Origin of the sequence: Streptomyces sp. NPDC001852 (assembly GCF_042891825.1) — a bacterium.
GTDB lineage: Bacteria > Actinomycetota > Actinomycetes > Streptomycetales > Streptomycetaceae > Streptomyces.
The window spans coordinates 184,130-241,800 of sequence record NZ_JBIATN010000005.1; the positions used below are offsets into that span (position 1 = coordinate 184,130).

46 protein-coding genes and 1 pseudogene (2 of these 47 running past the window's edge) are annotated in these 57,671 nt (G+C 73.9%); 32 read left to right on the top strand and 15 right to left on the bottom strand.

What is annotated here, in order from left to right; genetic code table 11:
* The 4 genes in view from ACFYZB_RS11120 to ACFYZB_RS11135 are tightly spaced (at most 26 nt apart) and all read left to right on the top strand, a layout consistent with a single transcriptional unit that may run on beyond the window.
* Positions 1–943, top strand: partial view of an LLM class flavin-dependent oxidoreductase gene (locus ACFYZB_RS11120; protein WP_388756946.1) — the 3' portion only. 278 nt of this gene lie to the left of the window's left edge; 943 of the gene's 1,221 nt are visible here — the last part of the coding sequence; its start codon lies off the left edge, out of view; its stop codon occupies positions 941–943.
* Positions 944–969: 26 nt separating this feature from the next.
* On the top strand, positions 970–2,358 hold the full coding sequence (locus ACFYZB_RS11125; RefSeq protein WP_388756948.1) for an NtaA/DmoA family FMN-dependent monooxygenase: 1,389 nt from the start codon (positions 970–972) through the stop codon (positions 2,356–2,358).
* Positions 2,355–2,606 (top strand): hypothetical protein, encoded by a 252-nt coding sequence (locus ACFYZB_RS11130; protein WP_388756951.1) that lies wholly within the window; start codon positions 2,355–2,357, stop codon positions 2,604–2,606. Before ACFYZB_RS11125 ends, ACFYZB_RS11130 begins: the two co-directional genes overlap by 4 nt.
* Positions 2,607–2,618: 12 nt before the next feature.
* Positions 2,619–3,749, top strand: a complete 1,131-nt coding sequence (locus ACFYZB_RS11135) for an LLM class flavin-dependent oxidoreductase (protein WP_388756954.1) — start codon at positions 2,619–2,621, stop codon at positions 3,747–3,749.
* Between the two features lie 310 nt (positions 3,750–4,059).
* Here ACFYZB_RS11135 and ACFYZB_RS11140 read toward each other — a convergent pair whose 3' ends face one another.
* Positions 4,060–5,151, bottom strand: coding sequence for a M12 family metallopeptidase (locus ACFYZB_RS11140; protein WP_388756956.1), 1,092 nt, complete (start codon positions 5,149–5,151; stop codon positions 4,060–4,062).
* 95 nt (positions 5,152–5,246) lie between these two features.
* Between ACFYZB_RS11140 and ACFYZB_RS11145 the strand changes: the two genes are divergently transcribed.
* Positions 5,247–6,965: a LuxR C-terminal-related transcriptional regulator gene (locus tag ACFYZB_RS11145; protein ID WP_388756959.1), complete on the top strand. Its 1,719-nt coding sequence runs from the start codon at positions 5,247–5,249 to the stop codon at positions 6,963–6,965.
* A 3-nt stretch (positions 6,966–6,968) separates the two neighbouring features.
* Here ACFYZB_RS11145 and ACFYZB_RS11150 read toward each other — a convergent pair whose 3' ends face one another.
* On the bottom strand, positions 6,969–9,572 hold the full coding sequence (locus ACFYZB_RS11150) for a CHAT domain-containing protein (protein ID WP_388756961.1): 2,604 nt from the start codon (positions 9,570–9,572) through the stop codon (positions 6,969–6,971).
* Between the two features lie 85 nt (positions 9,573–9,657).
* Here ACFYZB_RS11150 and ACFYZB_RS11155 point away from each other — a divergent pair, with 85 nt between their 5' ends.
* The 3 genes from ACFYZB_RS11155 to ACFYZB_RS11165 are packed head-to-tail and all read left to right on the top strand — an operon-like array spanning position 9,658 to position 12,193.
* On the top strand, positions 9,658–11,082 hold the full coding sequence (locus ACFYZB_RS11155) for a S8 family serine peptidase (RefSeq protein WP_388756964.1): 1,425 nt from the start codon (positions 9,658–9,660) through the stop codon (positions 11,080–11,082).
* Positions 11,079–11,717 (top strand): sigma-70 family RNA polymerase sigma factor, encoded by a 639-nt coding sequence (locus ACFYZB_RS11160; protein WP_351208380.1) that lies wholly within the window; start codon positions 11,079–11,081, stop codon positions 11,715–11,717. Before ACFYZB_RS11155 ends, ACFYZB_RS11160 begins: the two co-directional genes overlap by 4 nt.
* Complete coding sequence (locus ACFYZB_RS11165) at positions 11,714–12,193, top strand: hypothetical protein (protein ID WP_388756966.1); 480 nt, start codon at positions 11,714–11,716, stop codon at positions 12,191–12,193. The genes ACFYZB_RS11160 and ACFYZB_RS11165 overlap by 4 nt, the downstream gene beginning before the upstream one ends.
* Positions 12,194–12,199: 6 nt before the next feature.
* On the opposite strand, the gene ACFYZB_RS11170 is transcribed toward ACFYZB_RS11165, so the two are convergent.
* Together ACFYZB_RS11170 and ACFYZB_RS11175 are read right to left on the bottom strand one after the other, a co-directional pair.
* The gene (locus ACFYZB_RS11170) at positions 12,200–13,423 is read right to left on the bottom strand and encodes a cytochrome P450 (protein ID WP_388756968.1); all 1,224 of its coding nucleotides are present in this window, start codon (positions 13,421–13,423) and stop codon (positions 12,200–12,202) included.
* Between the two features lie 183 nt (positions 13,424–13,606).
* Positions 13,607–14,398, bottom strand: a complete 792-nt coding sequence (locus ACFYZB_RS11175; RefSeq protein WP_388756971.1) for an N-formylglutamate amidohydrolase — start codon at positions 14,396–14,398, stop codon at positions 13,607–13,609.
* A gap of 82 nt (positions 14,399–14,480) precedes the next feature.
* On the opposite strand from ACFYZB_RS11175, the pseudogene ACFYZB_RS11180 reads away from it, so the two are divergent.
* Positions 14,481–14,823, top strand: a pseudogene (locus ACFYZB_RS11180) (DUF5713 family protein).
* Positions 14,824–14,931: 108 nt separating this feature from the next.
* Here ACFYZB_RS11180 and ACFYZB_RS11185 read toward each other — a convergent pair.
* A complete protein-coding gene (locus ACFYZB_RS11185) occupies positions 14,932–17,151 on the bottom strand; it encodes an NADP-dependent isocitrate dehydrogenase (RefSeq protein WP_388756973.1) in 2,220 nt (739 codons plus the stop codon).
* Positions 17,152–17,369: 218 nt separating this feature from the next.
* On the opposite strand from ACFYZB_RS11185, the gene ACFYZB_RS11190 reads away from it, so the two are divergent.
* Positions 17,370–18,917 carry a M1 family metallopeptidase gene (locus ACFYZB_RS11190; RefSeq protein WP_388756976.1) on the top strand — a complete coding sequence of 516 codons (1,548 nt, stop codon included), beginning with the start codon at positions 17,370–17,372 and terminating at the stop codon, positions 18,915–18,917.
* On the opposite strand, the gene ACFYZB_RS11195 is transcribed toward ACFYZB_RS11190, so the two are convergent.
* The 3 genes from ACFYZB_RS11195 to ACFYZB_RS11205 are packed head-to-tail and all read right to left on the bottom strand — an operon-like array spanning position 18,918 to position 20,178.
* Positions 18,918–19,322 carry a DUF4186 domain-containing protein gene (locus tag ACFYZB_RS11195; protein WP_351208387.1) on the bottom strand — a complete coding sequence of 135 codons (405 nt, stop codon included), beginning with the start codon at positions 19,320–19,322 and terminating at the stop codon, positions 18,918–18,920. It abuts the gene before it with no gap.
* Positions 19,323–19,354: 32 nt separating this feature from the next.
* Positions 19,355–19,666, bottom strand: a complete 312-nt coding sequence (locus ACFYZB_RS11200; RefSeq protein WP_388756979.1) for an SHOCT domain-containing protein — start codon at positions 19,664–19,666, stop codon at positions 19,355–19,357.
* 53 nt (positions 19,667–19,719) lie between these two features.
* Positions 19,720–20,178 carry a DUF6325 family protein gene (locus tag ACFYZB_RS11205; protein ID WP_388756981.1) on the bottom strand — a complete coding sequence of 153 codons (459 nt, stop codon included), beginning with the start codon at positions 20,176–20,178 and terminating at the stop codon, positions 19,720–19,722.
* Positions 20,179–20,417: 239 nt separating this feature from the next.
* Here ACFYZB_RS11205 and ACFYZB_RS11210 point away from each other — a divergent pair, with 239 nt between their 5' ends.
* From ACFYZB_RS11210 to ACFYZB_RS11235, 6 genes are all read left to right on the top strand, one after another.
* Entirely contained in the window at positions 20,418–21,296 is an 879-nt protein-coding gene (locus ACFYZB_RS11210; protein ID WP_388756983.1) for a YhjD/YihY/BrkB family envelope integrity protein, read from the top strand.
* 722 nt (positions 21,297–22,018) lie between these two features.
* A complete protein-coding gene (locus ACFYZB_RS11215) occupies positions 22,019–23,233 on the top strand; it encodes a hypothetical protein (protein ID WP_388756986.1) in 1,215 nt (404 codons plus the stop codon).
* A 177-nt stretch (positions 23,234–23,410) separates the two neighbouring features.
* Positions 23,411–26,077, top strand: coding sequence for a LuxR C-terminal-related transcriptional regulator (locus ACFYZB_RS11220; protein WP_388756988.1), 2,667 nt, complete (start codon positions 23,411–23,413; stop codon positions 26,075–26,077).
* A 57-nt stretch (positions 26,078–26,134) separates the two neighbouring features.
* Positions 26,135–27,817: an MFS transporter gene (locus ACFYZB_RS11225; protein ID WP_388757434.1), complete on the top strand. Its 1,683-nt coding sequence runs from the start codon at positions 26,135–26,137 to the stop codon at positions 27,815–27,817.
* Between the two features lie 6 nt (positions 27,818–27,823).
* A complete protein-coding gene (locus ACFYZB_RS11230) occupies positions 27,824–28,357 on the top strand; it encodes a hypothetical protein (RefSeq protein WP_388756990.1) in 534 nt (177 codons plus the stop codon).
* A gap of 102 nt (positions 28,358–28,459) precedes the next feature.
* Positions 28,460–28,657 (top strand): hypothetical protein, encoded by a 198-nt coding sequence (locus ACFYZB_RS11235; protein ID WP_351208394.1) that lies wholly within the window; start codon positions 28,460–28,462, stop codon positions 28,655–28,657.
* Positions 28,658–28,690: 33 nt separating this feature from the next.
* Here the strand turns inward: ACFYZB_RS11235 and ACFYZB_RS11240 are convergent, their stop codons facing one another.
* On the bottom strand, positions 28,691–30,100 hold the full coding sequence (locus tag ACFYZB_RS11240) for a DUF2252 domain-containing protein (RefSeq protein WP_388756993.1): 1,410 nt from the start codon (positions 30,098–30,100) through the stop codon (positions 28,691–28,693).
* 190 nt (positions 30,101–30,290) lie between these two features.
* Between ACFYZB_RS11240 and ACFYZB_RS11245 the strand changes: the two genes are divergently transcribed.
* From ACFYZB_RS11245 to ACFYZB_RS11255, 3 genes are all read left to right on the top strand, one after another.
* Positions 30,291–30,941: an HdeD family acid-resistance protein gene (locus ACFYZB_RS11245; protein ID WP_388756996.1), complete on the top strand. Its 651-nt coding sequence runs from the start codon at positions 30,291–30,293 to the stop codon at positions 30,939–30,941.
* A 119-nt stretch (positions 30,942–31,060) separates the two neighbouring features.
* Positions 31,061–31,528 (top strand): SHOCT domain-containing protein, encoded by a 468-nt coding sequence (locus ACFYZB_RS11250; RefSeq protein ID WP_388756998.1) that lies wholly within the window; start codon positions 31,061–31,063, stop codon positions 31,526–31,528.
* A gap of 33 nt (positions 31,529–31,561) precedes the next feature.
* Positions 31,562–31,993, top strand: a complete 432-nt coding sequence (locus ACFYZB_RS11255) for a hypothetical protein (RefSeq protein ID WP_351208397.1) — start codon at positions 31,562–31,564, stop codon at positions 31,991–31,993.
* A 193-nt stretch (positions 31,994–32,186) separates the two neighbouring features.
* Here ACFYZB_RS11255 and ACFYZB_RS11260 read toward each other — a convergent pair whose 3' ends face one another.
* The 3 genes from ACFYZB_RS11260 to ACFYZB_RS11270 all read right to left on the bottom strand — a co-directional run bounded on the left by ACFYZB_RS11260 (position 32,187) and on the right by ACFYZB_RS11270 (position 36,037).
* Complete coding sequence (locus ACFYZB_RS11260; RefSeq protein ID WP_388757000.1) at positions 32,187–33,278, bottom strand: mechanosensitive ion channel family protein; 1,092 nt, start codon at positions 33,276–33,278, stop codon at positions 32,187–32,189.
* A 196-nt stretch (positions 33,279–33,474) separates the two neighbouring features.
* On the bottom strand, positions 33,475–35,007 hold the full coding sequence (locus ACFYZB_RS11265; protein ID WP_388757003.1) for an amino acid permease: 1,533 nt from the start codon (positions 35,005–35,007) through the stop codon (positions 33,475–33,477).
* Positions 35,008–35,050: 43 nt separating this feature from the next.
* On the bottom strand, positions 35,051–36,037 hold the full coding sequence (locus tag ACFYZB_RS11270) for a hypothetical protein (RefSeq protein ID WP_388757005.1): 987 nt from the start codon (positions 36,035–36,037) through the stop codon (positions 35,051–35,053).
* A gap of 261 nt (positions 36,038–36,298) precedes the next feature.
* Between ACFYZB_RS11270 and ACFYZB_RS11275 the strand changes: the two genes are divergently transcribed.
* The 3 genes from ACFYZB_RS11275 to ACFYZB_RS11285 are packed head-to-tail and all read left to right on the top strand — an operon-like array spanning position 36,299 to position 40,490.
* Positions 36,299–37,729 (top strand): FGGY family carbohydrate kinase, encoded by a 1,431-nt coding sequence (locus ACFYZB_RS11275; protein WP_388757007.1) that lies wholly within the window; start codon positions 36,299–36,301, stop codon positions 37,727–37,729.
* Positions 37,726–39,129, top strand: coding sequence for an FAD-dependent oxidoreductase (locus ACFYZB_RS11280; protein WP_388757008.1), 1,404 nt, complete (start codon positions 37,726–37,728; stop codon positions 39,127–39,129). Before ACFYZB_RS11275 ends, ACFYZB_RS11280 begins: the two co-directional genes overlap by 4 nt.
* Positions 39,130–39,146: 17 nt before the next feature.
* Positions 39,147–40,490, top strand: coding sequence for an FAD-dependent oxidoreductase (locus tag ACFYZB_RS11285; RefSeq protein WP_388757437.1), 1,344 nt, complete (start codon positions 39,147–39,149; stop codon positions 40,488–40,490).
* A gap of 46 nt (positions 40,491–40,536) precedes the next feature.
* Here the strand turns inward: ACFYZB_RS11285 and ACFYZB_RS11290 are convergent, their stop codons facing one another.
* Together ACFYZB_RS11290 and ACFYZB_RS11295 are read right to left on the bottom strand one after the other, a co-directional pair.
* The gene (locus ACFYZB_RS11290) at positions 40,537–41,301 is read right to left on the bottom strand and encodes a crotonase/enoyl-CoA hydratase family protein (RefSeq protein ID WP_388757011.1); all 765 of its coding nucleotides are present in this window, start codon (positions 41,299–41,301) and stop codon (positions 40,537–40,539) included.
* A gap of 41 nt (positions 41,302–41,342) precedes the next feature.
* Positions 41,343–42,317, bottom strand: a complete 975-nt coding sequence (locus ACFYZB_RS11295) for a YbhN family protein (RefSeq protein WP_388757014.1) — start codon at positions 42,315–42,317, stop codon at positions 41,343–41,345.
* Between the two features lie 96 nt (positions 42,318–42,413).
* Here ACFYZB_RS11295 and ACFYZB_RS11300 point away from each other — a divergent pair, with 96 nt between their 5' ends.
* The 10 genes from ACFYZB_RS11300 to ACFYZB_RS11345 all read left to right on the top strand — a co-directional run bounded on the left by ACFYZB_RS11300 (position 42,414) and on the right by ACFYZB_RS11345 (position 56,994).
* Entirely contained in the window at positions 42,414–44,333 is a 1,920-nt protein-coding gene (locus ACFYZB_RS11300; protein ID WP_388757440.1) for an ABC transporter ATP-binding protein, read from the top strand.
* Positions 44,334–44,793: 460 nt separating this feature from the next.
* Entirely contained in the window at positions 44,794–45,333 is a 540-nt protein-coding gene (locus ACFYZB_RS11305; protein ID WP_351208407.1) for a (2Fe-2S)-binding protein, read from the top strand.
* Positions 45,330–46,325, top strand: a complete 996-nt coding sequence (locus ACFYZB_RS11310; RefSeq protein ID WP_351208408.1) for a xanthine dehydrogenase family protein subunit M — start codon at positions 45,330–45,332, stop codon at positions 46,323–46,325. The genes ACFYZB_RS11305 and ACFYZB_RS11310 overlap by 4 nt, the downstream gene beginning before the upstream one ends.
* Positions 46,326–46,362: 37 nt before the next feature.
* Complete coding sequence (locus ACFYZB_RS11315) at positions 46,363–48,921, top strand: molybdopterin cofactor-binding domain-containing protein (RefSeq protein WP_388757018.1); 2,559 nt, start codon at positions 46,363–46,365, stop codon at positions 48,919–48,921.
* Between the two features lie 2 nt (positions 48,922–48,923).
* Positions 48,924–51,293, top strand: coding sequence for a glycoside hydrolase family 65 protein (locus ACFYZB_RS11320; protein WP_388757021.1), 2,370 nt, complete (start codon positions 48,924–48,926; stop codon positions 51,291–51,293).
* Positions 51,294–51,431: 138 nt separating this feature from the next.
* Complete coding sequence (locus tag ACFYZB_RS11325; protein WP_388757024.1) at positions 51,432–52,238, top strand: LytR/AlgR family response regulator transcription factor; 807 nt, start codon at positions 51,432–51,434, stop codon at positions 52,236–52,238.
* A 125-nt stretch (positions 52,239–52,363) separates the two neighbouring features.
* Entirely contained in the window at positions 52,364–52,729 is a 366-nt protein-coding gene (locus tag ACFYZB_RS11330) for a hypothetical protein (protein WP_388757027.1), read from the top strand.
* Between the two features lie 31 nt (positions 52,730–52,760).
* Positions 52,761–54,497: a cation acetate symporter gene (locus ACFYZB_RS11335; RefSeq protein WP_388757030.1), complete on the top strand. Its 1,737-nt coding sequence runs from the start codon at positions 52,761–52,763 to the stop codon at positions 54,495–54,497.
* Between the two features lie 468 nt (positions 54,498–54,965).
* Positions 54,966–56,159 (top strand): sensor histidine kinase, encoded by a 1,194-nt coding sequence (locus ACFYZB_RS11340; protein ID WP_388757033.1) that lies wholly within the window; start codon positions 54,966–54,968, stop codon positions 56,157–56,159.
* Positions 56,160–56,328: 169 nt separating this feature from the next.
* Complete coding sequence (locus ACFYZB_RS11345; protein WP_388757035.1) at positions 56,329–56,994, top strand: methyltransferase family protein; 666 nt, start codon at positions 56,329–56,331, stop codon at positions 56,992–56,994.
* Here the strand turns inward: ACFYZB_RS11345 and ACFYZB_RS11350 are convergent.
* Positions 56,985–57,671, bottom strand: the 3' end of a protein-coding gene (locus ACFYZB_RS11350; protein ID WP_388757037.1) for a hypothetical protein. It continues 972 nt past the right edge of the window; 687 of the gene's 1,659 nt are visible here — the last part of the coding sequence; its start codon lies beyond the right edge, outside the window; the stop codon is at positions 56,985–56,987. The genes ACFYZB_RS11345 and ACFYZB_RS11350 overlap by 10 nt on opposite strands.

Consider the following 57,671-nt stretch of genomic DNA (forward strand, 5'->3'; position numbering starts at 1 on the left):
CTCCCGCGTGGCCCCCCTCACCCGCCACATAGGCCTGGTCCCGACCGTGGTGGCCACCCACACCGAGCCGTTCCACATCTCCAAGGCGATCGCCACCCTCGACTACGTCAGCACCGGCCGCGCGGGCCTGCGCGTGCAGATCACCGCCCGGCCGAACGAGGCCGCCCACTTCGGCCGCCGTACCATCCGCCGGATCGACGCCTACGACAGCCCGGCCGCCCAGGACGTGGTCACCGAGCTGTTCGAGGAGGCCGCCGACCATGTGGAAGTGGTCCGCCGGCTCTGGGACAGCTGGGAGGACGACGCCGAGATCCGGGACGCGGCGACGGGCCGGTTCATCGACCGGGACAAGCTGCACTACATCGACTTCGAGGGGCGCCACTTCAGCGTCAAGGGCCCCTCGATCACCCCGCGTCCGCCGCAGGGGCAGCCGCTGGTCACCGCCCTCGCCCACCAGACGGTCCCGTACCGGCTCGTCGCCCGCGGGGCCGACGTCGGCTATGTCACCCCGCACGACGTGGAGCAGGCACGTGCGATCGTCACCGAGATCCGCGCCGAGCAGCAGGCCGCCGGCCGGGCCGGGGACACCCTGCACGTCTTCGGCGACCTCGTCGTCCTTCTGGACGACAGCGCGGCGCAGGCAAGGGCGCGGCGGGAGCGGCTGGACGCCCTCGCCGGTGCGCCGTACGCCAGTGACGCCCGGATCTTCGCCGGTACGGCCGCCGAACTCGCCGACCTGCTGGAGGAGTTGGCGGCGGGCGGGCTGACCGGGTTCCGGCTGCGGCCCGCCGTCGCCGGGCACGACCTGCCCCGCATCAGCCGCGACCTGGTGCCCGAACTCCAGCGCCGGGGCCGCTTCCGGGACGCCTACGAGGCGGACACCCTGCGCGGCCTGCTCGGCCTCGCCCGCCCCGCCAACCGCTACGCAGCAGCCAACGCCTGAGCAGCCGGAGAGGACGACCGCACCCCATGAGCAAGCCGCTGAAGCAGATCCACCTGGCCGCACACTTCCCCGGCGTCAACAACACCACCGTGTGGAGCGACCCGGCCGCCGGCAGCCACATCGAGTTCAGCTCCTTCGCGCACTTCGCCCGGACCGCCGAACGCGCCAAGTTCGACTTCCTCTTCCTCGCCGAGGGGCTCAGGCTGCGCGAACAGGGCGGATTGATCTACGACCTGGACGTCGTCGGCCGCCCCGACACCTTCACCGTGCTGGCCGCACTGGCCGCCGTCACCGACCGGCTCGGTCTGACCGGCACCATCAACTCCACCTTCAACGAGCCCTACGAGGTGGCCCGGCAGTTCGCCAGCCTCGACCACCTCTCCGGCGGCCGCTCCGCCTGGAACGTCGTCACCTCCTGGGACGCCTTCACCGGCGAGAACTTCCGCCGCGGCGGCTTCCTGCCGCAGCAGGAGCGCTACTCCCGCGCCAAGGAGTTCCTCGCCACCGCGACCGAGCTCTTCGACTCCTGGCGCGGTCACGAGATCCTCGCCGACCAGGCGACCGGCACCTTCCTGCGGGACGCCAAGGCCGGCGCCTTCGTGCACCAGGGACAGCACTTCGACATCCACGGCCGGTTCAACGTGCCGCGCTCCCCCCAGGGCCGCCCCGTGATCTTCCAGGCGGGCGACTCCGACGAGGGCCGCGAGTTCGCCGCGGCCGGCGCGGACGCGATCTTCAGCCGGTACAGCACGCTGAAGGAGGGCCAGGCCTTCTACACGGACGTCAAGTCCCGCCTCGCCAAGTACGGCCGCCGCGCCGACCAGTTGCTCATCCTGCCCGCCGCGACCTTCGTGCTCGGCGACACCGACCAGGAAGCCGCCGAACGCGCTCGCGAGGTGCGCCGGCAGCAGGTGAGCGGCGCCACCGCCATCAAGCACCTGGAGTTCGTCTGGAACCGGGACCTGTCGGCGTACGACCCGGAGGGCCCGCTGCCCGACGTCGACCCGCTGCTGAGCGAGGAGCACATATCCAGGGGCCGCGCCCAGGTGCGGATGTACCGCGACCCGATCGCCATCGCCCGCGAGTGGCGGCAGCTCGCCGAGGCCAACAAGTGGTCCATCCGCGACCTGGTCATCAACACCGGCAACCGGCAGACCTTCGTCGGCTCCCCGGCCACGGTCGCGCAGACCATCAACGACTTCGTGCAGGCCGACGCCTCCGACGGCTTCATCCTCGTCCCGCACATCACCCCCGGCGGCCTCGATGCGTTCGCCGACAAGGTCGTACCCCTGCTCCAGGAACGGGGCGTGTTCCGCGCCGACTACGAGGGCACTACCCTGCGCGACCACCTCGGCCTCGCCCACCCCGACGCCGACCACGACACCGGCGCCGCGCCCGAGCGGGCCGCGTCGTGAACAACGCGGTGCTCGCCGAGGAACTCGGCTTCGACGGGTTCGGCGTGGGGGAGCGGCACGAGAGGTCGGTCCAGGACCACGCCCACCCCGCCCGGACCTCCCAGGAGGCGCGGGAGGCCCACCGGCCGGTCATCGACAAGGTCCACCGCTGTCACGAACAGGCCGCCGTCGCGCCGGTGCTGCGCAAGGGCATCCCGGACCCGCCGTTCCCGTGGGCACCGGTCCTGCCCGAGCCCGCCGACCGCTGAGGAGTCACCGCCATGTCCTCCGGCACCCCCCTCGGCGTTCTCGACCTGGTGCCCATCGCATCCGGTTCGAGCGCGCCCGAAGCGCTGCGCAACTCCATCGATCTCGCCCGTCGCGCCGAGGAGTTCGGCTACACCCGCCACTGGTTCGCCGAGCACCATCTCAACCCGGGCGTGGCCGGCACGTCCCCGGCCGTGCTGCTCGCCCTGACCGCCGGGGCGACCTCCACGATCCGGCTCGGCTCGGGGGCCGTCCAGCTCGGCCACCGCACCGCGCTGTCCACGGTCGAGGAGTTCGGCCTGGTCGACGCCCTGTACCCCGGCCGCCTGGACCTGGGCCTCGGCCGCTCCGGAGGCGGCCCGCCCGGAGAACGGCAGGCGCCGCCCGCGACGGTGACCCCGGTCGTCGACGGCCGCGCCCCGGGCGGCCTGCTGATCCCGCCGCGCTTCTCCTTCGCGCACCTGCTCGGCTCGCCGCGCATCGCCCTCCAGCGCAAGCTGCTCCTGCTGCCGAACGCCGAGTCACAGGAGTACGGCGAGCAGATCGACGACATCCTCGCGCTGCTCGCCGGCACCTACCGCTCCCCGGAGGGCATCGAGGCACACCCCGTGCCGGGCGAGGGGGCCGAGGTGGAGGTGTGGATCCTGGGCAGCAGCGGAGGGGTGAGCGCCGCGGCGGCGGGCGCGAGGGGACTGCGGTTCGCCGCGAACTACCACGTCAGCCCCGGCACCGTCCTGGAGGCAGTGGACGGCTACCGGGCCCGCTTCCAGCCGTCCGACGCGCTCGACAAGCCGTATGTCAGCGTCTCCGCCGATGTGGTGGTCGCCGAGGACGACGAGCGGGCACGCGAGCTCGCCGCCGGGTACGGCCCCTGGGTGCGCAGCATCCGCACCGCCGAGGGGGCCATCGCCTACCCGACACCCGAGGAGGCCCGGGCGCACCCCTGGACCGACGAGGACCAGGCGCTGGTCCAGGACCGGCTCGACACCCGGTTCGTCGGTTCCGCGGGCCGCGTCGCCGACCACCTCGAACAGCTCCAGGAGGCCACGGGCGCCGACGAACTGCTGATCACGACCATCACCCACGACCACGCGGACCGGGTCCGCTCCTACGAACTGCTGGCCGAGGAGTGGCGGCGCAGATGACGGCGGCGCGGGCGGCCCGGCCCACTCCTTCCGGTGTGGTCGCGGGGGGGCCCCCCCCCCGGGGGGGCCCCCCCCCCCCCCGCCCCCCCCCCCCCGCCCCCGGGGGGGTTGGGCCGGAGGGCCGCTCCAGCCACCGCACCCCGGGCCCCCCCCACCCCCCGGGGGGGGGGGGGGGGGGGGGGCCGGGGGGGGGGGGGGGGGCCCGCCCCCCCCCCCCCGGCGGGGGGGGGGGCCCCCCCCCCCGGGGGGGGCCCCCCCCGCGACCGCTTCCCCCGGCGCCGGACCTGTGGTCGGTGTCGTCCGTGTGCCGTCACCAGCACATGACCGCCGTCTCCCCCGAACCCCAGGTGGAGTGCAGGCGGACGCGGACGACATAGCGGCGGCCCCTGACGAGCCGGACCCGGACGGCGGCGTTGTCCGGCGTGCCGCCGTCGTCGTGCCCCGCGAGGAAGCGCGGCACCCCGTCGCGCTCCTCGAAGACCACGAGCACGCTGTCGGCGTCGCCGAAGGTGCCCACGGTGTAGTCGCGGGTCTCCGGCGGTGCCACGGCGAAGTCGGCCTGCTCGCCCGGCCCGAGCCCGAGCGGTGCCGACCGGAACGGCACCAGCTCGTCCGGCCCCGCCGGGTTCGCGGGCGGGTACCAGCGCAGCACGAACTCCTTGTCGGCCGGGGAAGGGTCACCGGCCGGACTCAGCCCCCCGCGGTACTGCTCCGGCTCCAGCACCAGCCCCGGGCCGAACGGGAACGTCATCACCGACTGCGGATCCCACACCGAGCCGCTCGCCTCACCGGCGTCCAGCTCCCGCAGCACGTTCGTGTACGTCGTCTCCCGGTTCCAGAAGTTCGGCGGACCCGCCAGCTCGGAGTACACGGCCTCGTCGTCCCAGTGGAGGGCGGCGTACGGGCTCTGGTGCTCGTGCACCATGCCGAGCGCGTGCCCGATCTGGTGCAGCACCGTCCCCCGCTCCCCGGGCCCGGTCACGTCCCAGCCCAGGTTCATGGTGCGCTCGCTCCGGCCGACCGACAGCGCCTCCCGGCCCACCGCCGACCAGGAACCGCCGCCGGCCTGGAACCCGATCCGCAGCTCCGCCTCGCGCCGGTCGCCGACCTCGGCGAACGTGACGCCGATGCCGAGCCCCTGCCAGGCGCGGAAGGCGTCGCGGACGGCGTCCCGCTGCTCCTCGCCGCCGGCCCAGGGCACCCGGCGCGGCTCACCGGTCCCGGGGACCGGGATCACCGAGGAGGCGCAGGCGTCGGAGCCGTCGAAGAAGGCGAAGTGCAGCACCGTGCCGTTGACCCACATCCGCCGCCCGGCGAGCAGCGCGCCGAGCCGCTCGGCGGTCAGTCCCGGTGCGAAGCACGGGGCCGGCTGCCGCGGGAGCGAGCAGAGGCGTCGGGTCATGCGGCCAGCCTGCCCGCCGGCCGGTGCCGGGCGCCTGAGTCGGGGGCTACTCAAGTCGCCCTGTATCAAACCTGAGTACGCGCGCTCTGCATGATGTGAGGACTTACGAGCAGGACGCGAGGACGCCGGAGTTCCCCTGGCCGTTCACCGGCCGGGAGGACGAACTGGAGCGGGTGCGCGGGGCGTCGGCCGCCGGCCGGCCCGGCATCGTGGTGACGGGACCGGCCGGCCACGGCAAGACCCGGCTGATCACGGAGGCGGTCCGGGGCACGGAGCACGCCCTGGTCACCGGCACGCCCGAGGCCCGGGACCTGCCCTTCGCGGCCTTCGCCCATCTGCTGCCCGACGCCGTCCCGCCGCACCGCGCGGTGCGGATCCTGTCCGGCGTACGGCTCCTCGTCGTGGACGACGCCCATCTGCTGGACGACGCCTCCGCCGCCCTCGTGCACCAGCTCGCCGTGCACGGCCGCACCCGGCTGGTCGTGGCCGCGGTGGACGGCGGGCCCGCGCCCGGTGCGGTGTCCCGGCTGTGGACGGGGGAGCTGCTGCCCCGGCTGGCCCTCGAACCGTTGCCCTGCGGGGACGTGGCCCACCTGCTCGCCGCCGCCGGCCTGGAACCGCTCACCGTCCGCCGCCTGCACCGGGTGTGCCGGGGCGATCTGCGACTGCTGCGGGACCTGGTGGGCGCGCTGGGCAGGGCCGGGCGTCTGGTTCCCGTGCCCGGCACGGACGAACGGGCCTGGCGGGGGCCGCTGCCGGTCACCGCGGCCGTACGCGAACGACTGGCGCCGGTGCTGGAGCGCTCCGGCCCCGCAGGGCGGGACACGCTGGAGCGGCTGGCGTTCGCCGAGCCGCTGGCGTTGTCCCTGTCCCGGGACGGCCTCGATCTCGACGTCCTGGAGCGCCTGGAGACGGACGGCCTGATCCACGTCGACGACGACAGCGGTGAGGTCACCCTCGCCCATCCCCTGCACGGACCGGCCCTGCGCGCCACGGCCGGCACGCTGCGCGCCCGCCGGCTGGCCACCGGCGCCCCCGGCCCGTGCGGCCCGGCCCTGGAGTCCGAACGGCGGGCCCTGGCACGGCGGATCGAGCAGCTGGACGTCCGGCCGGTGCCGACACCGGTCGGGGAGTGGCTCGTGGCCGAGGGCGCCGTGCTCCCGGCCGGGTACGCCGCCGTCCGTGCCCGGTTCGCCCGGCTGCGGGGCGAGCTGCGGGACGCCGCCGCCTGGGCTCGCCAGGGGTTGCGAGGGGTGCCGGGGGACGCGGCCTGCGGTGCCGAACTGCGCCTGGCCGAGGGCGGGTTGCCGGAGGCGGGCGATGGTGATGTGTACGCCCGGTACGACGCCGTACGCCTCGGGGCGCCCGGGCGGGTCGCCGGGCGGCTGCCCGCGGGCAGCGTGTTCGCGCGGCACGCGGAGGCGCTGGCGCGCGGTGACGGGGCCGGACTGGACCGGGTCGCCGAGGGCCTGGAGGAGCGTGGCTTCCTGCTGTTCGCCGCCGAAGCGTACGCGCAGGCCGTACGGGCACACCGCGATCCGCGTGCCGCACGGCTCTCCCGTACCCGTGCCGCCGCTCTCGCGCGCCGGTGCCAGGTCGCCCGCACGCCGGCGTTGGCGGGGCTGGTCCTCGGCGAACTCACCGCCCGGCAGCGGCAGATCGTGACGCTCGCGGCATCGGGGCTGAGCAACCGGGAGATCGCCGAGCGGCTGACCCTCTCCGTACGGACGGTGGGGAACCATCTGTACAGCGCCTACAGCCGCCTTGGCACCGGTGACCGGGGAGCGTTGCCGTCGCTGTGCGAGTCGGCGTGACCCTCACGCCGCTCCGAAAGCGGCGAACGCCCAGCCCGTCGCCTGGTGGACCGGGTCCCCGGGCAGGGCCGCGCGGGCGTCGCGGAGGGCCTCGGCCAGCGAGAGGCCCATGTCGAGGCCCTCGTGGAGCGCGAGCATCAGGGGCACCACCGCCGCGTCGTTGACCGGCGCGCTGCTCGCCACCACCCCGGCCGTGCCGAGCGGCAGCAACGCCGTGACCAGGCCGAGGAGTTCGTCGGCGCCCACGGAAGCGAGACGGGCGGTGTCGCAGCTGGAGAGGATGATCCGGTACGGGCTGCGCGCGAGCCGTTCGAAATCGTGCACGATGAGCGGGCCGTCGGCCATGCGCAGGGCGGAGAACAGCGGGCTGTCGGCGCGGAACGTGCCGTGGGCGGCGAGGTGCGCGAGGGCGGCGCCGTCCAGCTGTTCCAGGACTCGGGGGACCAGGGCCCCGTCGCCTTCCAGAACCGTCGCCGTGCCGTAGCGGCCGGCCAGTTCCGGCACCTCGGCTCCGCCGGTCGCCAGGCCCGGTCCGCGTACCAGCACATGCCGGCCGCCCGGCGGCGGCTCGGTCTCGCGGGCGCGCAGCCAGCTGCCCGCCGACGGCGACACACTGAGCACCCGGTCCCGCAGCGCGGGCAGCAGCGCCCACGGCACCCGGTGCAGCGCCCCCGGTGGCACGATCACCACCGGACCCGCGCCGAGCCGGTCCGCCGCCGCGCCCAGCAGCAGTTCCTGCAGGCGCAGGCCCGCGGCCTGAACCAGCGGCAGCCGGGCCTCGGCGCCGGGGTGGGCGAGCCGTCGCAGCCCGGCCTGTACGTGCTCGGCCTCGGCCACCGCCGCGGCCAGCGGCCCGCCGGTGAACCGCCGCACCCGGCCCTGCCCGCACAGCAGGACGTGCACCCGCCCGTCGACCACGGCGAGTTCGACCAGGCACGCCTCGCCGAGCCGGTCCAGCAGCCGGGCGGTGTCGAAGCGGTCGCCCTCGTGCGGGGCGGAGCCGCGTATGTGGCGGGTGCGGGAGCGGACCTCCCGCTCCAGACGCCGCTGTTCGCGCTCCAGCGCGGGCACCGGACGGCCCTCCATCCGGGCCTCCTCGGCGCGGGCCGCGATCTCCCGGTAGGCGGTCAGGCCGCTTTGCAGCGCCGGGTCGGCGGGTGGCCGGGTGGACGGCGCGGACAGCACGGTGGCCCGCCAGCGCTCGCTCCACTCCAGCAGTCGGCGCGGGGTGCCGTGGGAGAGGCTCACCTCCTGGGCCAGCGCGGCCAGTTCGGCGCCCTGCGCGGTGGCGTACGCCCGCAGCTCGGAGGCGCCGAGCGTCATCCGGTGGTCGTCCAGCACGTCCAGGCCGCGCCGGCAGGCCTCCAGCACACCTCGCCGGGACCCGGCCGCGCGCGCCCGGAGCGCCTGTGCCGCCCAGCCCGTCACCCGGGCCGGCGCCGGCCCGCCGTACCGGCTGCGCGCGGCCACCGCCAGATGCCGTTCCGCGTCCGCCGTCCAGCCCAGCGCGAGCGCGATCCGGCCCGCGAGCAGCGAGGCCTCCGGCGCGGCGGGCGAGCCGAAGGAGGCCAGCTTCCCGGCGACCGCCGCCGCGTCCGCCACCAGCCGCCCCGAGCCACGCCCGGCCGCCACCCGCGCCTCGATCAGCACCAGCCGGGCATGGGTCTCCCACCACAGCCGGCGCTGTGCCGCGAACAGCCGTACGGCGACGGCGGCGCGGGCCACGGCGGTGTGCGGGTCCCCGGCCGACCGGGCGGCCCGAGCGGCGGCGAGCAGCAGTTCGGCCTTGCGGGTGGACTGCCCGCCGATCCGGTCCAGCAGCGCGATCGTCGCGTCCGCCTCGACCAGTGCCTCCGGGGCCAGGCCGGCCGCCATCAGCACTTCGCAGCGCCGGAGGGACAGCATGTAGGTGGGCGTGCCGAGTTTCGCGTACCGCTCCTCGGCCTCGTCCAGCAGCCGCAGCGCCGCCGGGATGTCCCCGGACCGGAAGGCGGCCAGGCCCCGGCTCTCCACCGCGTCGGCCTTGTCGTGCTCCTGGCCGGTGGTGTCCCACAGCCGCTCCGCCGCCGTGAAGTCCGCGACCGCCCGGTCCACCGCCCCGAGCGCCAGATGCACGGTGGCCCGCAGCGTCAGTGCCCGCGCGGTCCAGATGTCGTCGCCGACCTGCCGCAGCACGGGCAGCGCCCGCCGTACGTCCTCCAGCGCCTCCCGGTGATGCCCCAGCACCCACCACACGTACGCCCGCCGGTACAGCACCCGGGCCCGGGTGTGCCCGCTGCCCCGCGCGACCCCGCGCTCGAAGGAGGTGAGCCCCTGCCGCGTGCGCCCCGCGTGCACCAGTGCGACCCCCAGGGTCGCCAGCACGTCCGCCTCGCGATCGGCCGACTCGGCGCGCGCCGCCAGGTCCCGCGCCCGCCGCAGATGCCCGAGCGCCACCCGCAGGTCACCGAAGTCCCGCTGCCAGATGCCCAGCACCTGGTGGGCCACGCTGGCGTGCAGCGGCGGCGGACAGGCCCCCAGCACCTGTTCCGCGCGTGCCCGGGCCTCGCCCGGGTCGGCGAACACCAGGGGCAGCAATTCGAGAACCGACTCGCTTCCCGCCGTCACGCCTCGCATGGTAGTGGCCACCTGTATCAGACGGTGGCCCCCCGGCTCTCACTGTCGAACACCGTCTTCAGGGGGAGGACAGGCCATGGCTCCACAGCGGTTCCACGAGCAGTTCGAGCACATCCAGCGCTCCATGCCGGACGTATCCCTGGCCATGGGGCCGGGCGACGACGCCCATTTCCTCTACGAGAAGGGGGTCGTCCTGGCCCGGGACGGCGCGGAGGCCCGCGCCGTCGAGGACGCCGTACGCGCCCACTTCACCGCGACCGAGGGACTCGACCCCGAGCACGTCCGCCGGGACGGCCCGGAGACCAACCGCACCGGCGTCACCCGCATCCGCACCGGCGACCCGAGCACCGGCGACGACACCGTCCCGCACGCGCTGCGCGCCCTGCGGGAGGCCGAGGAACGCCAGGGACGCCGGCTGGTGGGCCGCAACCACGTGGTGCACATCGCGGTCAACGCCTGCCCCGGCGACGAGCCCGTGCCCGTCGCCCGCACCCGGCCGGCCAACCCGGCCGCCGCCGACGGCGGTTACGACGCGGACGGCGCCGTCGGCGTCCTCGTCATCGACACCGGCCTGGTGCACGACCACGGCTCCTACCCGCTGCTCGCCCACACCACGGGCGACGCCCAGGCGGCCGAGACCGACGCCGACGGCGTGCTCCGCCAGTACGTCGGCCACGGCACCTTCATCGCCGGGATCCTCGCGGCCGTCGCACCCAACACCGCGATCACCGTCCGCGGCACCCTGAACGACGCCGGGGCGATCCTGGAGTCCGAGTTCGGCGCCCGGCTCTTCGAGGCGGTCGACCAGGGCGGCTGGCCGGACATCATCAGCCTCTCCGCGGGCACCACGACCGAGAGCGGCACCGGGCCGATCGGCCTGGACGCGTTCATGGGCGAACTGCGCGAGCAGGGCACCCTGCTGGTGGCCGCCGCCGGCAACAACGCCAGTGACACGCCGTTCTGGCCCGCCGCCTACGCCGCCCTGCCCGAGTACGCGGACAGCGTGCTGTCGGTCGGCGCCCTGCGCGCGGACGGCGACGGCGAGGCCTGCTTCAGCAACCACGGCCCCTGGGTGCGCGTCTACGCCCCCGGCGAGCACCTCACCAGCGCCCTCACCGGCTTCGACACGCCCGTGCCGTACGTGTACCAGCACTCCACCTACGACGCCTGCCGGTTCGGCTTCGACTATCCGTGCACCTGCCAGTTCCCGCGCCACACCGGCGTGCTGAGCGAGGGCCGGGAGAGCACCGGGGCCAAGCCGGACCAGGTGATGTTCGACGGCCTCGCCCAGTGGAGCGGCACCTCCTTCGCCACCCCGGTCGCGGCGGGCCTGGTCGCCGCCCGGATGACGGCGCACGGGGAGCTCGACCCGCGTACCGCCCTCGCCCGGCTGCTCGCGGGCGCCACCGACACCGCGGTGGTGCGCGGGGCGCACGTGACGGCGCTGCGGCCGGCCACCTGGCGCCCGGTTCCGGTCGTCGCACCGGCCGTACCCGCATGAGGTCCGGAACGCTCCGCTCCACGGCGTACCATGACGTGCCGTACACGAGGGGTGGAGCCGTGGACCGAACAGAGGTCGGCGCGCTCGTCCAGTCCGCCGTCGACGGGGACGCCGCGGCCTGGAAGGCGCTGGTGGAAGGGATGAGTCCGCTGGTGTGGTCGGTCGTGCGCGCACACCGGCTCTCCGACGCCGACGGGCACGAGGTCTACCAGACCGTGTGGTTCCGCTTCGCCCAGAACCTGGGCCGGATCCGCGAACCCGACAAGACGGGTTCCTGGCTGGCCAGTACGGCCCGCCACGAGTGCCTGAAAGTGCTCAGGAGCCTGGCCCGGCTGACCCTGACGGACGATCCGCGGGTGCTGGACCGGGCCAGCGACGAGCGGACCCCGGAGGAGTCGCTGATCGACTCGGAGGAGGCGGCGGACCGGGCCGAGCGGGTGCGCCGCCTGTGGCAGGAGCTGGACGGACTGGGGGAGCGCTGCCGGCAGCTGCTGCGCGTGCTGGTCTCCTCCCCGCCGCCCAGCTACGGTGAGATCTCGGCCGCGCTCGGTATCGCGGTCGGCAGCATCGGACCGCTGCGCCAGCGCTGTCTGCGCCGGCTGCGGGCCCGGATGAACGCACGGGGTGCGGCGTGAACGACGACCATCGGTTCCCGGAACCGGGCGCGGCGGACGAGGAGTTGGCGGACTCCCTGCTGGAGGAGGAGCTGCGCCAGGCGGCCGCCGTCCTCGACCCGGTCCCGGACGCCCTGCGACAACTGGCCCTGGACGCCTACGCGTTGCACGACCTGGACGCGAGGATCGCCGAGCTGACCTTCGACTCGCTCGTGGACGCGCTGCCGGTCAGGGGCGTGCCGGACGCCCCGCGGATGCTGACGTTCAGCGCGGGCGAGGTCACCGTCGACGTCGAGGTCACCGAGGACGGGCTGATCGGCCAGGTGCTGCCGCCGCAGACCGCGCGCATCGAGGTGCTCGGCGGCCCCCAGACCACCCGCCCGGTCACGGTCGACACCCTCGGCCGCTTCACCAGCGACACAGCGCCGGCCGGTCCGTTCGCCCTGAGGCTGCGGACCGGCGCGGAGGTGATCGTCACGGAGTGGCTGCGGGCCTGAACCGGGTCAGGCGGTCCAGGTCACGGGGAGCGTGCGCGGCCCGCGGATCATCGTCCGGTGGCGCCATCGCACCTCCTCGGCGGGCACCGCGAGCCGCAGCCCGGGCAGCCGGTCCAGCAGGGTGTCCACCAGCAGCTCGGTCTGCAGCCGGGCGAGCAGCGTGCCGGTGCAGAAGTGCGGGCCGTTGCCGAACGCCACGTGCGGGTTCGGCTCGCGGTCGGGGTCGATGCGGTCCGGGTCCGGGAAGACGGCCGGGTCGCGGTTGGCGGCGAGGTAGGAGACGTAGACCGGCTCGCCCGCCGCGATCCGGTGGCCCGCGATCTCCACGTCCTCCAGGGCGATCCGGGCGAGCCCGACCGAGCTGCGGTGCGGGATCCACCGGAACAACTCGTCCAGCACGGGGCCGCGGGCCTCGGGCCGCGCCCGCATCCGCTCCATCAGCTCCGGCCGGGTCAGCACCAGGTACAGCATCTGCCCGCAGTTGTGCGTGACGGCCTCGCCGCCGATCTGCAGCGGGCCGGCCAGCCCGACGGCCTCCTCCTCGCTGATCTCGCCGCGCGCCACGGCCCCGCCGAGCATCGAGTAGACGTCCTCGTCCCGGCTGTGCGCACGAGCCCGGATGATCGTTCTGATCCACCCGTACAGGCCCTCCTTGGCCTGGCCGGCCACCTCGGCCCCGTTGGTGGAGATGATCTCCCGGGTCCAGGCGTGCACCCGCTCCCGGTCCTCGGCCGGCACGCCCATCACCTCGCTGACCACGGTGAGCGGGAACGGCTCCAGCACCCGCTCGATCAGATCGGCCGGCGGCCCGTCCCGTACGACGCCGTCCACCAGCTCGTCCAGGATCTGCTGGGCACGGGGCCGCAGCCGCTTCATGGCGCTCACCGTGAAGGCGCCGGCGACCGGCTTGCGCAGCCGGTTGTGGTCGGGCTGGTCGGCCCACGCCAGCGAGCCCGGGCGGGGCGCGAAGTTCGGTGCCATCCGGGTCACCTGACGGCACGTCACCTCAGTGCGGCTGAACCGAGGGTCGTTGGTGATCAGCTTCACGTCGTCGTGGCGGGTGGCCAGCCACGCCCAGCCCTCGCCGAACGGCAGCCGGATCCGGGTCAGCGGACCCTCGCGCATCAGGCCGGCGAGGACCGGGTCGAAGTCGGTTCCGTCCAGGTCGGGCGTGGACCAGTCCCGTACGGGCGGCGGGGCGTGGCCGGTGAGCGTGGTCTCCTCGGTCATGCCGTCCAGCCTGGTACGGGTGCCTCCGGCTGTCCTGCGGTGTTGCTCCGAGTGGTGGGGCCGGGCGCCCATGGGGGTGGGGCCGTGTGCCGTCGGGCGTGTGCGGCTCGGTCTCGGCTGCTCGCGCCCACGCCGCGCAGCGGCATGCCACACACAGCCCCACGTCCCTTCGGGGCGCTGCACTCAGGACGCCTCGACCAGTGCGGCCAGGGCTGTGGCCAGGCGGTCCAGGCCCGGCCCCGCCGCCCCGCCCGGCTCCGCCATGTAGGTGTCCCGCCGGATCTCCACCATCAGGGCGCTGACCCGGGCGTCGGCGCCGTGGAACGCCAGGGGTACGTACGTCCCCGCGAACGGGCTGTCCAGGCCGGTCTCCCCGCAGTCCGCGAACGCCTTCCGAGCCGCTCGGACCAGCTCCGGCGGGGTGTGGAAGGCATCCGTGCCCAGGCACACCGGTGGACGCGGCCCGGTGCCGTGCAGCTCGTAGGGCAGGGGCTCGGTCGGATAGGAGTGCACGTCGATCACCACGGCCCGCCCGGTCGCGGCCAGCCGGTCGGCGACCGCCTCGGTCATGGCCCGCGCGTACGGCCGGAAGTACCGCGTCAGCAGCGGCTCGGGGTCGGTGTCCGCGGGCCGCAGCTCGCCCCGGTGCGTGGTCCGCGTGTACACGGCGCCCATGCCGACGGCCGCCATCTCCTCCCGCTCGTCGGGGAACCGTTCGGGATCCACGACCAGCCGTGACAGCCGGTTCACGAACCGCCAGGGCGTGACCGCGGCCAACTGGGCGGTGCGCTCGGCGAGTTCGGCGGTGTGCGCGTCCGTGATGTGGTCCAGCTCCCGCTCCAGCGCGGCGTCGTCCAGCACGATCCCCCGGCGCACGTCCTCGGGGACCGCCCGTGCCGAGTGGGGCACGTGCAGCAGCACGGGCGAGGCGGGGGCACCGGGGAGGAGTTCGTACGAGGGGGCGGGCGGGGTCACGGGCGGCTCCAGGGGCGTTGTCAGTGGCGGCGTGCAGGATCAAGGTGTCACACCGAATCCGAGCGAGGGGCGGGGCCGGAGCATGCCGATCACACATTCCCGGGTGGCGCAGCACGCCTTCCTGGACGGGCTGTACCGGGACGGGTACTTCCCGGACCACGTCGTGGACAAGGGCCGGGCGGTCCTGCTCGCCCTGTGCGCGCGGATCGAGGCTGAGCGGCCCGCCGACCTGGCCGCGCTGTACCGGCTGACGCAGGGCGCCACCGAGGAGTTCAACGCACTGGAGGCGGAGTTCGAGGCGGCCGGCAGCGAGATCGAGACGGTGGGCCCGCGAGGAGATGGGCGGCGACTTCTGGTTCGTCGCACGGGCCTACGGCTTCGAGGACGCGGACATGGAGGAGCTGATCGCCACCCGGGAGTGGTGACGGCCGGTCCGCCCTCCCGTACGGAGGCGGTGCCCGGACGTGCCTCCGCCCCGGCGGGGATACCGGCCGGGGCGGAGGTCACTCGGGTGAGCGGCTCGGATGCGGGCCTCAGCTGAGGGACGCCAGCGCCTCGTTCCAGGTGGCCGACGGGCGCATGACCGCGTCCGCCTTGGCCTTGTCGACCTGGTAGTAGCCGCCGATGTCGGCCGGCTTGCCCTGGACCGCGATCAGCTCGTCCACGATCTTCTGCTCGTTCGCGGCCAGCGTCTCCGCGAGCGGCGCGAAGGCCTTGGCCAGGTCGGCGTCGTCGGTCTGCCGGGCCAGCTCCTGCGCCCAGTACAGGGACAGGTAGAAGTGGCTGCCGCGGTTGTCGATGCCGCCGACGCGACGGGTCGGGGACTTGTCCTCGTTGAGGAAGGTCGCCGTGGCGCGGTCGAGGGTGTCGGCGAGGACCTTGGCGCGGGCGTTGCCGGTGGCCGTCGCGTACTGCTCGAAGGCGGGGACGAGCGCGAAGAACTCACCGAGGGAGTCCCAGCGCAGGTAGTTCTCCTTGACCAGCTGCTGGACGTGCTTCGGCGCGGAGCCGCCGGCGCCCGTCTCGAACAGGCCGCCGCCCGCCATCAGCGGGACGACCGACAGCATCTTGGCGCTGGTGCCCAGCTCCAGGATCGGGAAGAGGTCGGTCAGGTAGTCGCGCAGGACGTTGCCGGTCACCGAGATGGTGTTCTCGCCGCGGCGGATGCGCTCCACCGAGAGCTTGGTGGCCTCGACCGGGGACAGGATCCTGATGTCCAGGCCCTCGGTGTCGTGCTCCGGCAGGTACTGCTTCACCTTGGCGATCAGCTGCGCGTCGTGGGCACGGTGCTCGTCCAGCCAGAACACGGCCGGGTCGCCGGTGGCGCGGGCGCGGGTGACGGCCAGCTTGACCCAGTCGCGGATCGGGGCGTCCTTGGTCTGGCAGGCGCGGAAGATGTCGCCCTGGGCGACGGCCTGCTCCAGGACGACGTTGCCGGCGGCGTCGACGAGGCGGACCGTGCCGGCGGCCGGGATCTCGAAGGTCTTGTCGTGGGAGCCGTACTCCTCGGCCTTCTGCGCCATCAGGCCGACGTTCGGGACCGAGCCCATGGTCGAGGGGTCGAAGGCGCCGTTGGCCCGGCAGTCCTCGATCACGGCCTGGTACACGCCCGAGTAGGAGTGGTCGGGGAGGACGGCGAGGGTGTCGGCCTCCTGGCCGTCCGGGCCCCACATGTGGCCGGAGGTGCGGATCATCGCCGGCATGGAGGCGTCGACGATGACGTCGGACGGGACGTGCAGGTTGGTGATGCCCTTGTCGGAGTCGACCATGGCGAGGGCCGGGCCCTCGGCCAGCTCGGCGTCGAAGGACGCCTTGATCTCGGCGCCCTCGGGCAGGTTCTGCAGGCCGTTGAGGATGCCGCCGAGGCCGTCGTTCGGGGTGAGGCCGGCCGCCTTGAGGGTCTCGCCGTACTTCGCGAACGTCTTCGGGAAGAAGGCGCGCACCACGTGACCGAAGACGATCGGGTCGGAGACCTTCATCATCGTGGCCTTCAGGTGCACGGAGAACAGGACACCCTCCCGCTTGGCGCGGGCGACCTGCGCGGTGAGGAACGCCTCCAGCTCGGCGACGCGCATGACGGAGGCGTCGACCACCTCGTCGGCGATGACCTTCAGCGGCTCGCGCAGCTCGGTGACGGAGCCGTCCGCGCCGACCAGCTCGAAGCGGAGGGTGGTGTCCTCGGCGATGACCACGGACTTCTCGGTGGAGGCGAAGTCGTTCTCGCTCATCGTGGCCACATTGGTCTTGGAGTCGGAGCTCCAGGCACCCATGCGGTGCGGGTGGGTCTTGGCGTAGTTCTTCACCGAGGCCGGGGCGCGGCGGTCGGAGTTGCCCTCACGCAGGACCGGGTTGACGGCGGAGCCCTTGACCTTGTCGTAGCGGGCGCGGATCTCGCGCTCCTCGTCGGTCTTCGGGTCGTCCGGGTAGTCCGGCAGCGCGTAGCCCTTGGCCTGCAGTTCGGCGACGGCGGCGCGCAGCTGCGGGATGGACGCCGAGATGTTCGGCAGCTTGACGATGTTGGCCTCGGGAGTCTTGGCCAGCTCACCCAGCTCGGCCAGCGCGTCCGGGATGCGCTGGCCCTCGTTCAGGTACTCCGGGAAGTGGGCGATGATGCGTCCGGCCAGCGAGATGTCCCGGGTCGTCACGGGCACACCGGCCTGCGAGGCGTACGCCTGGATCACCGGCAGGAACGAATGCGTCGCCAGGGCCGGGGCCTCGTCTGTGTAGGTGTAGATGATGGTCGAGTCAGTCACCGGGTGCTCCGCTCCACGTCTGCAACATTGCTCGACATCAAGATATCTCGTGATCGAGGTCCGTTCGACAGGGGTCCCGGCCGGAAAAGGTGCCGCGTCCGTGCAACCGGACACGGCTCTTGATGGTCATGACAAGCGATCACCCGCCGACCACGGGTGGTCGCTCACCGACCCGGCGGCCGGACCCGACCAGCCGGCCGCCCGAGCGAAGGCGGATCATGAGATATCGCAGCAGAGTGACGGCCCCGGCGGCCGCCCTGATCGGCACGGCCACGGCGCTGAGCGTCGGCTCCCCGGCCCGCGCGGCCGGCACCGGAGCGCGCACGGGGGAGCCGGGTCCGGAGACCCTCGGCGACCCGGTCTTCCCGGCACTCGGCAACGACGGCTACGGCGTGTCGGCGTACCACCTCGACCTCTCCTACGACCCCACGACCAAGCTGGTGGAGGCCACCGCCACCCTGCGGGTCCGCACCACCCGGGCCCTGACCCGGCTCTCCCTGGACGCACTCGGCCTGGACATAGGCTCCGTGTCCGTCTGCGGCCGCACGGCCGGCTGGGAACAGGCGGACGAGAAGCTGCGGATCACCCCGGCCGAGCCGCTGCCGGCGGACGCGGCCGCCACCGTCCGCGTCACCTACACCGCCGACCCGCGCCGCACCCTTCCGCACACGGCCTGGGTGCCCACACCCGACGGCTTCGCGATCTGCCCGCAGCCGAACTCCGCGCACACCGTCTTCCCGTGCAACGACCACCCCTCGGACAAGGCCGACTTCAGCTTCCGCATCACGGTCCCGGACGGGCTGCGCGGGGTCGCGAACGGCCTGCTCACCGGCACCGAGAGCCTGGGCGACGGCCGCACGGCGTACTCGTACCGCTCCCTCGCGCCGATCGCCACGGAACTCGTCCAGATCACCGTCGGCGACTATGTGATCAAGGACCGGCAGGGCCCGTACGGCCTGCCCCTGCGCGACGTCGTCCCCGCGGCCCGCGCCGCCGCCCTGGAACCGGCCCTCGCGCTCACCCCCGGCCTGGTGACCTGGCTGGAGAGTCGCCTCGGCGCCTTCCCGTTCGAGACGTACGGTCTGCTGCCGTGCAACTCCGACGACCCGAACGCCTTCGACTTCACGGGCCTGGAGACCCAGACCCTGACCCTGTACAAGCCGAACTTCCTGCTCCAGGAGGAGAGGAAGATCGGCTCGCACATGATGCACGAGCTGGTCCACTCCTGGTTCGGCAACCTGGTCAGCCCCGCCACCTGGGCCGACCTGTGGCTGAACGAGGGACACGCCGACTTCTACGGGCTGCTCTACCGCTACGAGCGCGGCTGGACCGACTCCCTCGGGTTCACCACGATGGAGGCCCGGATGAAGGACACCTACACCCGCGGCGACCAGTGGCGCCACGACTCCGGCCCGGTGGCCGCCCCGAACGCCACGAACCTCTTCGACAGCCAGCGCTATCTGGGCGGCGTCCTCGTCCTGTACGCCTTCCGCCAACTGGTCGGCGAGGACGTCTTCCACGCCGTCGAACGCGCCTTCCTGGACCGCTTCCGGGGCTCCTCGGCGACGACGGCCGACTACATCGCCGTCGCCTCGGAGATCTCCGGCCAGGACCAGTCCGGCTTCCTGGGCGACTGGCTCAACGGCACCAGGACCCCGCGCATGCCGGGCCACCCCGACTGGACGGTGACCCCGGTCACCTCGTCGCTCATGACCCCGCACAGCAGGCGCGGCGGGCACTGGCACGAGAACTCCGCGACCTTCTGATCAGCGATGACGGGCGGGACCCGGGGTGGTCCCGCCCGTCATCTCCCGCTCGATCCAGCGCAAGATCACGTCCACCACGTAGACGTGTTCGGCACGGGTGAGCTCCCGCCCCCGGGGAATCCCGTGCCACCGCTCCAGACAGCCCCGGCAACAGGTGGCCGTCGCGTGCTGCGCGACGAAGACCGGATGGCCGCGGTACGGCGTCTGCTTGCCGTCCTTGTAAGGCTCGGCCGGCGCCAGCCGCTTGGCGACCAGGTCATAGGCATGCCACCGGATCGTCGCCGGGCCCTTCAGCTCGGCCGTCGCCCGGTCCCTGCCGCGCAGGTGGAACCGGGCCCGGAACGGCTGGCGGGCGAGGGTGTCGAGGCGCTGGTCCAGGGAACGGGGGTCGGGCGAGGCGGTCATGGTGTACCGAGCGTATGTCTCCGGGACGCGGCTCAGCCCAGCAGCAGGCGCTTCTGGTTCGCGAACTCCTCGTCCGTCAGGACGCCCTGGGCCTTCAGATCCGCCAGCTGTTTGAGCTGGTCGATCTTCTGGGTCATGTCGTCGGGGGCTGCGGCCGGCGGTGCGGCGGGAGCGGGCGGCGCCGCCTGTTGCGGCTGCGCGTACTGCTGCTCGTACTGTTGCTGTCGTTCGTAGTCCTGCTGGGCCCACCGGCCGGCCTGCCGCCGGGAGACGCGGTTGGACACGGCGGTGGCGGTACCGGCGACGACGGCGGTGCGTGCGACGCCGCGAAGCAGTCCGGGCATGTTCGGTCATCTCCCATGGTCGATGCGGCGGATGCGGAAGGGGACACACCGGTTCAGGCAGCCGCGGAGCCGCCGGGCGGCACCGTCTCCTCCGTGGCGTCCAGCGCCGCCAGCAGAGCCTGCACCGGAATACGGCCGCTCGCGACGAGCTGGGCCCCGCTGCGCCTGAGCGCGCCGGCGAGGGGAGCCGCCCACAGGTTCTCGTACACCAGCACCGCGGCCGAGTTGCCCGGCTCCAGCGCGTTGGCCGCCTCCTCCAGGTCAGTCTGGTCGAGCACGCGGGCCGAGGCTCCCTCGAAGACGGTCAGGTCGGTCTCACCGCCGACGTCCTGCAACTCCAGTCCGACGACCGAGCCGTCGGCCTCCTTCCGTACGAAGGCGAGGTCGATGATCCGGACGATCCCACGGTCGACGAGGTCGATCAGCAGCGGGAACGCCTCGCCCGTCATACGGTTGCCGGGGAACTCGATGACCAGGTAGTCGACGGGCCCCATCTCTTCGACACTGTCCATGACTTCTCCTCATGAGGCGCAGGGGAGTCGGTACCGCTCGCCCGCCCGTCGCCCCCCGTTGCCTTTCCAGTCCACCACGCGGCGCGTGGGCCCGCACACTCGGCTCCGGAGTGCCGCGGGGCGCCGGACCCACCACGCTGGTCCCAGTCGGAAAGGAGCGATGTGATGCCGACCGCCGGGGCGCCGTCAGCAGGCGGGGGCCACCTGTCGTGCGCGCAGAGCCTTCCGCAGGGACCCTGATGGCGGCGGCAGAGCGTGCTCGGAAGCTGACCGCCCGGGCGAAATCGGTGCACCGGCGGGCGGAGAGCCGGTTCCCCGTGGTCACCCATCTCGCGGACCGCATGGTGTCCGTGAACATCTTCGATTCCGGTACCCGCCTCGCGGCGCAGTGCTTCCTGACCGCGGTCCCCCTGCTGTTCGTCATTGCGGCATACGCTCCGCAGGCCGTGCGCCATCAGCTGATCACCTCCGTGACAGCGGTCTTCGGGCTGACCAGCAAGACGCGCGCCGAACTGGAGCAGGCGCTCCAGCCCAAGTCCGAAGCCCTGAATCAGACCACCGGCGTGGTGGGCGGACTGATGGTGCTGCTGTCGGCCACCGCGGTCAGCCGGGCGATGCAACGCCTGTGCAAGCGGGCCTGGGAGATCCCGCGCACCGGTACCCGGATCGCCCCCTGGCGGTGGATCGCATGGCTGGCCCTGTGGCTCGGTGTCCTGGTCCTCCAAGGCCCTTTGCGTGACGGCTTCGGAGCCGGTGCCTGGCTCGGCGTCGCCCTCACCTGGGCCAGCCAGGTGGGCCTGTGGTGGTGGACCCAGCATCTGCTGCTCGGCGGCCTCGTCGGCTGGAAGCCGCTGCTGCCGGGTGCCCTGATCACGGCGACCGTCCTCACCGCGTTGGCGGTGACCGCGCGTCTGTACATGCCGCGGGCCCTCGACCGCGCCCTCGCCGACTACGGTCCCCTGGGATCCGTGTTCGTGCTCCTGTCCTGGCTGATCGTGGTGTGCGTCGCCGCGGCCGTCGCCGTCAGCGCGGGCGCCGTACTGGCGCAGGAGCCCTTCCTGGCGGCCCGCCTCGGCAGCCCGCCGCCGCGGCGCGACCGTGCGGCGCGGGACTCGTGAAGCCCCGCTCGCCGAGGGGCGCGGTGTCGCCCGTCCGGTCCACCCGGCGCGCGCAACGGCGAGGGGGCTGACGCAATGGGGGTGTCCAGGCAAACCATCACGCCGGAGGCCCCGTGACCGAGCCGCCCGCCCCGCAGCCACCGGACCTGGCCCCGCACGGACCGGGCGACAGGCATGGGCGGCACAGCACCACACACCACCGGGATCGTGGTTCGGACCGGCCGGGCGGGGGCTTGGAGTGGGCGAGTGGGGAGGTTCGGCTGAGCGGGAGTTCGGACCGGGTGGGTGAGGGCTCAGAGCCGGCGGACGGAGAGGGCGACCGGCCGGGCAGGGGCTCGGATCGGGCGGGCGGCGCGGTGGATCGGCCGGGTGGGGGCTCGAACCGGGCGGGTCCGAGCTTGGCCCGGTCGGGGACGGGCTTGGCCCGGTCGGGTCCGGACTCGGACCTGTCGGGGCCGGGCCTGGGCCGGCGGCTGGGCGGGAAGGCGGACCGGCCGGACGGGGGCTCGGACCGTTCGGCCGGCGGTTCGGACCGGCCGGGCAGGGAGGTGGAGGGGCCGGGGCAGGGTCCGCAGCGGTCGGAGGGGGAGCCGTACCAGGCCGATCCGGTGCCGCCTCCGTCGGGCCGTGGAGGCTCGGCCGGCGGTGGCGGTGAAGGGCCGCCGACCGGCCGTTCCCGGGGTTCGGCAGGGGGCCGCTTCGCGCGCAACGCAGCCTCGGCCGTGCTCATCGTGCTGACCTGCATCCTCGTTCCGGTCGCGCTGCTCGCGACCTGGGTGCACGACATCGCGCTCGACACCGACCGCTATGTGTCCACGGTCGCGCCGCTGGCCACCGACCCGGCCGTCCAGGACGCGGCGGTCCACCGGATCACCGAGGCCGTCGGAACACACGTCGACGGCAAACGGGTCGCCGGGGACATCGCCTCCTGGCTGCAGTCCCAGGGACTGCCGCCGCTTGCCGCGGACGCGGTCAGCCGGCTCGGACCGCAGATCGACTCCGCCGTGGACTCGGCCGTGACCAGGATCGCCACCCGCGTCGTCCACAGCGACGCCTTCGCGACGGTGTGGCGCGACGCCAACCGCGCCGCCCACAACGCCGTCGTACACGCCCTGACCGGCGAGGGACGCGGATCGGTCGGGGTCAGCGACGGCACCGTCACCCTGGACGTGGGCACCGCCGTCGACCGGGTGAAGAAGGAGCTCGTCGACGCCGGGCTGAAACCCGCCGAGAAGATCCCGCAGGTGAACAAGCAACTGGTGCTGTTCCACTCCGACCAGCTCGCCCAGCTCCGCAAGGGCGCCCACCTGCTCGACGTCGTCGGGAACTGGTTCCCGGTACTCGTCGTCCTCCTCGGTGCCGCCGGGGTCTTCCTGGCCCACCACCGGCGCCGGGCCCTGGCGCGCACCGCGCTGGGCGCCGCCTTCGCCTGCCTGGTGGTGGCCATCGGCCTGGTCGTGGCGCGCCGCTACTACCTCGACCACCTGCCGCCCCAGGTGCAGTCGAAGGCCGCGGCGGCAGCCGTCTTCGACACCCTGCTGCACTTTCTGCGGGTCAGCCTGCGGACGGCCATCGTGCTGGGCGTGGTCATCGCCCTGGGCGCCTATCTCATCGGTCCGGGACGGCTGCCCGTGGCCCTGCGCGGCTACTCCGACCACACGGCCGACTCCGCGGCGCGCTGGGCGGCCGGTCATCACATCGGCGCCGGCCGCGTCGGCGCGTACGCGCTGGCCTACCGTCGGGCCGTCACGCTCCTCGCCCTGCTGGTCATCGCGCTTGTCTTCGCACTCTGGAACCATCCGACGGTGCTCACCGTCCTGTTGCTGGTCCTCGTCCTGCTCGGCGTCCTGGCGCTGCTCGCGCTGCTGGCGGCCGCGGGCAGGGTGCAGCTCGAGGCGGCACGCGGCAAGCCGCCTCCGGCGGGGGAGGCACGCTGACGGCGACGCGTGCCGGAGCCGGCCGGCGACCGCGGCCCCCTCGGGGACGTTCGGGGGCGGTGCGGGGACGCGTGCACGGGCCGACCGGCCCCGTGCGGATCTGCGTGCGGGCCGGAAGACTGGGATCCTGATCGAGTGGAGCCCGCTCCGCACACCCGACGACAGGGCGGTGACCCTGTGACCACTCGACAGAAGCAGACGAGGCGATCGGCCGCCACGCACGTCGATCCCCTGGGAGAACCGTTCCTGCAGACCCGGTTCGCCCTGCCGGCCGCGCCGGCCACGTTCCTGCGGCGCCCGCGGCTCGCCGAACGCCTCGACCAGGCCTTCGAGACTCCCCTGACACTGGTCAACGGCTCGGCCGGCGCGGGCAAGACCCTGCTGGTCGCGGACTGGGCCGCCCGGCTCTCTCCACCGGTCGCCTGGTTCACCAACGAGGCGGGGAACCAGGGCTGCGGAGTCTTCTGGGCCTATGCGCTCCAGGCCCTGCGGGCCGCCGGGGTACCGCTCCCGGCCGACCTCGGCTGCCCCGGCGAGGCGCATCGCGTCGACCACAGGCTGCTGGCCCGCCTCGCCGACGAACTGAGCGCACGGCAGCGGCCCGTCGTCCTCGTGCTGGACGAGTTCGACCGGGTGACCTCCGCACGGATCGCGCAGCAGCTGGAGTTCGTCCTGCACCACGCCGGGCAGGGGCTCCGCCTGGTCCTCGTCACCCGCACCGAGCCGCTGCTGCCGCTGCACCGCTACCGGGCCGCCGGGACCATGACCGAGATACGGGACGCCGAGCTGGCCTTCACCGTCGACGAGGCCGCCGCGCTCCTGGACCTGCACGGGCTGCGCCTTCCCGCGGAGGCCACCCGCGCCCTGGTCGAGCGCACCAGGGGCTGGGCCGCCGGGCTGCGCCTGTGCGCCCTGGCCGCCCGGCAGAGCCCGGACCCCGAGACGTACTTGAAGGATTTCGAGGCGGGCCGGAGCCAGATCGCCGACTTCCTGCTGGCAGAGGTGCTGAAACGGCAGCCGGTCCGCACACAGGACCTCCTGCTGCGCGTCAGCGTCCTGGAACGGTTCACCCCGGCACTGGTGGCGGAGCTGACCGGGCGCGGCGGCGCCGAACAGGCCCTCGCCGCACTGCACGGCCAGAACGCGTTCGTGGAGGACCTGGGGCACTCGTGGTACCGCCTGCACCCGCTGTTCGGGGAGATCCTCCGGGTCCATCTCAGGGTCCGCTCGCCCGGGCTCGAGACCGAACTCCACCGGCGCGCCGCACAGTGGCTGCGCGGCTCCGGCGCCCTGCCCGAGGCACTGGCGCACGGCGCCGCCGCGGGCGACTGGAACTTCACCGCCCAGGCCCTCGTCGACGACCTGGCGATCGGCCAGCTCTTCACCGGCCTGCGCGCGAGCGACCTCGCCGAGCTGTTCTCCCGTATGGGGCCCGAGGCGACGACCGCGGCGGCGGACCTCGTGCGCGCCGCGCGCGACCTGTCCGCGTACGACGTGGCACGCGGCCTGGCCCATCTGCGCCGGGCCGAGGAGAGCCTGGCCGCGCAGCCGGACGCCGCGGGCCGGCTGAGCTGTGCGCTGCTGCGGTCCCTGGCGGCCCGGCTGACCGGATCGCCCGGCATGGCCGAGCAGGCCGTGGCAACGGCCGGGGAACTGCGGGGCGAGGTGCCCGCCCAACTGCTGGACAGACACCCCGAGTTCACCGCCCTGCTGCTGACCCACCTGGGCTCGGCCCGGCTGTGGGCCGGGCGCTTCGACGACGCGCGCGCCGCCCTGTCCGAGGCGGCCGGATGCCCCAGCGGCGTCGCCACGGCGCTGCCGCGCGAGGACTCCCTCGGACAGCTCGCGCTGATCGACTACCTCAACGGCTGGCTGTGCCGGGCGGAGCGCAGGGCACAGGCGGCCCGCCGGGAAGTGGAGAAGTACGGCCTCGGCCGCCCCCGGTCCTGCGGCTCGGGCCTCGCGCAGCTGGTGCTGGCGGCTGTCGCCGCCGACCGCGGCGAACTGGACGAGGCACAGGCCCTCTTGGACGAGGCGGCGGACTCGGGAGTCCCGGGCGACCCGGTGACGGCCGCCGGCCGGTGCCTCGCGACGGCGCGGCTGCTGCTGTCGCGGGGGGAGCCACGGGCCGCCGCGGCGGCCGCCGACCTGGACGTACCGGCCCTGGCGACCTCCCCCTGGGCACAGGCGCAGACGGCGCTGATCGCCTCCGCGGCCCATCTGGCCGAGGGCCGCCCGGACAGCGCCCTGAAGGTGCTCGACGACGTCTCCTGCGACAGTGAGGCCGCGTGCGCGGCGGAGCTGGCCTGGGCCCGGTTCGCCGCCGGCGACCACGAAGCGGCGGTCGACCTGCTCGACCGCGTGCGGACGCAGGGCCGCACCGGGCCGAGGGCGACCGTCCGGTCCGCGCTGGTGCGTGCCGGTGCCGCTCAGGAGTCCGACGTCGCCACCGCGCGCAAACTGCTCGCCCGTGCCCTGCTGGAGGCCCGGCGGGAGAGGCTGCGGAGCCCGTTCCTCGAAGCCGGACCGCGGATCCGGCACCTGCTCGACACACCGCCGCTGCAGGGCCTGGCCGCGGGCTGGCTCACCCAGGGCGACCCGGCCTCGCCCGGCGGTCCGGCGGCGGTCGAGGAGCCCTCGTCCCCGGTCGTCGAGGAGCTGAGCGGACGCGAACGCGAGGTCGTGGGCAGACTGGCCGACCTGATGTCCACGGAGGAGATCGCCGCCGACCTGTACGTCTCGGTCAACACGGTGAAGACCCACCTCAAGAGCGCCTACCGGAAACTCGGCGTGAACGGGCGCGCCGAGGCGGTGCGCCGGGCCCGCGACCACGGGCTGATCTGACCGGGGGCCTGAAGGGGGCCGGGCGGCTCGCCCGTGACGGGTGAGGCGCGCAGCGGCATCTCCCGCTCCCCTGAGGGGGCGGGAGCACTCGGCGAGGTGGTGGACACCGTGGCACACTGGCGCACCCTGATGGTGCTGGGGACGGCCCAGTTCCTGATGGTCCTGGACACGTCCGTCATGAACGTCTCCATCAGTCAACTGGTCGAGGACTTCCACACCGAGGTCACCGCCATCCAGGCCGTGATCACCCTGTACGCCCTGGTCATGGCCGCCTTCATGATCATCGGAGGCAGGCTCGGCGACATCCACGGCCGTCGCCGGCTGTTCCTGCTCGGCCTGATCGTCTACGGCATCGGTTCCGCGCTGACCGCCCTGGCGCCCACCCTGTGGGTGCTCGCGCTGGGCTGGTCGGTGATCGAGGGACTCGGCGCCGCGATGGTGCTGCCCGCGATGGCGGCCCTGGTCGCCGAGGCCTACCGCGGCAGGGACCGGGCCGTCGCCTACGGCGTGATCGGCGGACTGGCGGGGGCCGGCATCGCGGTCGGCCCGCTGCTGGGCGGATGGGTGACGACGTATCTGACCTGGCGGCTGGTCTTCGCGGGCGAGGTCGTGGTCGTCCTCGTCGTGCTGCTGTGCCACCGGGTGATCAAGGAGGCCGAGCGGACCGGACCGCCGCCCCGGCTGGACGTGGTCGGCGCAGTGCTCTCGGCGGGCGGACTGGGGCTGGGCGTGCTCGGTGTGCTGCAGAGCAGCACCTGGGGCTGGGTGCACCCGCGCAACGCGCCCTTCACCGTGCTGGGCTTCGCGCCCACCCTGTTCGTCGTCGCCGCCGGGGTGGCCGTGCTGGCCCTGTTCGTGCGCTGGGACCGCAGGCGGGAGGCCGCGGGCGCCGACCCCCTGATGCACCTGTCCCTGCTCGGCCGGCCGCCCCTGCGCTCCGGTCTGCTCACCCTGCTGAGCCAGAACCTGATCCTGCTCGGACTGTTCTTCACCATCCCGCTGTACCTGCAGGTGGTGCAGGGATTCGACGCCTTCCAGACGGGGCTGCGGCTGCTCCCGGTGTCCGTCACGATGCTCGTCACCTCCCTCGGCGCCGCCCGGCTCGGCCGCACACTGGGGCCGCGCCGGGTCGTCCGGCTGGGCCTGCTGACGCTGGCCGTGGCCATCGTCTGGCTGCTCGCCACCATCGAACCGAAGATCGACAACGCGCAGTTCGCCGGTGCGATGGCGGTGCTCGGCATCGGCATGGGGCTGCTCGCCTCCCAGCTGGGCAACGTCGTCCAGTCGAGCGCGGGCGAGGCGGAGCGCAGCGAGGTCGGCGGCCTGCAGTTCACGGCGCAGAACCTGGGTTCGGCGCTGGGTACCGCGCTCATCGGGTCGATGCTCATCGGGGCGCTGACGCACGCGTTCACCGCCGGGGTGGAGAGCCACCCCCAGCTGTCGGCCCAGACCAAGCAGCAGACCGGCGTCGCCCTGGCGGCCGGGATCAGCTTCGTGCCCACGGACCAGGTGCGCACGGCCGCCCAGCGCGCCGGACTGCCACCGGCCGAGGTCGACGCCCTCACCGCCTCGTACGCCTCGGCACAGCTCGACGGTCTGAAGGCGGCGATCCTCGCCACCGGCGGGATCACCCTCGCCGGCCTCCTCGTCACCCCGCACCTGCCGACCGCATCGGCCCGACGTGCGCCGGCCTCGCAGGGCGGCGCACCGGCCGCCGGGGTCGCGAGCGCCCTGGAGTGAGTGGGCATGAAGGCGAAGGCGATGTCCTCGACCGGCCGCGCCTCGGCCCGGGAACGCCGTACCGAGCGCCGTGCCCACGCCGACTACACGGGTGCCGTGTACGGGTCGATGCTCGCCGCGTCGGTGGTGATCGGCGCCGGCGCGCTGGGGAAGTTCCCCCGCGTGGAACTGGTCGTCCTGCTGCTGCTCACCGGACTCGTCTTCTGGGTGGGCCACGTCCACGCCCAGTTGTTCGGGGCCCGTCTCGCGCAGCGGGCCCTGGACCGGCCGACGGTCCTGCGGGTGTGCCGCGAGGAATGGCCGATCGTCAAGGCGGCCGTCCCGCCCGCGGTCGCCGTCGCCGTCAGCCCGCTGCTCGGCCTGGACGTCGACGGAGCGGTCTGGCTCGCGGTCGCCGTCGCCGTGGCCGGCCAGGTGGGCTGGTCCGCGGCCGGCGCACGACAGGCGGGAGCACCCTGGCGCCTCGTGGCGGGCACGGCCGCGGTCAATCTGCTGCTCGGCCTGGCGATCACCACGTTCAAGATCGCTCTGTCGCACTGAAGCCGGGGCCCCGGATCACCTGTGCCGGGTGAGGCCCGGTGCGGCCGGGCGGAGCAGGATCGCAGGCAAGACCGCAGCAGGCCCGCGGCGGGAGAACGGCCCATGCGCTACGAGATCCGCGTCGATGGACACATGTCGGAGACCCTCACCAAGGCCTTCCCCGAGCTGGATCACGTGATGATGTCCGGTCAGACGGTGCTGTTCGGTCCCATCATCGACGAGGCGCAGCTCTACGGGCTGCTGAACCGCTGCCAGTCGCTGGGACTCCGGATCGTGGAGATGCGGCAGCTGCCGGAATGACCGCCGCTCACAGGCCGCCCGCGCAGCCGTCGCTCACAGGCCGGCCGCCACGATCCGGCCCGAGCGGACCGCCGCGCCCAGCGCCTCGAAGTCCCGCTCGGTGCGGTCCGCGTAGGCCTGCGCGAACCCGGTCAGCGCGCGCTCGAAGCCGTCTCCGCCCCCGAGGTAGGCGGCGATGGCGACGGGATCGCCGGAGCGCGCATGGGCCCGCGCCAGGGCGGCCCCGCACACCTGGCCGGACAGGTTCAGCAGCGCCGGGTCCCAGCTCTCCGGCCGGAAGCTGCCCTTCCAGTCCCACAACTGCCGTACGTAGAAGTCCCGGTCGCGCCCGTCGAGGCCCACGGCGCGCGTCCAGCCCAGGAAGATGTCACTGGCCGCCTGGAGGAGCCGCTGCCCGGCCACCACCCTGTGGCCCTGGTTGTCGTAACCCTCGCCGCCCGTGTACGCCGCGAGCACCGACTCCTGTGCCTCCTTGGCCTGCAGCAGCAGCGGATCGTCGTCGTCCCGGCCGAGCAGCAGCAGGATCCAGCACCGGGTGCCGACACTGCCGACCCCCACCACCTTCCGCGCCATGTCCACCAGCCGGTAGTGCCGCAGCAGGTGCCGACGGTCCGAGGGCAGGCTGCGCGCGTACGACTCCAGCAGTGCCTGGAGCTGCCTGTCCTCCGCGTCGGCGGAGGTCTCGCCCCGCAGCTCCCGCAGGGGGGTGAGCAGCGGCGGGTCCGCGGCGATCCGGCGGCCCTCGGGCGTGAGCCGGGTGAGCTTGGCGACGGCCCGCAGATGCGTCCGGGAACGGGCACGGGTGGCCGCCTCGGCCGTACGGCGCCTGCTCTCCTCGTCCATCGAGGCGGCCAGCAGCCCGTGCATCAGGTCGGCGTCGTCCCGGGCGTACCAGATGTCCAGCGTGCGCATGCCGGCGAACTCCCGCATCCGTTCCCGGTAGGCCCGCACGCACGTGCGCACCGCGTCGTCCTGCTCCCGCTCCGTGAAGCCGTTGCCGCGCCCCGCGACGGCGAGACTGGCCGCCAGCCGCTTGACGTCCCATTCGAACGGGCCCGGGAACGTCTCGTCGAAGTCGTTGATGTCGAAGACCAGATGCCGTTCCGGCGAGGCCAGCAGCCCGAAGTTCAGCAGATGGGCGTCCCCGCACAACCGGACCTGGAGCCCGGTCGCGGGCAGCGGGGCCAGGTCCGCGGCCATGACCGCCGCCGCGCCACGGTAGAAACGGAAGGGCGATTCGAGCATGCGGCCGTAGCGGATCGGCACCAACTCCGGTACCCGCGTGGCCGACTGCCGCTCCAGCACGTCGACCACGTCCGGCCGGTCCCGCGCGGCCTCGAACACGCCGTGGACCGAGCGCGGCGCGCGCCTGCGCGCCCTCCTGCCCAGGGCCGCCCGGTCGGCCGGCGACGAAGCGACGGTGACGGCACTCGGTGTGGTCATGATCCACCCTCCTGGGCCGGCGGCCGTGGGCCCGTGCGCTCCACCCCACCGCCCGGTCCGGGCGGAGGGATCACCCGCAGCGGGTGATCCGGGACACCGGCCGCCCCCGGAAAGCTGTCCCCTCCAGGGCCGCGGGCCGCCCCCTCCGGCAGCCCGAGCGAGGCCTGTGCCGAGCGCGCGAGGAGGAGCCATGACGGAACCGCGTGGGCAGCGACCGCGGGCCGGGCTGTCGTATCCGACCGGCGAGGCGGGCACGGGCGGCCCCGCACAGGCCATGACGGCGCTCGCCCGTTCCTGGACCTGGATCCTGGCGTCGGCGGTGGTGACGCTCGCGGCGGGCGTGCTGATCCTCGTCTGGCCGGACGAGACGCTGCACGTCCTCGCCGTCGTCCTCGGCCTCTACCTGCTGCTCGACGGCGCGATCCGGTTCGTGACGGCGTTCGCGCGGGAGAACCACGGAGACCGGCTGCCCGGCCTGCTGGTCGCCGTGCTGTACGTCCTGGCCGGCGTGCTCTGCCTGCGCCATCCGCTGCAGACCGTCACCGCGCTGGCGCTGGTCGTCGGACTCGTGTGGCTGGTGTCCGGCGCCCTCACTCTCTACACGGCGATCGCAGCCAAGGACCTGCCGCACCGAGGCTTCGTCCTGGGTGCCGCGCTGCTCGGCATCGTGGCCGGGATCGTGGTGCTGGCGCTGCCCGCCGAGTCGGCGCGGGCGCTGACCCGGCTGCTCGGTCTGTGGCTCGTGCTGCTGGGCCTGGCGGAGCTGGCGGCCGCTTTCGCGTGGCGTACCGCGCTGCGCAGGAGCGGGGAGCTGCCGGGTGCACCCGGCCCCATGGACTGACCGGGCGCACGATCACCCGCCTCGGGTGAGGACGTGCCGTTCCGGCCGTGTGCAGGGTGAGAACGGCAGAGAAGGGCGCGGTGGCCCATGCGAGCCGGTGCCCTGGATGGAGGAAAGACATGATCGCGCAGACCTACCTCGCGTACGACTATCCGGTGCTGGGTGTCTTCTGGTCCATGCTGGTGTTCTTCCTGTGGATCATGTGGTTCGTCCTGCTGTTCCGGGTCATCGTCGATGTCTTCCGCGACGACGGCATGAACGGCTGGGCCAAGGCCGCCTGGACACTCTTCGTGATCGTGGTGCCCTTCCTGGGCGTCCTGGTCTACCTGATCGCCCGCGGCAAGGGCATGGGGGAGCGGGAGGTGGCGCAGGCGCGGGCGCAACAGGAGGCCTTCGACTCCTATGTCCGGCAGACCGCGCAGGGCACGACCCCCACCAGCAGCGCCGACGAGCTCGCCAAGCTCTCCGCCATGCGCTCCCGCGGTGAGATCACCGACGACGAGTTCCGCAGGGCCAAGGAGCTGGTCCTCAGCGGCGCCGGCCCGGCCCGGCCCTCCGACACCTTCCACGCCCCCTCCGGGCGCTGAGGCGCGCCCACGAGAACGAATCGAGGCCCTCGTATGACCACGACCCCCTCCGCTCGCGCCCACACCCGCAGCACCAGGCAGGCCTGGGCGGGCGGCCTGACGGCCTTCGCGGGCGTCATGCTGCTGCTCGCCGGGCTGCTCGGCGTGTTCCGGGGCATCATGGGGATCGCCCAGGACAACGTCTTCGTGACGACGCCCAACTACGTCTTCAAGGCCGACCTCACCACCTGGGGCTGGATCCATCTCGTGCTGGGCGCGATCGCTGTGATCGTCAGCTTCGGGCTGTTCACGCCGTCGCTGTGGGCACGCGTCGCCGGCGTGGCGATCGCCGGACTGGTGATCATCGCCAACTTCCTGTCCCTGCCGTACTACCCGGTGTGGTCCGTCGTGATGATCGCCCTGTCCGGATTCATCATCTGGGCCCTGTGCGTGGTCCAGGGGAAGGAGCCCGCCGAGATCCCGTAGCGGGGGCCGGCAGGGCAGCGCCTGTGCCTCGCTCGTGGTCGGTGAGCGCGGCAGGCGCTGCCCGCTGTCCGGGCCGCCCGGGCTGCGCGGCTCCGTCGGCAAGAACCCGCCTCCGCCGTTCGGAGCTGGTGCCGGGTGCTCCGACGGGCGACGTTCGTCCCGTCGCGACGGGCGAACGTCGCCTTCCGGTGAACTAGTCGCCCCGGGGCGACCCCGCCGCCAGGTCGTCGCCGCTCCGCTGCTGCGGGATCACCACCGCACCCTGCTGCAGCGACACCGTCCGGGCGGGGGCGGGGATGGAGATGCCCTCCGCGCGGTAGCGGCGGTGCAGGCGCTTGATGAACTCGTGCTTGATGCGGTACTGGTCGCTGAACTCGCCGACGCCGAGGACCACCGTGAAGCCGATGCGGGAGTCGCCGAAGGTGTGGAAGCGGATCGCGGGCTCGTGCTCCGGTACGGCGCCCTCGACCTCGCGCATGGTCTCGGCGACCACCTCCGCCGTGACCCGCTCCACGTGCTCCAGGTCGGAGTCGTAGCCGACGCCGACCTGCACCAGCACCGTCAACCGCTGCTCCGGATGCGTGTAGTTGGTCATGTTGGCCTTGGCGAGCTGGCCGTTGGGGATGACCACCAGGTTGTTGGAGAGCTGGCGGACCGTCGTCTGACGCCAGTTGATGTCGACGACGTACCCCTCCTCGCCGCTGCCCAGCCGGATGTAGTCGCCCGGCTGGACCGTCTTGGAGGCCAGGATGTGGATGCCCGCGAAGAGGTTGGCGAGGGTGTCCTGCAGGGCGAGGGCGACCGCCAGACCGCCGACGCCCAGGGCGGTCAGCAGGGGCGCGATGGAGATGCCGAGGGTCTGCAGGACCACGAGGAAGCCGATGGCCAGGACCAGGATCCGGGTGATGTTCACGAAGATGGTCGCCGAACCCGCCACGCCCGAGCGGGACTGGGTGACCGTGCGGACCAGACCGGCGATCACCCGTGCCGCGGACAGGGTCACCACGAAGATCAGCCACACCTCGAGGATCTGGTCGGTGTGGTGCTGGACCGTCCGGGTCAGCGGCAGCACCGCCGCGGCCGCCGCCGCACCGCCCGCGATCGCCGCCCACGGCACGACCGAGCGCAGGGCGTCCACGATGACGTCGTCTCCGCTCCAGCGGGTCCGCTTGGCGTGCTTGGCGAGCCAGCGCAGCAGGGTGCGGGACATGAAGGCGAGCAACAGGCCCGCCGCCACCGCGATTCCGGCGAGGACGAGGTCGTCCAGGGTCAGCGCGCGGTTCACCGGTCACCTCCGGGGTGCGCGCCTGCCGGGGTGTTGTGGAGTCTCGTCACGTTGTCACCTGCTCGATGTGCCGGATGTGCGATCGCGCCGGCCGGAGGAACCCCGTCGGCCGGCGCGATCGTTCATCCTGCCGTATCCGGAACACCAGTTCGCACCCGGACCGGCGCTTCTCGGGCGGTGACGCACGTGCGTTGGCTCAGATGATGCCCTCCGCGAGTTCCGCCTGGTCGCGGTCGCTGCCGTACGCGGCGGCGGTCGGGGTGCCGTACGAACGGCGGGCGACGTACCACCAGATGGTCGCGAGGACCAGGACGACGGCGAGCGCCACCGCCGCGTAGTTCATCGAGTCGACCGTGACCGGTGAGGCCTGCGGCAGGCAGAACAGCACGGTCACCAGGGCCACCCAGACCACCGCGATCCAGCCGATCGGCCTGCTCCAGCGGCCCAGTTGCCACGGACCGGGCCGGAAACGGTCGCCCGCGCGCAGCCGCAGCAGCACCGGGATGGCGTAGGCGGGGGTGATGCCGATGACGTTGATGGCGGTGACCGCGTTGTACGCCGTCGCCGAGTACAGCGAGGGCAGGGCGAGCACACCGGCCACGACGACGGACAGCCACACGGCGGCGACGGGTGTCTGGGTGCGGCCGCTGACCTTGCGCCACAGGTGCGAGCCGGGCAGCGCGCCGTCGCGGCTGAACGCGAACACCATCCGGCTGGCCGCGGCGACCTCGGCGTTGCCGCAGAACAGCTGGGCGACGATCACCACCAGCAGCAGGGCCCTCGCGCCGCCGGTGCCCAGGCCGTCGAGCAGGATCTGCGCGGGCGGCACACCCGTGGCGGTGTTGCGCGTGGCGTCGTAGTTCTGGATGGCGAAGGTCAGCCCGGCGAGCAGGACGAAGCCGGCGATCCAGGACGCCCAGATGGACCGCACGATGCCGCGCGCCGCGGACACCGAGGCCTGCGAGGTCTCCTCGGACAGGTGGGCGGAGGCGTCGTAGCCGGAGAAGGTGTACTGCGCGAGCAGCAGGCCGATCGCCGCCACGTAGAGCGGGTTGTGCCAGCCGGTGTCGTTCACGAACTCGGTGAACACGAAGGACGCCGACTGGTGGTGGTCGGGGACGATCGCCAGCGCGCCGACGATGAGCGCGACGCCCGCCAGGTGCCACCACACGCTGACCGAGTTGAGCAGGCTGACCAGGCGCACGCCGAACAGGTTCAGCACCGCGTGCAGCAGCAGGATGGCGCAGAAGATCAGCATGGTCTTCCCGGGCGTGGGCGTGAAACCCCACTGCAGGTTCGCGAACGCGCCGGTGAACAGGGCGGCGCCATAGTCGATACCGGCGATCGCGCCGAGCAGACCGAGCAGATTCAACCAGCCGGTGTACCAGCCCCAGCGCCGGCCGCCGAGCCGGTCGGCCATGTAGTACAGGGCGCCCGAGGTCGGGTAGGCGCTGGTGACCTCGGCGAGCGCGAGGCCGACACACAGCACGAACAGGCCGACGCCCGCCCAGCCCCACAGCATCACCGCCGGGCCGCCGGTGTTCAGGCCGAAGCCGTACAGGGTCATGCAGCCGGACAGGATCGAGATCACCGAGAAGCTGATCGCGAAGTTGCCGAAGCCGCCCATGCGGCGGGCCAGCACCGGCCGGTAGCCGAGTTCGCGCAGCCGCTTCTCCTCGTCGTGCTGGGGCAGGCCCGCGGAGGGCGCGGGCTCGGGGGTGGGGGACATGCGGGGACCTCCGGGTCACGAGGATCGGGGGGACAGGGGCCGTTCAGGTGCGGGAGCCGTCCGCGGCCGCCCGGCAGCGGTCCCGGGCCTGGGTGAAGACCTCCACGGCACGGTCGCGTTCGGGCGTGCGGTACATCCAGGGCGGGGGCGTGAAGTACGGCCCGATGGCGTCGAACACCCTGGCCGCGTCGGGGAACTGGAGCGACCCCCACAGGGCGTGGGCCAGGTGGTTGAGGTCCGGCAGCGAGCGCTCGGCGCCCCGGGTGTGCTCGAACCAGGAGTGCAGGGCACGGCCTGCCTCGCGGGCCGCGTCCTCCGCCACCCAGTGCAGGTCGAGCGCTGCGTCGTGCCCGCTCTCGCGCCGGTAGCGCTCGACGCGGACGTACAGCGGCAGCAGGTGCAGCGCCGAGCCGGGCGGCGCCTGCCGGGCGGCCCACTGGGCGTAGCCCGCGGCCTCCGCGAGCCGGCCCGAGCCGCCGCGCGCGTACAGGAACTGGAGCATCCGGTGGTGGGCCTCGCGGTTGTACGGGTCCCTCTTGTGGGCCTCGGCCAGCAGCCCCCACGGCCCCGGCGGCAGCATCGGCTCGGGCGCGGGCACCCGGTGCTCCTCCCAGCGCTGCTCGGGATCCAGCTGGGCCAGCGCCAGCAGGCACACCCAGGGCACCGGGTCCTGCGGCGCGATCCCGGTGGCGGACTGGGCGGCGTCCCACGCCTCGATCCACAACTCGTGGGTACGGCGGTGCCGTTCGCGCCTGCCCCGCAGGGCCCGCTCCACCCCGACCCGCGCCTGCATCACCACGGCGTGGACGCTGCCCGGCTCCTCGGCGAGCCAGGCGCGCACCACGTCGGTGCCGGCGGCGGCCGCCCCGAGGACCTGGGTGCGCTGGGTCCACGGCCGGCCGGGCGGCGTGTCCGCGAGCAGCTCGCGCATGGCCATCCAACGGCCGGTGCGCAGGTCCTGGAGCGCGGCGCGCAGGGCGTGGTCGGGGCCGGCGGGATCGTAGGAGGGACGGGGTCCTTCTCGGGCCATCAGCCGTCTGCCCCGGGCCACTGGCGCGCGGGCGAACGGGCGGGGTGGCGTGGCAACAGTTCTCCTGTTGGGCGGCGATCGAGGTGTGGCGCGCTGGTCGGCGGTCACTATAGAGGCGCATGTTCCGCCTTGCCATTGTTGCCAACTCAACCATTCCTTCAGGCCAGTTGAGGGGCCCGCCGGCCCGGTTTCCTTGACGCCGGGTGCACCACGGCGGCAGGCTGGTTCGGTGATCTTCGGTGCGGAGTGGGGTAGGGCGCGGTGACGGCTCCGGTGCTCGCCGTCGACCAGGGCACGTCCGGGACCAAGGCCCTCGTGGTCTGTCCGGAACGTGGCGTCCTGGGCTCCGGGTTCGCCGGGGTCCGCCCCCGGTACCTGCCCGGCGGCCTGGTCGAGGTGGACCCGGCCGAGCTGTACGACTCCGTGGTGCACGCCGGCCGGCAGGCACTCGCCGAGGCCGGCGAGGACGTCGCGGCGCTGGGCCTGGCCAACCAGGGCGAGACCGTCCTCGCCTGGGACCCCGCCGACGGCCGCCCGCTCACCGACGCCCTGGTGTGGCAGGACCGGCGCGCCGAGACCGTGTGCACCGAACTCGCCGGGCACGCCGAGGAGTTGCGCCACCTGACGGGGCTGCCCCTCGACCCGTACTTCGCCGCCCCCAAGATGGCCTGGATCCGCCGCCACCTCACCCGCGAGGGCGTCGTCACCACCTCCGACGCCTGGCTGGTGCACCGCCTCACCGGCGCCTTCGCCACCGACGCCGCCACCGCCGGCCGTACCCAGCTCCTCGACCTGGACCGCGCGCAGTGGTCGCCGAGAGCGCTGGAGATGTACGGCCTGGCCGACGAACGTCTCCCGCAGCCGGCCGACAACGCCCAGCACATCGGCACCACCACGGCATTCGGCCGCGAGATCCCGCTCACCGGACTGATCGTCGACCAGCAGGCCGCCCTCCTCGCCCAGCGCGTCACCGCGCCCGGCGCCGCCAAGTGCACCTACGGCACCGGCGCGTTCCTGCTCGCGCACACCGGCGACCGGCCCCGGCGGGGCGCCTCCGGCCTGGTCAGCTGCGTGGCCTGGCGGCTCGCCGGATCCACCGCCTACTGCCTGGACGGCCAGGTCTACACCGCGGCCTCCGCCGTCCGCTGGCTGATCGACCTCGGTGTCCTCTCCTCCGCCGCCGACCTCGACCCCGTCGGCGGCGCCGTCCCCGACAGCGGCGGCGTCACCTTCGTCCCCGCCCTCGCCGGGCTCGCCGCCCCCTGGTGGCGCGGCGACCTGCGCGGCTCGCTCACCGGACTCGGCCTCGACACCGGCCCCGGCCACGTGGTGCGCGCCCTGTGCGAGGGCATCGCCGCCCAGGTCGCCGAACTCGCCGACGCGGCCGCCGCCGACCTCGGCACCCCCCTCGACACGCTCCGCGTCGACGGCGGCCTGACCCGCTCGGCCCTGCTCATGCAGACCCAGGCCGACCTGCTGCAACGCCCCGTCGAGGTCTCGGCGCTGCCCGACGCGACCGCGCTCGGCGCGGCCGCCCTCGCCCGCCTCGGCGCGGACCGTACCCTGGGCGTCGAACAGGCCCTGCCCGACTGGAAGCCCGCCGCCGTGTACGAACCCCGCGTCAGCGCCGACCAGGCCGCCGAACGCCGTGCCGGCTTCCGCGTCGCCGTCGAGGCACTGCTCGAGACGTGACCGTCACCGCGGAAGGCCCGCTGCCCGCCCGGACGTACGACGTCGCGATCGTCGGCGCCGGGGTGGTCGGCTGCGCCGTCGCCCGCGAACTGGCCCGCCACCCCGGCCTCGGCGTCGCCCTCGTCGAGGCCCAGGACGACGTCGGGCAGGGCACCTCCAAGGCCAACACGGCGATCCTGCACACCGGTTTCGACGCGGTCCCCGAAACCCTGGAGGCCCGGCTGGTCCGGGAGGGCCACGACCGGCTCGGCGCCTACGCGGCCGAGTCCGGCATCCCCGTCGAACGGATCGGCGCCCTGCTGGTCGCCTGGGACGAGGAGCAGCTCGCCACGCTGCCCCGGCTGGCGGAGAAGGCCGGGCGCAACGGCTGCCACGACACGCGCCTGCTGGGCCCCGGCGAGCTGTACGCCCGCGAGCCCCACCTCGGCCCCGGAGCGCTCGGCGCCCTGCACGTGCCCGGCGAGAGCATCATCTGCCCCTGGACGACGACCCTGGCGTACGCCACCCAGGCGGTCCGCGCCGGAGTGGACCTGCACCTGAACACGGCCGTACAGCAGGCGAGTCACACACCGGACGGCCACCGCCTGACCACCTCCCGCGGCACGCTGCAGGCCCGGCACCTGGTCAACGCGGCCGGACTCCACGCCGACACCGTCGACCGGCTGCTCGGCCACGAGGACTTCACCGTCACCCCGCGCCGCGGCCAGCTCCTCGTGTACGACAAGTTCGCCCGCCCGCTCGTGAGGCACATCCTGCTGCCCGTCCCGACCGCGCTCGGCAAGGGCGTCCTGGTCGCGCCGACCGTTCACGGCAACGTGCTGCTCGGTCCCACCGCCGAGGACCTGGACGACAGAGGGGCCACCGGCTCCACCGCCGACGGCCTGGCCGGCCTCAGGGCCAAGGGCCGCCGCATCCTGCCCGCCCTCCTGGACGAGGAGGTCACCGCCGTCTACGCCGGGCTGCGCGCGGCCACCGGACAGGAGGACTATCGCATCGCCGCCCACCCCGAGCACGCGTACGTCACCGTCGGCGGCATCCGCTCCACCGGCCTGACCGCGTCCCTGGCCATCGCCGCCCATGTGACGGGCCTGCTCGCCGAGACCGGCCTCGGCCTCGGTCCGGTGCGCGATCTCGACCCGGTGACCATGCCCAACCTCGGCGAGGCCTTCCCGCGCCCCTGTCAGCGGCCCGAACTCATCGCCGCGGACCCCGCGTACGGCACGCTCGTGTGCCACTGCGAGCGCGTCTCCCGGGGCGAGATCCGGGACGCCCTCGCGGGGACGGTCCCGCCCCGCACGCTGGAGGGCCTGCGCCGCCGTACCCGGGCCCGGGCGGGCCGGTGCCAGGGGTTCTACTGCGGGGCGGCGGTGCGGGAGCTGTTCGAGAGGGGCCGGGCATGACGGGACCGCATTCCGGTATGCCGACTTCTCGCCGAGTCGACGTCCTCGTCATCGGCGCCGGCCCCGCCGGACTGGCCGCCGCGGCACGGCTGGCCGCCGCCGGTGCCGGGCGGGTGGAGGTGCTGGAGCGGGAGGCCGAGGCCGGGGGAGTGCCGCGGCACTGCGCACACGGCGGCTTCGGCACGTGGGCGCATCCGCTGACCGGCCCCCGTTACGCCCGCCTGCTGACGGAGGCCGCCGCACGGGCGGGCGCGGTGATCCGCACCGGCGTGACGGTCCTGGACTGGGCGACCGCAGAACCGGCCCCGAAAGCCCCGGTCGGAGGCGTACCCGCAGGGTGTGCGGCGGTGTCTGCCGGGAGCGGCCGCCGCGTGTCCGCCGGCTCGGCCGGTCCCGGGGCGGGGCGTGGCCCGGTGCTCGTCGCCGTCGGTCCAGGAGGGTCCGAGACCGTCGAGGCGCGGGCCGTCGTCCTGGCCACCGGTGCCCGCGAACGCCCCCGCGCCGCCCGGCTGGTGCCCGGTACCCGTCCCGCCGGCGTCTACACCACCGGAGAACTCCAGCAGGCGGTCCATCTGTTCGGGCAGTGGGTCGGCACCCGCGCGGTCGTCGTCGGCGCCGAGGACGTGTCGTACGCGGCGGCCGCCACCGTGCGCGCGGCCGGGGCCGGGGTCGTCGCGCTGGTCACGGAGCACCCGCGGGCCCAGACCGGCCGGGCCCGCGCCCGCTCGGCCCGGCTGCGCGACCGCGTTCCGCTGCTGACGCACACCACGGTCACCGAACTCCTCGGCCACGGCCGCCTGTCCGGCGTCCGCGTCCGCCACCGCGACGGCCGTACGGCCGTCCTGGCCTGCGACACGGTCGTGTTCACCGGAGACTTCGTCCCCGACCAGGAACTCGCCCGCCGAGGCGCGCTCGCCCTGGATCCGGGCACCCGCGGCCCCGCCGTCGACGGCGCCCTGCACACCTCCCGGCCCGGGGTCTTCGCCGCCGGGAACGTGCTGCACGCCGTCGAGCGCGCCGGCGCGGCGGCCGACGAGGGTGCCCGGGTGGCCGGTGCCGTCCTGGACTTCCTGGCGGGCGCCCCCTGGCCGGACCCGGGACTCCCGCTGACCGTCGAGGCCCCACTGCGCTGGATCGCCCCGAACCGGGTCAACCCCGGTGCCCCGCCCGCCCGTTACGTCCTGCGCACCCACGCCCCGCTGACCCGCCCGGTCCTCCGCGTCCACCAGGACGGCCGCCTCCTTCACCACACGCGTCCGGCCCTCGGGACCGTGCTGCCGAACCGCACCCTGGCCCTGACCGCGCGCTGGACGGGGCAGGTCGATCCGGGGGGCGGCGTGGTCGTGGTGGGCGTGGGCTGAGCGGGCCGGTCGCCCGTGCGGTGTGCGGTCCGAGGGGCGGAGTGGCTCACAGGTCGGTGAAGGACCCGTGTCGCCCGGACCCGGAGGCGAACCGGGCGGCACCTTCCGCGCTCTGCGCCAGCACGCCCAGCCCGTGTCGGAGTTCGCCGCGCAGCGCCGTCTCCTCGTCCAGCCCCTCCTGGTCGAGGACCGACGCGCGGTCGCTGCGCAGACAGGCCTGCGGGAAGCGGGCGATCTCCGCGGCCAGCGCCTCGGCCTCGGTGCGGGCGCGTCCGGTCGGCACCACGCGGCTCACGAGCCCCATCGCGTGGGCCTCACGGGCCGGTACGGGGCGGCCGGTGAGGATCATGTCCATGGCCCGGCCGGTGCCGATCAGCCGGGGCAGCCGTACCGTGCCGCCGTCGATCAGCGGCACGCCCCAGCGGCGGCAGAACACCCCGAACACGGCGTCCTCCTCCGCGACCCGCAGATCGCACCAGAGGGCGAGTTCGAGGCCGCCCGCGACCGCGTGCCCGGCCACCGCCGCGATCACCGGCTTCGACAGCCGCATCCGGGTCGGCCCCATCGGGCCGTCACCGTCCTCGGCCACGCGGTTGCCGCGCCCGGTGCCGATCGCCTTCAGGTCCGCCCCCGCGCAGAACGTGCCGCCCTCGCCCCACAGCACCGCGACCCGGGCACGATCGTCCGCCTCGAACTCCCGGAAGGCCGCGGCGAGTTCCGCGGCCGTCGGCCCGTCGACGGCGTTCCGGGCCTCGGGCCGGGACAGCACGACCGTCGTGACGTACTCATGGCGCTCCACGCGGACCGGCACGGAAAGACCCCCTCGACTCGGCTGGAGAAGACCACTGTGCCTCAGATGACCTTCAGCCGTACCAGCGCCCCCAGCGTCAGCGCACCCGGCAGCAGCGGCACCCACACGGTGATGATGCGGTAGGCGAGCACCACCGCCGTGGCCACCGCGGCCGGGCCGCCCACGGCGACCAGCGCCACGATCAGGGCGGCCTCGACCGAGCCCAGCCCGCCCGGTGTGGGCACCAGCGCCACCGCGACGGTCGCCGCGAGGTAGGCGAGCACCATGTGCGCCACCGGCACCGGCAGCCGGAGCGCCTGGCCGACCGCGGCGAGACCGGCCGCCTGCAGTGCGGGGAAGGCCAGCGAGCCGCCCCACAGCGCGAGGGCGCGGGCCGGCCGGGTGTGCACCGAACGTGCCTCGCCCAGGGCGTCCCGGACGAACCCGTACACGCGGGCGCGCAGCGGTCGTACGACGGCCACGACGGCCGCCGCCACCAGCAGCAGGCCGGCCGCGCCCAGCAGCAGCGGCAGGCCCGAGCCGTCCGGCAGCAGGGGGCCGAGCCGCAGCGCGTCGGGGAAGGTCAGCAGCAGCACGGCCAGCAGACCGAGCCGGCCCACGCACTCGGCCAGCAGATACAGGGCGAGCGCGGCCGAGGAGCGGGCGAGCGGCACCCCGCACACGGTCATGAAGCGCAGGTTCACCGCGCCCGCGCCCAGCCCGGTGGGAAGCAGGTGGTTGGCCGAGGCCGCCGCGAACTGGGTGGCCAGCAGCCGCCCCTTGGGCAGCGGCTGCACCACCGCGCCCTGACGGGTGAACGCGGCGGCCACCCAGGTCAGACAGGTGGCGCCGGCCGCCGCGAGCAGCCACGGCCAGGAGGCGGTGCGCAGCTGGCCGAAGCCCTCGACGAGCAGCGAGCGGTTCCGTACGGCGACCACGGCGACGAGTGCGAGCGGCACCAGGCACAGCACCTGGCGGACGGGGACGCGACGGGGGAGTCGTTCCCGGGGAGGTGGGGGAAGCGGGACGGCAGTCACATCCCGAGAGGTTCTCCGCGCCGCCCCAACGGAGGGTGAAAAGACAGGAACATTGACCTCAACGAAGGTCGAGGTTCTACGTTCTTTCCCATGAGCATGGAGACCACCGCATGGATGCAGCTGCATAGTGTCATGAACGCGCAGGACGAGCGCCGGCCGTTCGCCCGCGCCACGCTGCGCCGTATCGCCGCCTTCGCCCGCCCGCACCGCGCGGGCATCGTCCGGTTCGTCGTGCTCGGGGTGGTGACCGCGCTGCTCGCCGTGGCCACCCCCGTGCTCGCCGGACGCGTCGTCGACGCGATCGTGGCGGGGCACGACTCCGGCACGGTGGTCCGGCTGTCCCTGCTCATCGCGCTCGTCGCCCTCGCGGAGGCGGGACTCGGCATCCTCGGGCGGCGCCTGTCGGCGACGCTCGGGGAGGGACTCATCCTCGACCTCAGAACGGCTGTGTTCGATCATGTGCAGCGCATGCCCGTCGCGTTCTTCACACGGACTCGTACGGGCGCGCTGGTCAGCCGACTCAACAACGACGTGATCGGCGCCCAGCGGGCGTTCGCCAACACCCTGTCCGGCGTGGTCAGCAACCTGGTCACCCTGCTGCTCACCCTCGCCGTGATGCTCACCCTGTCCTGGCAGATCACCCTGCTCGCGCTGGTGCTGCTGCCGGTGTTCGTGCTGCCGGCCCGCCGCATGGGCACCCGCATGGCGCGCATGCAGCGCGAGGCGGCGGCGCTGAACGCGGCCATGGGCACCCGGATGACCGAGCGCTTCTCCGCGCCCGGCGCCACCCTGGTCAAGCTGTTCGGGCGCCCGGAGGAGGAGTCGGCGGAGTTCGCGGCCCGCGCCGCACGGGTACGCGACATCGGCGTCCGCACGGCCACCGCCCAGTCCGTCTTCATCACCTCCCTCACCCTGGTCTCCGCCCTCGCGCTGGCCCTCGTCTACGGCCTCGGCGGCTGGTTCGCGCTGCACGGCACCCTGCAGGCGGGCGCGGTCGTCTCCCTCGCCCTGCTGCTGACCCGCCTGTACGCCCCGCTCACCGCGTTGGCCGGAGCCCGGGTCGAGGTGATGAGCGCGCTGGTCAGCTTCGAGCGGGTCTTCGAGGTGCTCGACCTCAAGCCGCTGATCGAGGAGAAGCCGGACGCCCGTGAGGTCCCCGAGGGACCGGTCGCCGTCGAGTTCGACGACGTCCGCTTCTCCTACCCGGCCGCCGACCAGGTCTCCCTCGCGTCCCTGGAGGAAGTCGCCGCCCTCGACACCCGTGGCGGCTCCGAGGTCCTGCACGGCATCTCCTTCCGCGCCGAACCCGGCCGGACCGTCGCCCTCGTCGGCTCCTCCGGCGCCGGCAAGTCCACCATCGCCCAGCTGCTGCCGCGCCTGTACGACGTCGACGCGGGTGCCGTGCGCATCGGCGGGGTGGACGTGCGCGACCTCACCGCCGGGTCCCTGCGCGGCACGCTCGGCATGGTCACCCAGGACGGCCACCTCTTCCACGACACGGTCCGCGCCAACCTGCTGCTGGCCCGCCCGGACGCCACCGACGACGACCTCTGGGCCGCGCTCGGCCGCGCCCGTCTGGCCGACGTCGCACGGTCCCTTCCCGACGGACTCGACACGGTCGTCGGCGAGCGCGGCTACCGGCTCTCCGGCGGCGAACGCCAGCGCATGACCATCGCCCGGCTGCTGCTGGCACGCCAGCGCGTGGTCATCCTGGACGAGGCCACCGCCCACCTGGACAACACCTCCGAGGCAGCCGTCCAGGAGGCCCTCACCGAGGCCCTGGAGGGCCGCACCGCCGTGGTCATCGCCCACCGCCTGTCCACGGTCCGGGCGGCCGACCAGATCCTCGTCGTGGAGTCCGGCCGGATCGTGGAACGCGGCACGCACGAAGAACTGCTGACGGCACAGGGCCGGTACGCGGAGCTGTACCGGACCCAGTTCGCGGAGCGGGCCGCCGAGGCACCGCAAGCGGCGGTTGTGCAGCCGGCCGAGCCGGCCGAGGTACCGTCGGTCTGAGCGGTCACGGTGTCTTCTCCGGCGCGAGAAGCCGGTACTGCGGGTCCGGGCGAGGTCTGTCCTGCTCCGGCAGGGCCGCGAGGCGTCGGCACGCCACCGCCACCTGTGCCGGTTCGGCGCGAGTGCACCACGGTCTCCGGCCCGACGCGATGACCTCCCGCCGGCGGTGCGGGCTGCGACCCTGGCCCTAGGGAACACCCGCTCGCCGACGGGCCGCAGCCCCTGCCCGGCCGCCTGCTCCAGCACCCGGGAGCGGTGGTCGGGAACCCGGGGCCGGTGGTCGGGAACAACGAACCACCACGGCGTCCACGCTGCCCGGCTCCAGAGGCAGCCGCGTGGCGTGCGGGCCTGGTCCGCTGTCCGTGAGTGAAGGGTGTGGCCCTCCGGACGTGTGAGGCGCCGTCGCGTGGATACGCGGTCTGGACGGACATCAGGGCCCGTCCGGGAGGCCATCCCTGCCATGACCAGTGAAAACCACCTCTCTCCCGCATCGGAGATCACCCTCCGGGTCAACGGGAAGCCCCACACCCTGCACGTCGACCACCGGCGTGTCCTGCTGGACCTGCTCCGCGAGGACCTCGGCCTCACCGGGTCGAAGAAGGGGTGCGACCACGGCCAGTGCGGTGCCTGCACCGTGCTGGCCGACGGCCGCCGCGTCAACAGCTGCCTGCTGCTCGCGGTCGCCCTCGACGGCAGCGAGATCACCACCGTGGAGGGCCTCGGCGGCGACGGCGAGGAGCCGCACCCGCTGCAGCGGGCCTTCCTCGACCGCGACGCCTTCCAGTGCGGCTACTGCACCCCGGGGCAGATCTGCTCCGCCGTCGGCATGCTCGCCGAGGCCGCCGCCGGTCACCCCTCCCACGTCACCGACCCCGCGGCTCCCTCCGGTCGGCCCGTCCCGCTGGACCGGGCCGAGATCCGCGAGCGCCTGAGCGGCAACCTGTGCCGCTGCGGCGCCTACCCGCGCATCGTCGAGGCGGTGGAGGACGTGATCCGGTGAACGGCTTCGGATACCTCAGGCCCGGCAGCGTCCAGGAGGCCGTCGAGGCGTACGCGGCCCACCCCGGCGCCCGCTATCTGGCCGGCGGCACCAACCTGGTCGACCTGATGAAACTCGGCGTCGAGCGCCCCGCGCTGCTCATCGACGTCGGCCGGCTGCCGCTGGACTCCATCGAGGAACTGCCCGACGGCTCCCTGCGCGTCGGCGCCACCGTCCGCAACAGCGACCTGGCCGCCGACCCCCGCGTCCGCGACCGCTACCCGGCGCTGTCCCAGGCCCTCCTCTCGGGCGCCTCCGGGCAACTGCGCAACGCCGCCACCACCGGCGGCAACCTGCTCCAGCGCACCCGCTGCCCGTACTTCCAGGACCTGGACAAACCCTGCAACAAGCGCGAGCCCGGCAGTGGCTGCGGCGCCCGAGAAGGCGTCCACCGCGACCACGCCGTGCTCGGGCACTCCGAACACTGCATCGCCACCAACCCGTCCGACATGGCCGTCGCCCTCGCCGCGCTGGACGCCCAGGTCGAGCTGTACGGCACCGAGGGCACCCGGCGCCTTCCGGCGGCCGAGTTCCACCGGCTGCCGGGCGAGCATCCCGAGCGGGACACCTGGATCTGCCCGGGTGAACTGATCACCGGTGTGCTGCTCCCGGCCGCCACCGCCGGCGTCCCGTCCGCCTACCGCAAGGCCCGGGACCGGGCGTCGTACGCCTTCGCCCTCGCCTCGGTGGCCGTCGTACTCGGGGTCGCCGACGGCGTCGTCGACCGGGCGGGGATCGCCTTCGGCGGGCTCGCGCACCGGCCCTGGCGGGCCCGGCACACCGAGCTGGCCCTGCTGGGCGCCCCCGCGACCCCCGAGGCCTTCGAGGGAGCCGTGGCACTGGAGCTCGCGCACGCCGAGCCGCTGCGGGACAACGCCTACAAGGTGCCCCTCGCCCGCAATCTCGCCCTGGACGTCCTGAACCGCCTCGCCCCGGCCCCTGCGGTGGCCTGAGTCGGCCCGGAAGGAGCGAGCAGAGCAGGAGGAACCGATGACCGCCAACACCCCGGGCACCCCCGCAGAACACCGCACCACACGGCCCCCGACCCCCGGCACCGGGTCTCTCGCCGAACGGCGAGCAGACGGACCCCTGCCCCTCGGCGACTCCCCGGGCACTGCCGCAGAACAGGGGTCCCCGGCGCCCGGCGACTCTCCGGGCGTTGCCGCAGAGCAAGGGCCACCGAACCCCGGTGACTCCCTGCGCTCCCGCGCGGAGCGGGATGCACGGCCCTCGGCGCCTGGTACCGGTGTCGGGGCTTGTGCCGAGCGGCGGGCCGAAGGGGCGTCGGCGGGCGGCAGCGCCCCGGGTGCGCCGGCAAGCCGCCGGGACGCCCCGCACACGACCCCCGGCACCCCCGCCGGAGCCTTCGGTGAGCGCTCCGCAGACGGGGTCCCGGCTGCCGGTGCGTCGGCCACGGCCGTCGGCGAGCATCGGCCGGGAGGGAACCCCGTCACCGGCAGTGCCCTGGGCGCGCCCGTGGAGCGGGCGGAAGGGCGGCTGAAGGTCAGCGGCCTCGCCCGTTACGCCGCCGAGTACACGTTGCCCGGCCGGGCCCACGCCTGGCCCGTGCCCGCCGCGATCGCCCGTGGCCGGGTCACCGCCGTCGACACCGCCGCCGCCCTCGCCCTGCCCGGCGTCCTCGCCGTCCTCACCCCCGACGACGCGGAGCGCCTCGCCGCACCCGAGGATGCCACGCTCGCCGTCCTGCAGGGCCCGCGCGTGCCGCACCGGGGCTGGTGCGTGGCCCTGGCCGTCGCCGACACCCCGGAGACGGCCCGCGCGGCCGCCCGGGCGGTACGCGTCACCTACGCGGCCGAACCCCACCACGCCGACCTCGATCCGGAGCGCCCCGACGCCTACGAGCCGGAGGAGACCAACGCCGGCTTTCCCGGCCGGGTCGAGCAGGGCGACCCGGAGGCCGCCTACGCCGCCGCCGAGGTCCGCGTCGACGTCACCTACCGGGTGCCGCCGCTGCACAATCACCCCATGGAGCCGCACACCAGCACGGTCGACTGGGACGGGGACCAGCTCACCGTGTACACCTCCAGCCAGGGCGGCACGACCGTGCGGGAGGTGCTCGCCCAGATGTTCGGGCTGCCCGAGGACCGCGTCACCGTCGTCACCGAGCACGTCGGCGGCGGCTTCGGTTCCAAGGGCACCCCTCGCCCGGACGTCGTCCTCGCCGCGATGGCCGCCCGGCGCACCGGCCGGCCCGTCACCCTCGCCTACCCCCGCCGGTACCTGCCCACCACCGTCGGCCACCGGGCCCCCACCGTGCAGCGTCTCCGCCTCGGCGCGAACCCGGACGGCCGGCTCACCGCCGTACTGCACGAGGTGACCACCCACACCTCCCGCGTGAAGGAGTTCGTCGAGCAGGCCGCGGTGCCCTCACGCGTCATGTACGCCACCCCCGCCCTGCTCAGCTCCCACCGGGTGGTCCCGCTCGACGTGCCCAGCCCGTCCTGGATGCGCGCCCCCGGCGAGGCGCCCGGCATGTACGCCCTGGAGTCGGCCCTGGACGAACTCGCCGACGCCCTCGGCATCGACCCGGTGGAACTGCGCGTCCGCAACGAACCCGAACGGGAACCGGAGAGCGGCAAACCGTTCAGCAGCCGGCACCTGGTGGAGTGCCTGCGCGAGGGAGCCCGCCGCTTCGGCTGGGCCGGGCGCGATCCACGTCCGGGGATGCGCCGCGAGGGCCCGCTGCTCGTCGGCACCGGCGTGGCCGCGGCCACCTACCCGGCCGCGGCCGTCCCGGCCACCGCGACCGCCCGGGCCCTGCCCGACGGCACCTGCGCCGTCCGGATCAACGCGACCGACATCGGCACCGGGGCCCGTACCGTGCTCGCCCAGATCGCCGCCGACGCCCTCGGCGTGCCCCTCGGCCGGGTCCGCGCCGAGATCGGGCACAGCGACCTGCCCTCGGCCTGGCTGGCCGGCGGCTCCATGGGCACCGCCTCCTGGGGCTGGGCCGTGCACGAGGCGTGTGCCGAGCTGGCCTCCCGGCTGGCCGTGCACGCCGGACCGCTGCCCGCCGACGGCATCGAGACCCACGCCGACACCGCCGGGCGGGCCGACGCCGACAGCCCCTACGCCCGGCACGCCTTCGGGGCCCACTTCGCCGAGGTCGCCGTCGACACCGTCACCGGCGAGACCCGGGTACGGCGGCTGCTCGGGATCTTCGCCGCCGGGCGCATCCTCAACGCCCGTACCGCGCGCTCCCAGTTCACCGGCGGCATGACCATGGGCCTCGGCATGGCCCTCACCGAACACAGCACCCTGGACCGCGCGTTCGGCGACTTCACCGAGGCCGACCTCGCCTCCTACCACGTGCCCGCGCACGCCGACGTCCCCGCCGTCGAGGCCGACTGGATCGACGAGGACGACCCGCACCTCAACCCCATGGGCAGCAAGGGCATCGGCGAGATCGGCATCGTCGGCACCGCGGCCGCCATCGGCAACGCCGTCCACCACGCCACCGGCATCCGCTTCCGTGAGCTGCCCCTCACCCCCGACCGGATCCTCACCGGCCTGCTGTCCGAGGGGTGACCGTGACGGGCCCGACCTGGGAGTACGAGGGTTACCGGCCCGGGGAGGAACGCCTGCGGGAGTCGCTGTGCACCCTGGGCAACGGGTACTTCGCCACCCGCGGGGCACTGCCCGAGTGCACCGCGGACGAGATCCACTACCCGGGCACCTATGTGGCCGGCTGCTACGACCGACTCACCTCCGAGGTCGCCGGACGCCGGGTCGAGAACGAGGACATGGTCAACCTTCCCAACTGGCTGCCGCTGCGCTTCCGCCCGGTGGGCGGCGCGTGGCTCATCCCGGACTCAGCCCCCGTCACGGAACACCTCCTCATCCTCCATCTCGACCCCGGCCTGCTGGAACGCCGCACCAGCTACGGCCTCGACGGCGGCACCACGCTCCACGTGCGCCAGTTGCGCCTGGTCCACCTGCTGGACCGTCATATCGCGGCACTGCGCACGGAGTTCATGGTGGAGGGCCGCGGGGCCGAGCTGGAGGTCGAGGCCGCGCTCGACGGACGCGTCACCAACTCCGGCGTGGCCCGCTACCGGGACCTGGACGGCCGGCACCTCACCCAGATCCGCACCGGCCTCGCCGCGCACGGGGCGATGTGGCTGCGCTGCCACACCCGCACCTCCCGCATCGAATGCGCCCTCGCGGCCCGGCTGGCCGCCGATGCCCCGGTGGCGACGGCGCACGAAGCCCTGCGCGCCGTCCAGCACCTGAGGCTGCGCCTGGCACCCGGCCGTACCGTCACCGTCGACAAGACGGTCGCGCTGCACACCTCGCACGACCCCGCCATCGGGGACCCGCTGGACGCGGCCGTCGACCGCGTGGGCGACGCCCCCGGCTTCGACGCCCTGCTGGACGCCCACTCCACGGCTTGGGAGCAGTTGTGGCGGCGCACCGCGCTCGAGGTGCCCGGCGAGGCGGGCAGCATCCTGCGCCTGCACCTGTTCCACGTGCTGCAGACGCTGTCGCCGCACACGGCCGACCTCGACGTGGGCGTCCCCGCGCGCGGACTGCACGGCGAGGCCTACCGCGGCCATGTCTTCTGGGACGAACTCTTCGTCCTGCCCTACCTCAACCTGCACCTCCCCGAGGTCTCCCGCGCCCTGCTCCGCTACCGGCACCGGCGTCTCGACGCCGCCTGCCACGCGGCCGGGGAACTCGGCCGGCGCGGCGCGCTCTACCCGTGGCAGAGCGGCAGCGACGGCCGCGAGGAGACCCAGGAACTCCACCTCAACCCCCGCTCCGGCCGCTGGCTGCCGGACCACTCCCGGCTCCAGCACCACGTCGGCTCGGCGGTGGCCTACAACATCTGGCAGTACTGCGAGGCCACCGGGGACACCGACTTCCTGCACGGCGAGGGCGCCGAGATGCTGCTGCACATCGCCCGCTTCTGGGCGGACTCGGCCGGCTACGACGACCACCTCGGCCGGTATCGCATCCGGGGGGTGATGGGCCCCGACGAGTACCACGACGCCTACCCCGGCGCGACCGAACCCGGCCTGGACGACAACGCGTACACGAACGTCACCGCCGCCTGGGTGCTCGCCCGCAGCCTCGAGCTGCTGAGCCTCCTGCCCGAGCCGCGCCGCCGCGAACTCACCGAGAGCATCGGCCTGGACGAGGACGAGCCCGCCCGCTGGGAGGAGATCTCCCGCACCCTCCACATCCCCTTCCACGACGGGGTGATCAGCCAGTTCGAGGGCTACGGCGACCTCGCCGAACTGGACTGGGACGGCTACCGCAAGCGGTACGAGGACATCCGCCGCCTCGACCGGATCCTGGAGGCCGAGGGCGACACCGTCAACCGCTACAAGGCGTCCAAACAGGCCGACGTGCTGATGCTCGGCTACCTCTTCTCCGCCACCGAACTCCACTCCCTCTTCCAGATGCTGGGCCACCACCTCGACGAACGGACCTGGACGGCCACCGTCGACCACTACCTCCACCGCACCAGCCACGGCTCCACCCTCAGCGGCCTGGTCCACGGCTGGATCCTGGCCCGCGCCCGCCGCGCCGGCGCCTGGGCCTTCGTCCAGGAGGCACTGCGCGGCGACATCGCCGACCTGCAGGGCGGCACCACCGGCGAGGGCATCCACCTCGGCGCCATGGCCGGCACCCTCGACCTCGTCCAGCGCGGACTGACCGGCATGGAGACCCGTGACGGCGCCCTGTGCCTCGACCCGGTCCCGCTGCCCGAACTCTCCTCCTACGGCTTCGCCATCCGCTACCACGGCCACTGGGGCGTCCATCTGCGCCTGCGCAGCGACCTCCTGGAGATCGCCGTACCGGACTCCGACCGCGCACCCATCGACGTCTGCCTGCGCGACCGGGTGGTGCCGGTCGGTCCGGGCGAGGCGGCCCGGCTGGTGGTCCCGGACTGACACCGCCCGGCCGCGCCGGATCGACAGCGAGGCCGGACCGACAACAGGCCATGGGCAACGACCCGCGATCTCGACGCAGCCGCCCGGACGGACCACCATGCAACGGTAAGTGGTTGAAACGAGAAGGAGACAACGGAGATGAGCGCGAGCGACGTTCCCCTGCGTGTGCTGGCGGTGGACGACGAGGAGCCCGCGCTCGCGGAGCTGTTGTACCTCCTGGAGCGGGATCCCCGGGTGGGCACCGTGGTGCCCGCGGCGGGACCCACGGAGGCGCTGCGCCGGCTCGGCGGCGCCGTGGCGGACGGTCCGGACGGCGAGGAGGCGGTCGACGTCGTCTTCCTCGACATCAACATGCCAGGGCTCGACGGCCTCGAACTCGCCCGGCTGCTGGGCGGGTTCGCCGCGCCACCGCTGATCGTCTTCGTCACCGCCCACGACGACTTCGCGGTCCGCGCCTTCGACCTCAAGGCCGTCGACTACCTGCTCAAGCCCCTCCGCAAGGAGCGCTTCGCCGAGGCCGTGCGCCGGGCCGCCGAACTCGTCCGGGCCGGGCAGGGCCCCCGGCCTGCCGCCGCCCCCGCCCCCGAGCAGGGGCCCGCCTGGGGCGAACAGGTCCCCGTCGAGCTGGGCGGGGTGACCCGGTTCGTACCCATCGCCGACATCACCCACGTCGAGGCCCAGGGCGACTACGCGCGACTGCACACCCCGCGCGGCAGCCACCTCGTCCGCGTCGCGCTGTCCACCCTGGAGGAACAGTGGCGCGCACGCGGGTTCGTGCGCATCCACCGCAGCCGGCTCGTCGCGCTCGACCGTATCGAGGAACTCCGCCTGGACGGCGGCAACATGACCGTACGGATCGGCGACCGCGTCCTCGCCGTGAGCCGGCGCAACGCCCGAGAACTGCGGGATCTGCTGGCCAAACACGCGGCAGGCAGGGCCCGTTGAGCACCTGCGGCGGCGTCCGGGTGACGGACCTGTGGCGATTCGCGTCCATCCGCTGCCCCGGCGCCGGTCCGCTGCGTACACTCGCCGCAGCACGAGGTGATCACCGCTGCGTCGGGGAGTGCGTCATGGGTGAGGAATCCGTCCCTCGCAGGGAGGTGGTCACCGGACGGCCGAGCCCCGACGGCGGTACGACCGCACCACGCCCGGTGCCCTTACCGCACCCCCGGTCCGACCTCGGCGTGGGCCAATTGATGCAGCGTCAGCTGCGCGCCGGGCTCGTCGCCCTCGCCCTCCTCGGGACCCCGCTGGGCCTGCTCCCCGTACTCCTGAGGATCCTGCCGCTCGCCGACGCGGCACCCCGCGTCCCCCTGGCCGCATGGATCGCGCTGGGCGTGGCCCCGTACCCCGTTCTCCTGGCCATCGGCGCCTGGTACGTCCGCCGTGCCGAGCGCAACGAGACCGACACCGCCGCCCCCACGGAACACCCCTGACCATGCGCCGACTTCCCGCCGGGGCCGGCCGGTGAACCAGACCTACGGAATCGTGGGTGTGACCGCCGTGATCCTCGCCACGGTCCTCGTCGGCGCGCTCGGCCTGCGCATCTCCCGTACCACCTCCGACTTCTACGTCGCCTCGCGCACCGTCGCCCCCAGGCTCAACGCCTGCGCGGTCAGCGGCGAGTACCTTTCGGCCGCCTCCTTCCTCGGCGTCGCCGGACTCGTCCTCGCCCAGGGCGTCGACATGCTGTGGTTCCCCATCGGTTACACCGCCGGGTTCCTGGTCCTGCTGGCCTTCGTCGCCGCCCCGCTGCGCCGCTCCGGCGCCTACACCCTGCCCGACTTCGCCGAGGCGCGGCTGGAGTCCCGGGCGGTGCGGCGGATCGCCGGTGTGCTGGTCGTCGGCATCGGCTGGCTGTATCTGCTGCCCCAGCTGCGCGGCGCCGGCCTCACCCTGCGGCTGCTCACCGGCGCACCCGGCTGGCTCGGCGCTCTGGTCGTCGCCGCCGTGGTGACCGCGGCCGTCGCCGCCGGCGGGATGCGCAGCATCACCTTCGTCCAGGCCTTCCAGTACTGGCTGAAACTCACCGCCCTGCTGGTGCCCGTGGTGTTCCTGCTGCTGGCCTGGCGCGGCGACCACGCCCCGGCACCCGCCTGGGACGACCGGCCCGTCTTCCACCGCTCCACCGAGGTTCGCGTCGACCGGCCCCTCGCCCTCACCGTGCGCGAGCCGGTCCGGGTGACCGTGTCCGGCACCGTCGACGGCCGCGCGGTGCAGGGGCTTTCGCTGCGGCTCGGCGAGGGCCGCCACCGGATCGCCGGGGACACGACCCTGCGCTTCCCGGCCGGCGCCCGCGTCCCCCTGCCGGGCCGGGCGGCCGACCGCACCGCGCCCTCCAGCTGGGCCAAGCCGCTGTCCTCGGACCGCGAACAGCACGGCCTGTACGCCACCTACGGGCTGATCCTCGCCACCTTCCTCGGCACCATGGGCCTGCCACACGTCGTCGTGCGCTTCTACACCAACCCCGACGGCCGCGCCGCCCGCCGCACCACCGTCAGCGTGCTCGCCCTGCTCGGCGCCTTCTACCTCCTCATCCCCCTGTACGGCATGCTCGGCCGCCTGTACGCCCCCGACCTCCTCCTGACCGGCGACACCGACGCGGCGGTCCTCGTCCTGCCGCAGCGGCTGCTCGGCGGGGTCACCGGGGACCTGCTCGGCGCCCTCGTCGCCGGTGGCGCCTGCGCGGCGTTCCTCTCCACGGCGTCCGGGCTCACCATGTCCGTCGCGGGCGTCCTCGCCCAGGACGTCCTGCCCACGCTCGGCGTGCGCCACTTCCGGCTCGCCACGCTGCCTGCGATCGCGGTGCCGACCGCGGCCGCCGCCGTGGTCAGCGACCTGCCCGTGGCCGACGCGGTCGGCCTCGCCTTCGCCGTCTCGGCCTCCTCCTTCTGCCCGTTGCTCGTGCTCGGCATCTGGTGGCGCGGCCTGACCCCGCCGGGCGCGATCGCCGGTCTCGTCCTCGGCGGCGGCTCCGCGCTCGCCGCGGTGACGGCCACCATCGCCGGCGGCGCCCGCTCCGGCTGGCTGCACACCCTGCTGGCCTGGCCCGCGGTGTGGTCCGTCCCCGTCGGCTTCGCCGCGATGGTCCTGACCTCCCTGGCCACCCGCAGCCGCGTCCCACCCGGCACCGCCGCCACCATGGCCCGCCTCCACCTCCCGGAACCTCCCGCCCCCACCCGCCCCGAAGCGGCGACGACCTGACCGAGGAGCCGTTGTGCAGACCAGCGACACGGAGAGACGAGCCGTGGCACCCGCCGACTGTCCCGACACGCACCCCGGCGACCGAAACCGCGGAGAGCAGGAGCGGTGCCGGGACCGACGGGAGCGCGCGCGTGGGTGGCGCCGGCAGGCCGCCGGTGTCGAGGGGTCTCGGCAGGGTTCCGGTGTCGGGTGGCATCGGACCGATCACGACGCTGGGCGGGACCAGCGAGGCGTCGATGCCGGGCGGCACCGGCGGGGTCGCGACGCTGGTCGTCTCCGGCAGGATCCCGACGGTCGACGGCAAGGACAAGGCCGTGCCATTCGCCGGTACTGCCAAGCTCTCGGCGTTCGTCGGCGCCTCGGGGACTCGTGGCGGATCGGGCACGTGGTCGTCGGTGCTCCCCGGCACCGCTCCGCCACGCCCCGCCGCTCCGTCACTCATCCCGCCGGCCCGGACGCGCGTCGCCCATGACCGTCCTCGGTACCGCGGCGCTCGCTCTCGTCGGGTTCGCGCTGTTCGTGCTCGGTGCGGCTCTCGGCCACGCGGCGGCGCGCCGGCAGCAGGAGCACGCGGCCGACAGCGACTCGACGCGTGCCCTGGTCCAGGGCTTGCACACCGCCGCGCTCGCCGCGGCACCCCTGCGCGCCGGGCTCACCCCGGAGGCCGCCCGCAAGACGGTCCGCAGGCTGCGCCCCCTGCTCGGTACCCCCGCCCTCGCCCTGACCGACGACACCGCCGTCCTGGCCTGGGACGGCGCCGGAGACCACCACCGCGCGGAGGTGACGGCACGGCTCGCCCACCCACCCCGCGCCCGGACCTTCCCGTTGTCCTGCGACGACGCCGGCTGCCCCGTGCGCTGGGGCGCCCTGGTGCCGCTCTCCGCCGACGACAGTGCCCCCGGCGCCCTCGCCGTGTTCGCCGCCGAGGAGTCCACCGCGGTCCTCCGGGCCTGCGAGGAAGCGGCCCGCCGGCTCTCCCTGGAGCTCGAGCTCGCGGGCCTCGACCGGGCGCGCACCAGCGCCCACGAGGCCGAGGTCCGGGCCCTGCGCGCCCAGATCTCCCCGCACTTCATCTACAACTCCCTCGCGAGCATCGCCTCCTTCGTCCGCACCGACCCCGAGCGCGCTCGCGAACTCCTGCAGGAATTCGCCGACTTCACCCGCTACTCGTTCCGCCGCGGCGGCGACTTCACCACCCTCGCCGAGGAGTTGCGCTCCATCGAGCAGTACCTGGAACTCGCCCGCGCCCGGTTCGGCCGCCGCCTGAAGGTCACCCTGCGCATCGCCCCCGAGGTGCTGCCGGTGACGCTGCCCTTCCTGTGTCTGCAGCCCCTCGTCGAGAACGCCCTCAAACACGGCCTGGAGGAGTCCGTGGAGCGCATCGGCGTCACGATCACCGCCGAGGACGAGGGCACCGAGGCCCGGGTCGTCATCGAGGACGACGGCATCGGCATGGAACCGGAACGTCTGCGCGCGATCCTGCGCGGCACGGCCGGCGCCGCCACCGGCATCGGTCTGAGCAACGTCGACCGCCGGCTGCGCCAGGTCTACGGCGACGACCACGGCCTCGTCATCGAGACCGGCGTCGGCGCCGGTACGAAGATCACACTCCGCGTCCCGAAGTTTCGTCCGGGCATCCAGGTCCAGGCCCCGTCACCGTGATCCCGGCCGGTCGGCTGCCGTCGCCTCGCCCCCCTGCCGTGCCCAGGCCCGAGCACAACCCGCAGGCCGGCGGGGCCCCTTCTCCATCCACGGATGGAGGCGGGTGGAGGTCTCTCCATCGACCCGTCGGTGGTGGTGTTCCGCCTGGTGGGCGGCGCAGTCTTGAGGCATGGATTCTCTGCACTCGGCACTTGCGCTGATCATCGGAGTCTGCGCTCTGGTCTTCGTCGCGGCCTGGATCGCGGGCGCCGTCTACTTCGGACTGAAGGGTCCGGCCGGCCCGCGCGGCTGGGTGCGCGGACTGCGTCGCTCCCTGCCGCGCCGGCTCCTGCTGATCGCGGGCGTCTACGTGTTCTTCACCCTGGTCGGGCACTCCCAGGGCTTCTGGCGTCACCTGCGGTACTGGCAGCCGGAGCTGGCGTTGCCGGGTGCCGTCCTCGCCGTCGCATCGACCGCCCTGCTGCTCTGGGCCCGCTGGGTCCTGGGCACCATGTGGGCCAGCGTCCCGATGGTCCAGGAACACCACGAGCTGCGCACGGGCGGACCGTACCGGCTGGTCCGGCACCCCATCTACACCGGGCTCCTGGGTTTGATCACCGGTGGCATGCTGGCCTCCGGATTCGGCGTCTGGACAGCCTTTCTGGTGGTCGCCGTCCCGTGGCTGCTGCGCCGGGTCCGGATCGAGGACGCCCTGATGGCCGACCGGTTCGGCGCCTCCTACGACGCCTACCGCGCCGAGGTCCCGGCGCTGATACCCCGCCTGCGCCCCGCCCGGTCCGGCCCCCGTCACATCGACAGCGGTCAGCCCCGTCCGGGCGGGACCGGTCAGCGGTAGTAGGCCTCCAGCTCCGCGATCGACGTGAACGTCTGGGTGCCGCCGCTCCCGCCGATCACCCGTACGCCGTCCCCGGTCGTGGTGTCGAAGTCGAAGACATACGTCCGGTTCGTGCCGGCGGCCGACGACGTCGGATAGGCCGGCGTCACCCGCAGGCCGGTGACATCGGTCCACACGCCGTCGCGGCGCACCTGGATCGTCGGCGCGCTGCCGAACCAGCCGCCGTCGCCGAACATGGTTCCCGTCGTGTACGCCACTTCGTTCAGGTGGTACGTGCGCGGCCAGGTGTAGCCCCACCAACTGGACGGTTTGCGTTCGTCGTTCCAGTCGTCCTCGTTCTGGTTCCGGTTGCCGTCGTTGTAGACCGCGGTGCCGAAATGCGTGGCCCGTTCGATCGGTACGGTGCCGGCCTCGCGCGCGAGGTCGCGGGAGGCGTCCGGCGCGTTGTCGGGAGTGGTCGGTGTGTACGGCGCGAGGGACATCCGGCGCAGCGAGAAGGTGTACGCCCAGAAGTCACCGGCCGGGTAACCGCCGCCGCACGGGCAGACGTTGGACTGCAACCACATCGACCTGCCGTCCGCGCTGATGTACTTCGACGGGATGGTGGTCGCGTAGCCGCCGTGCTTGGTGTGCGTCCAGGGGTAGCCGCCGAAGTCCTTCGGGGTGAAGTGCTTCCA

Coding starts and splice junctions, on each gene's coding strand:
- ACFYZB_RS11135 (WP_388756954.1), top strand. CDS start 2,619: ATGTCCTCCGGCACCCCCCTCGGCGTTCTCGACCTGGTGCCCATCGCA.
- ACFYZB_RS11315 (WP_388757018.1), top strand. CDS start 46,363: ATGACCGCCAACACCCCGGGCACCCCCGCAGAACACCGCACCACACGG.
- ACFYZB_RS11205 (WP_388756981.1), bottom strand. CDS start 20,178: ATGGACAGTGTCGAAGAGATGGGGCCCGTCGACTACCTGGTCATCGAG.
- ACFYZB_RS11230 (WP_388756990.1), top strand. CDS start 27,824: ATGAAGGCGAAGGCGATGTCCTCGACCGGCCGCGCCTCGGCCCGGGAA.
- ACFYZB_RS11195 (WP_351208387.1), bottom strand. CDS start 19,322: ATGACCGCCTCGCCCGACCCCCGTTCCCTGGACCAGCGCCTCGACACC.
- ACFYZB_RS11125 (WP_388756948.1), top strand. CDS start 970: ATGAGCAAGCCGCTGAAGCAGATCCACCTGGCCGCACACTTCCCCGGC.
- ACFYZB_RS11200 (WP_388756979.1), bottom strand. CDS start 19,666: ATGCCCGGACTGCTTCGCGGCGTCGCACGCACCGCCGTCGTCGCCGGT.
- ACFYZB_RS11325 (WP_388757024.1), top strand. CDS start 51,432: ATGAGCGCGAGCGACGTTCCCCTGCGTGTGCTGGCGGTGGACGACGAG.
- ACFYZB_RS11250 (WP_388756998.1), top strand. CDS start 31,061: ATGATCGCGCAGACCTACCTCGCGTACGACTATCCGGTGCTGGGTGTC.
- ACFYZB_RS11330 (WP_388757027.1), top strand. CDS start 52,364: ATGGGTGAGGAATCCGTCCCTCGCAGGGAGGTGGTCACCGGACGGCCG.
- ACFYZB_RS11245 (WP_388756996.1), top strand. CDS start 30,291: ATGACGGAACCGCGTGGGCAGCGACCGCGGGCCGGGCTGTCGTATCCG.
- ACFYZB_RS11345 (WP_388757035.1), top strand. CDS start 56,329: ATGGATTCTCTGCACTCGGCACTTGCGCTGATCATCGGAGTCTGCGCT.
- ACFYZB_RS11210 (WP_388756983.1), top strand. CDS start 20,418: ATGGCGGCGGCAGAGCGTGCTCGGAAGCTGACCGCCCGGGCGAAATCG.
- ACFYZB_RS11270 (WP_388757005.1), bottom strand. CDS start 36,037: ATGGCCCGAGAAGGACCCCGTCCCTCCTACGATCCCGCCGGCCCCGAC.
- ACFYZB_RS11160 (WP_351208380.1), top strand. CDS start 11,079: ATGAGGTCCGGAACGCTCCGCTCCACGGCGTACCATGACGTGCCGTAC.
- ACFYZB_RS11300 (WP_388757440.1), top strand. CDS start 42,414: ATGGAGACCACCGCATGGATGCAGCTGCATAGTGTCATGAACGCGCAG.
- ACFYZB_RS11240 (WP_388756993.1), bottom strand. CDS start 30,100: ATGACCACACCGAGTGCCGTCACCGTCGCTTCGTCGCCGGCCGACCGG.
- ACFYZB_RS11235 (WP_351208394.1), top strand. CDS start 28,460: ATGCGCTACGAGATCCGCGTCGATGGACACATGTCGGAGACCCTCACC.
- ACFYZB_RS11255 (WP_351208397.1), top strand. CDS start 31,562: ATGACCACGACCCCCTCCGCTCGCGCCCACACCCGCAGCACCAGGCAG.
- ACFYZB_RS11340 (WP_388757033.1), top strand. CDS start 54,966: ATGACCGTCCTCGGTACCGCGGCGCTCGCTCTCGTCGGGTTCGCGCTG.
- ACFYZB_RS11265 (WP_388757003.1), bottom strand. CDS start 35,007: ATGTCCCCCACCCCCGAGCCCGCGCCCTCCGCGGGCCTGCCCCAGCAC.
- ACFYZB_RS11285 (WP_388757437.1), top strand. CDS start 39,147: ATGCCGACTTCTCGCCGAGTCGACGTCCTCGTCATCGGCGCCGGCCCC.
- ACFYZB_RS11140 (WP_388756956.1), bottom strand. CDS start 5,151: ATGACCCGACGCCTCTGCTCGCTCCCGCGGCAGCCGGCCCCGTGCTTC.
- ACFYZB_RS11305 (WP_351208407.1), top strand. CDS start 44,794: ATGACCAGTGAAAACCACCTCTCTCCCGCATCGGAGATCACCCTCCGG.
- ACFYZB_RS11170 (WP_388756968.1), bottom strand. CDS start 13,423: ATGACCGAGGAGACCACGCTCACCGGCCACGCCCCGCCGCCCGTACGG.
- ACFYZB_RS11190 (WP_388756976.1), top strand. CDS start 17,370: ATGAGATATCGCAGCAGAGTGACGGCCCCGGCGGCCGCCCTGATCGGC.
- ACFYZB_RS11155 (WP_388756964.1), top strand. CDS start 9,658: ATGGCTCCACAGCGGTTCCACGAGCAGTTCGAGCACATCCAGCGCTCC.